A 54,427-nucleotide genomic window follows, 5' to 3' on the forward strand; every position below is an offset into this window, starting at 1 on the left:
TTTCGCCCAGCGGACCGTTCACGCGGTTCTGGAAACCGTAGACATGGCGGCGGCCGGCGAATTCGACCAGGTGCACGGTGCGTGCATCCCCTGGTTCGAAGCGCACCGCGGTGCCCGCGGGGATGTCCAGGCGGAAGCCTCGTGCGGCAACCCGATCCAGGTCCAGCTGCGGGTTGACCTCGGCAAAGTGATAGTGCGATCCAACCTGGATGGGGCGGTCCCCGTGGTTGACCAGGTTCAGGATTCGGGTTTCGAGCTCCGAATTGCAGAGCACGGGCTCGTCACGCAGGATGTATTCTCCCGGCTTCATGATCTTCTCTCCCTTGGCCTAGCGAATCGGATTGTGGACGGTGACCAGCTTGGTTCCGTCGGGGAAGGTCGCTTCGACCTGCACATCGGAAATCATGTCGGCGACCCCCTCCATGACCTGCTCGCGGGTCAAGATGGTGGTTCCGTAGCTCATCAGATCGGCCACCGTGCGCCCGTCCCGGGCACCTTCAATGAGTTCGTAGGTAATGATGGCGACGGACTCCGGATGGTTGAGCAGCAATCCGCGGGCCTGGCGGCGGCGCGCCAGATCGGCGGCAACAACCACCATGAGTTTTTCGTGCTCACGCGGGGTCAAATGCATCTAGGGCTCCAGTTCTCAACAGCGGTAATAATAAACGCCACCCGTTATCTTCAACCGGCGGGTAGATGCGCCGGGAGGTCCGTGGATATCGCAAGAATAGCAGAAGAAAACCGGCAATCAGCCGCCGATTCGGGCGGCGCGCCAGCACCGTGGTCCACCCGTGGTTTCCCGTTCGGGGACGGCAGCCCCGCCAAGCCGTCCAATCCGGTGCCGACCTCGGTATGAAACACGCGTCCCGCGGTTTCCACCCTTGGTGAAACCCGCGGGACGCGTGGCTTTGGCCTGGCGGCCCGGACGGGGTCTAGAGCCCCAGCTCGTCCTTGCCGAAGGCAAAGAGGTACGGCACCCCGGCCTCGGCCTCGATGCGCTCCTTGGAGCCGGTGTCGCGGTCAACGATCACTGCCACGGCAACGACGTTGCCGCCGGCCTTGCGGACCCCCTCGACGGCGGCCAGCGCGGAGCCGCCGGTGGTCGAGGTGTCTTCCAGGACCACGACGTTGCGGCCTTCGACCGAGGGCCCCTCGACCTGGCGGCCCATGCCGTAGGACTTCTGTGCCTTGCGCACCACAAACGCGTCGATCGCACGTCCGTTGTGTCCGGCGGCGTGCATCAGTGCGGTGCCCACCGGGTCGGCGCCCATGGTCAGGCCGCCGGCATTGGTGAAGTCGATGCCTGCCTCGTCGAGCATTTCGAGCATGACCGTGCCGACCAGCGGCGCGGCCTCGTGGTGCAGGGTGATGCGGCGAAGATCGATGTAGTAGTCGGCCTCCTTGCCGGAGGAAAGGATGACCTTGCCGTGGACCACGGCGAGTTCCTTGATGAGTTCGAGCAGGCGTGCGCGGGCAGCAGTGTTGGTCATGGACCCAATTCTAGTTTGGAGTTCGGCCCTCCGGCGTTCGCCATGCCCGCAGGTCCCCTAGGGCCGTGATGACCATGCCGCGGCCCGTCCGGACCGCCGGTGCCGCGAGCGTGCTACAGACAGGCAGGTGGTCCCGGGGTTAGGGTGGGGACATGACCGATTCTCGCCCTTTGGGTTACTGGCTTAAATTGGTTGACTCGCTCATTTCCGAGCAGTTCGCCAACTCCCTCGAAGAGCACGGCGTCACGCGCCGCCAATGGCAATTACTCAATGTCCTCTCACTGGGGCCGGCCACCGGCGGGGAGCTCACCGCGGCGCTCGCCCCGTTCTTCGGCGAGGCCCAGGCCGAGGACGAACCGACCAGCCCGTCCGAGCATCTGGCGGAGCTGGTGGAGTCGGGCTGGATTGCCGAGGAAGGGCACACCTTCACGCTCACCGAGCGCGGAGCGGTGTCGCTGGATCGGCTGACCGAGATCGTCGACGAGATGCGCGAGGAGTCCAGCGCGGGGATCACCTCCGAGGAATACTCCACCACCGTCGACTCCCTGAAGAAGATGGCCGTCAACCTCGGATGGGACCCCGACAAGCCTCCAGCCGACGTCTAGGGCAAGGCTCCCGAGGTCTCGTCCCGGGGACGGGATAGGCTTGGGACATGCGCGAACTACAGGCCGTCATCATCAAGGAAATGGGTGTCAAGCCCCGGATCGATCCCGCCGCGGAGGTCCGTGCCCGCATTGATTTCCTCAAGGAGTACCTCGTTGCCACGCACACCAACGGGTTTGTGCTGGGCATTTCCGGAGGGCTGGACTCCACCCTGGCCGGGCGCCTGGCCCAGCTCGCTGCCGAGGAATTGCGCGCGGCGGGAACCGAGGCCAGGTTCGTGGCCGTCCGTCTTCCCTATGGCACCCAACTCGACGAGGACGATGCCCAGGCCGCCCTGGATTTCGTGGCCGCCGATGTGGAGCGGACCTTCAACGTCAAGGCAGGAGTCGATGGTCTCGAGTCGGCCTTCCACAAGGCCGTGGGCACCCCCACCTCCGATTTCAACAAGGGCAACATCAAGGCGCGCATGCGCATGATCGCCCAGTACACCCTCGCCGGCGAGGACAACCTGCTGGTCATCGGCACCGACCACGGTGCCGAATCGGTCACCGGGTTCTTCACCAAGTTCGGGGATGGCGGAGCGGACCTCCTGCCGCTGTTCGGACTGAACAAGCGCCAGAACCGCGAGCTGCTGCGGCATCTGGGCTCGCCCAGGCAATTGTGGGAGAAGGTCCCCACCGCCGACCTGCTCGACGGGCAGCCGCTGCGCACCGACGAGGACGAGCTGGGCATCACCTACGATCACATCGACGACTACCTTGAGGGTCGCGAGATCCCCCAGGACGCGGCGAAGAACCTCGAGTCCAAGTTCCTGCGCTCGCGCCACAAGCGCACCACCCCTGTCACCATCTTTGACACATGGTGGAAGAGCTAGGCCGTCCCTTGACTTCGCAAAGGATCGAGCCAGTGGAAAACACCGTGAACGACCCGGCATCGAGCCCCGACCCCGGCGCCGGGGAATTTCCGGAGCCGACCGGCGAGCTGGTCCAGCCCATCATCTTGCTGGTGGACCGCGAGGAACCCTGCCCGGAGGACGAGGGCATTGCCGTTGCGGCATTGGCCTCGGTCAACGCGCTGCTGGCCAACCCGAGACACCCGTATTGGCGGCCGTGGGCGCAGGGCGCCTTTGCCAAGAGCGTCCGCCGGGCCGATGCCAAGATGTTTGCCAAGGTTGCCGGGGAGTTCCCGGAGCACGTGCTGGCCGAGGTCGGGTCCGCACGGGCCATGGGATTTGCCCCGATGCAGGCCGACTCGCTGCCCAAGCGCCTGGCCAAGCTGCAGGTCTCCGGAACCACGCTGCCGCCGGGCGAGCCCATGGAATCCACGACGGTGCGCATTGCGCTGAACGATTCGCTGGGGATGAGCACCGGGAAGGCCGCCGCACAGGCAGCCCATGCCCTGTTCGCTTGGGTCCTGGAGGGAAACCCGGCGGAACTTGATGCGTGGCGGGCGTCCGGGTGCCCGCTGTCGATCCAGCGGCTGGATTCCAAGGCCTTCCGGAAGAACGCCCGCGCGGCCAGCGGACCGGTGATCCATGATGCCGGGCGCACCGAGATCACCCCGGGTTCGGCAACCGCCTTCGTCAGTGTGGATTGACGAAGGCCGAGTGCCCGGTGACGGCCCGGCCGACAATCAATGAATTGATCTCGTAGGTTCCTTCATAGGTGTAGAGGATCTCCACGTCCCCGAAGAGCTTGGCCATCTCGTAGTCGCTGGTCACGCCGTTGCCTCCCAAAAGGGCGCGGCCCTTGGCGGCCGATTCGCGGGCCAGGCGGGTGGTGGTCGACTTCGCCATGGCGGCCTGGACCATTTCAAGTTGTCCGGTTTCCTGGATCCTGGCCACGTCCGCCATGAGGGACAGGCTGGCCATGGCGTTGCCCAAGATCTCCGCCAGCGGGAGCTGCACCAGCTGGAACCCGGCAATGGGCGATCCGAATTGGTTGCGCGCCAGCGCATAGTCGCGCGCGATGTCGAAGATCCCCAGTTGCACGCCGGCCGCCTGCCATCCGACCCAGGCGCGCGAATGCTAGAGCAGTTCGTTGGCGGCAGCAAAGTTCCTGGCACCGGGAAGCCGGTTGCTTTCGGGCACCCGCACCGAGTCCAGCTTGATGTCGGCGTTCTGCATGATCCGCAGGCCGATCTTGTTGCTGATCTTGATGGTGCTGAACCCGGGGCGGTCCGATTCGACGATGAAGGCCTTGATCTCGTTGTCGGTGGTGTCGCGGGCCCAGACCAGGGAGAAATCGGCCATGGTGGCCGCACCGATCCAGCGCTTGGCGCCGCTGATGACCCATTCATCGCCCTCGCGGGTGGCGGTGGTGGACAGTCCCCCGGCGATGTCGGAGCCGTGGCCGGGTTCGGTCAGGGCGAAGGCGCCCAGCGCGGTGAAGCGGGCCAGGGCGGGCAACCATCTCGTTTTTTGCTCCACCGAACCCAGTTCCTGGATCATGCCGACGATCAATTCGTTGTGGATGCCGATCAGTGCCGAGAGTGAAACATCCGCGCGGGCGGCCTCGACGTACACGAGTCCCTTGAACAGTTCGCTGCTGTCTTCCAGTTCGATTCCCCCGAGGCCGTGGGCTGCCATTTCACCCAGAAGGTGGTGCGGGAATTCCTCGCGGTTCCAGTAGCCGAGGGATTCGGGGCGGACCCGTTCCTGCAGGAACGTGCGGATGCCCCGCAAGCGGGTTCGTTCGCCAGGTTCCAGCAGCTGCCAAACGTGCATCAGGTCCACGTCGGGAAACGGCAGCTCCTTGGCACATGGCTCGCGGCCGGCTTCGGTGAATGACGCGTGGGTCTCGCTCAGTGGCATGAGAGGGGTGGCTCCTTGTCCGGTGAAATGTTTGGCTCGGTGTTTGCAAGCCCTTCCAAGCCCTTGGATATCAAAGTATATTTGCAAGTGATCCGAATCACTAGGTCTTCCTACTAATTGGGGGCCGACGAAAGGACGGCAATGACCGTAACCGAAGAATTCCGTGCGGCACGCGATCGGCTCCTGGAACTGCGCACCGACTACGCCGGCGCCCTGGCCCGGTTCCGATGGCCGGAATTCACCGAGTTCAACTTCGGTCTCGACTGGTTCGATGCGGTCGCCAAGGATCCCGCCCGCGCCGGGACCAATGCCCTGGTCATTGTCGAGAAGGATGGCTCCTCGACCCGCCGCACCTGGGCCGAGCTGTCGTCTCGCTCCGGCCAGGTCGCCAACTGGATGCGCTCGATCGGGATGAAGCGCGGCGAAAAGATGATCGTCATGCTCGGGAACCGCGTGGAGCTCTGGGAAATCATGCTCGCAGGCATCAAGCTCGGCATGGTCATGATCCCCACCACCACGCAAATGACGCCCGCGGACCTGCAGGACCGGGTCGATCGGGGCGAGGCACGCTGGGCACTGGCCGGAACCGGGGACACCCAAAAATTCGACAAGCTGACCGGAGACTTCACGGTCATCCACGTCGACGGCAACGCACCGACCGGTGCCCTCGACTACACCGAAGGCGCCGGCCACCCGACGGAATTCGTTCCAGAGGTTCCCACCAAGGCCGACGAAACCCTGCTGCTGTATTTCACCTCCGGCACCACCTCCAAGGCCAAGCTGGTCGAGCACACCCACACCTCCTACCCGGTCGGGCACCTGAGCACGATGTTTTGGATCGGGCTGGAGCCAGGGGACGTGCACCTGAATGTCGCATCCCCGGGCTGGGCCAAGCACGCGTGGAGCAACTTCTTCGCCCCCTGGATCGCCGAGGCCACCGTCTTCCTCTACAACTACGACCGCTTCGATGCCAAGGCGCTCATGGCCCAGATGGACGCCGAATCCGTCACGAGCTTCTGCGCGCCGCCCACGGTGTGGCGCCTGCTCATCCAGGCCGACCTCACGGCGCTGAAGGCCCCTCCCGCCAAGCTCGTCTCGGCCGGCGAACCGCTGAACGCCGAGGTCATCGACCAGGTCAACCGCGCCTGGGGGCAAACGATCCGCGACGGTTTCGGGCAAACCGAGACCACCGTGCAGATCGCCAACCCACCGGGGCTTCCCATCAAGATCGGTGCCATGGGCCGCCCCATGCCCGGCTACAACGTGGTTCTTCTCGACCCGGCCACCGGCGCGGCCGGACGCGAGGGGGAAATCTGCCTTCGACTGGATCCGCGCCCGCCGGGGCTGATGAAGTCGTACTACGGGGATGCGGAAAAGACCGTGGACGCCTTCCGGGACGGCGTTTACCACACCGGGGACATGGCCGAGATGGACGAGCAGGGCGTCATCACCTATGTGGGGCGCGGCGATGACGTATTCAAGTCCAGCGACTACAGGCTCAGTCCCTTTGAGCTCGAGTCGGTGCTGATCCAGCACCCCGCGGTGGCCGAGGCAGCGGTGGTCCCGTCCCCCGATGCGCTGCGGCTCTCCGTCCCCAAGGCCTTCATTGTTGCCGCCGAGGGATACGCGCCCTCGGCGGAACTGGCGGAAAGCATCCTGCGCCATTGCCGGGAAAACCTGGCGCCCTACAAGCGGATCCGCCGCCTGGAATTCGCCGATCTTCCCAAGACCATCTCCGGGAAGATCCGCCGGGTGGAGCTGCGGCGCAACGAAGTGGCGCGCCACGAAGGCTCCGTCGGCCTTGAGGCCCAGGGCATCGAGTACCGCGACGACGACTTCCCGTCCCTGAAATCCTGATCCCCACGTGGGCTTGGATATGCTGGGGCACGAGTTCTATCCGGAGGGAAAATTGAGCCAGCCACTATCGCGCGACCCGATCCTGGAAGCGCAACGCAATTGGGAACGCCACGGGTGGCAGGACGTCGCCGAGCCCATGGCGGCGATCACCGCCCTGATGCGGACGCAACAGATCCTTTTGCAGCGCGCCGAAACGGTGCTCAAGCCCTTCGGACTCACCTTCGCCCGCTACGAGATGCTCGCCCTGCTCAGCTTCACCCGCGACGGTGCGCTGGCCATGAACAGGGCCAGCGCACTGCTCCAGGTCCATGCCACCTCCGTGACCAACGCCGTGGACCGCCTGGAACGCGCCGGGCTGGTGGCCCGCACCAAGCACCCCACCGACAAGCGCACCACGCTCGTCGCCCTGTCCCCGCAGGGCCGCCAGCTGGCCGCGGCCGCAACGAAGGAACTGAACGCCAAGGTCTTCGCGGACTCCGGCTTTTCGGACCGGGACATCTCCACCTTGATCAGGATCTTCTCCAAGTTCCGCCGGGATGCCGGGGACTTTGCGCCGGAGGATCCGGCGCAGCCGTAGCGCAACGGCCGCGGAGTGCGGCGCGAACATCCACCGCGTGGGCGGGCGGCCCGGTCCCCTCGGCGGCACGCAGCGACGCACCGGGAAACGTCACATTCACACAAATCGGTGATCGCCATCACATAATTTACGTAGGACATCCTACGTCGTATGTCCTGATCGAATCAGCCCCCATGATTCTGTGTGAAAGGAATCCGCACACCATGACATATTCCCCCCACCGTCCACGCACACGCCGGAAGGCCGCTTGGCTCGGCTCGCTGGCCGCGCTGAGCATGATCCTCCCGACCGCCATGGCAGGTGCCGCGTTCGGCGCCACCGCCATTCCCGGCGCCGACCCCACCGCCGCACCGGGCAGCTTCAGCGAACAGAACCTCGCTGCCGACCGGACCGAAAACAACTGGTTCTACCGCATCCCGGCCCTGGCGCACCTGGGCGACGGCGTCGTGCTGGCTTCTTGGGACGCCCGTCCGGGAAGCTCGGCCGATGCGCCGAACCCCAACACCGTCGTGCAGCGCCGCAGCACCGACAACGGCAAGACCTTCGGTCCGCTGACCACCATCGCCGCGGGCCACCTTGCCGATGCCAGCGGACCCAGGTTCGGCTATTCCGACCCCAGCTATGTGGTCGATGCCGAATCCGGGAAGGTCTTCAATTTCTTCGTCTACTCGAAGGACCAGGGTTTCCACGGCAGCGCCTGGGGCAACGACGACGCCAACCGCCAGGTCATCAGCGCCGCGGTCGTCGAATCAACCGACGGCGGCCTCACCTGGAGCGAACCGCGGTTGATCACCGACGTCGTCAAGCCGGGCTCCGGCTCCACCCCGATCCCCGGAGCCGTGCGCAGCATGTTCGCCACCTCCGGCGAAGGCATCCAGCTCATCCGCGGTGCCCACTCGGGCCGGCTCATCCAGCAATACACGGGCGATGTGCAGCAGGCCAACGGCTCGCGAACCTACCAGTCCTACTCCGTGTACTCGGACGACCACGGCGCCACCTGGCAGCGCGGTCAATTCACCGGCAGCGCCATGGACGAAAACAAGGTCGTGGAACTCTCCGACGGCCGCGTCATGCTCAACTCCCGCGACTCGGCCAACGGAGGCTACCGCAAGGTCGCCATCTCCGAGAACGGCGGCGAAAGCTACTCGGAGGTCAAGCAGGACAGGAACCTGCCCGATCCCACCAACAACGCCCACATCACCCAGTTGGTCCCGGGTGCCGAGGCAGGCAGCACGGACGCCAAGAAGCTGCTTTACACCGGGGCCAACTCGCAGACCGGACGCGAAAACGTCTCGGCCCGCGTCTCCTGCGACGACGGCGCCAGCTGGCCCGGCCTGCGCACCATCCGCCACGGGTTCTCCGCCTACTCCTCGGCCACGGCGCTGGCCGACGGCAGGTTCGGCGTGCTCTACGAGGGCAACTACACCGACTCCATGCCGTTCGCGTCCTTCGACGAGGAATGGCTCAACTACGTCTGCGCACCGCAGGCATCCGAAGACTTCACCGCCGACGCCGATGCCACGCACAGGCTTTCGGTGACCATCACCAACCAGGAAGAAACCGCGCTGAGCGGCTCGCTCCAGTTGGCCGCCAGCAACCGCTTTGCCTCCAACACCGTCGAGGTCGCCGACCTTCCGGCCGGTGAATCGCGCACCGTCGACCTCGAGGTCAAGGTTCCCGCCACGGCCAACGGCAAGTACCTGCTGCAAACCGTCTTCACCGCCGCCGACGGCACCGAGGCCCAGGGCAACGTCCGCGCCACGATCAGTGGCAAGGAAGTCACCGGCCTGGAAATTGAGGGCTTCCGCGCCGACTCCGACCGCGACCTCGCCGCAGACCCGTACGCCACCGGCGACGCGGTGCCATACTCCTTCAAGGTCACCAGCGCCTCGAGCATCGCCCAGTGGGTGGTGCCCACCGAGGGCAACTTCACCCCGTTCGCGGCCAAGCCCGTGGGCGAGGCCAGCCCGGCCGGCAACTGCCGCTACGGCAGTCTGGCCGCCGGAGCCTCCTACACCTGCACCACCCCGCGCCACACGGTGGGTGCCGCGGAGCTCGCCGACGGTTTCTTCACCCCGCTCACCACGTGGACCTCCGGGCGCATCGGCGCCTTCCACGACGTGGTCAACAGCTACGAGATCGTTGGCGACGAGGTCGACCTGCTGGCACGGGCGCCCAAGCTCGAGGCCGCTGCAGGGGCAGCCGAGCTGCAGGACCTCGACGCCGACGGCCACGCCTCGGTGGGCGACACCGTCACCCACGTCGTCACGCTGAAGAACACCGGCAACGTCAGGCTCACCGCCCTGGCGGGCGAGGATTCCGTGGCCGGGGAGCTCGCCGTGGGCGCCGGTGTCCAGGCCGCGACCACGCGCACCGTCACTGCCGAGGACCTGGCCGCCGGCAAGCTGGCCGAACGCACCCTCGCGTTCACTGCGGCCAACGGCGCCACCGCACTGGAGGCCAGCGCCACCTTGGGCGGGATCGAACTGGTCCAGGCACCCAATGAGAGCGCGACCAGCGCGCCGGCCAAGGCCGTCCTCTCCCACGACAACGGCCGGACCGGCGGCCTGGCCGACGGCGACTACCGGGTCACCATGGACCTGCCGTGGGGAACCAACGCCACCAGCTTCACACTGTACGAAAACGACGTGGCGATCTCCACGCAACAACTCGCGGCAAACACCCCGGAGTCCCAGCAGGCCGTCGTCTCGGTGACCGGCAAACCCGACGGCACCTACCGCTACCGCGGGGAGCTGGCCAACGCGGCGGGAACCACCAAGACCGCCACGCTGGTCGTGAAGGTCCGGGACGCCAACCCGGAGACCCCGGCCATCAGCCTCGAAGGGAAGAAGTTCGCCGACTCCTACACCGTCCACACCAACCTATGGCAGGGCACCAACGCCACCGGATACACCCTGCAAGAAAACGGCACCGTGGTCGACACGCAGGAGCTGATGGCCGCCGGCCCGGGAGCCCAGAAGGCCGCAACCTCGTTCACCGGCAAGGCCCCGGGCACCTACAGGTACATCGCGAAGCTGGCCAACGCGGCCGGCTCCACGGAATCCAAGGTCCTCGTGGTCACCGTCAAGTAGCCACCGCGCAGCAACGGTCAACAGCCCGGTGCCCCACCGCCGTTCTTCGGCAAGGGGGCACCGGGCTGTTTGCCTTGGAGGAGGTTTCTAGGCGGGTATGAGCTCGGAGGCACCCAGCACTCCGTCGCGCATGGTGGCCACCGAGTCGGTGAGCGAGATGAATTCCGTGTCGTGCGTGACCATGACCGTCGCAACCGAGAACTCGCGGGTCACCTCGGCCAGCAGCCGCACGATCGATTCGCTGCGTGCATGGTCCAGCGCCGCGGTGGGCTCGTCGACCAGCAGCACCTTCGGGGAGCCCATCAGGGCACGGGCAATGTTCACGCGCTGGCGCTGTCCGCCGGACAGCTGGTGCGGGCGTTTCTTGGCGCTGTCTTCCAGCCCCACGACCTGAAGCAGTTCCAGGGCGCGGGCCTTGGCGGGCTTCAGCGGCTTGCCGCGCAGGTGGTCGGAGATCATCAGCTGCTCGACCGCAGTCAGCGAGGCCAGCAGGTTGGGCTGCTGGAAGATGATGCCCACCTTCTCGCGCCGCAGCGTGGTCATTTCCGTGTCGTTCAGGTCGCTGGCGGTGGTGCCGTCGATGATGACCAGCCCGCTGGTGGGACGGATCAGGGTTGCCGCGACGGCCAGCAGCGAGGACTTGCCGGATCCCGACGGGCCGATCAGCGAGAGCATCTGCCCGGCGCCCACACCCAGGTTCACCGAGTCCAGTGCCTTGATGGTGCCCTGGCCGTCCGGGTATTCCAGGGTCAGGTCGATCAGTTGCAGGGGCATGTTGGTGGTTGTGGCACGCCGGGTTGGTTCTGGGGTGGTCATGGGATTCCTTTGCACGAAAGATTCAGGGGAAACGTTGGTGGGCGGGGGCGGGCCCGCGTGGCGCTAGTTGCCGCCGAGGGCAATGAGCGCGTCGACCTTGGTGACGCGGGAGACGGCGAGCGCCGCCCCGGCCAGGCCGAGCAGCACCACCCCGGCGATGGGCAGCAGCGTGGTCGCGGGGGTCAGCAGGAAGGGTGCGGCCTTGGCGGCGAAGGTGCCGCCGAGGATGCCGATGCCGCCGCCGATCCCGGCTCCGAGCAGCAGCACGATGCTGGCCTGGGTGATTGCGTCCTTCAGCACGTAGCTTCCCGATCCGCCCAGGGCCTTGAGCACCGCGATGTCGCGGGTGCGCTGCACGGTCCAGACCGTGAGGAAGGCCAGGATCACCAGGGCGGAGATGCCGTAGAGGAAGCCCTGCATCATCAACAGCGAGCCGTTCTCGCTCTTGTAGGAGCCCAGCGCCGCGTACGAGCCGGTGCGGGTGGTGCTGGCGGTGGCCGCGGCGGCATTTGCGGCATCCGTGTCCACGGTGGCGCCGTCCTGGTTGGTGACGGCGATGACGGTTCCGACTTGGGTGCCCTGGCCCAGGTGCGCGAGCTTGGCCCATGAATCCAGGTCCGTGTAGAGGACCGAGGTGTGCGAGTACCAGTTGTCGGCGGCGATCCCGCCGACCACCAGGTCCACCCCGGCCATGGAGATGGTGTCGCCGACCTTCAGGGACAGGTCCTTGGCAACCGAGTCGCCAAGGACGACCTTCCCGGCCTCGATGGGCAGCGGCGCCAGTGCGCTGCCGTCCGGGATGCCGAAGACCGCGACGTTGGTGGTGCCGGTGCTGGTCTCGGAACCGGCCGCGGAACCGGTCAGACGGGTCTGGGTGATGCCGAGCGCCTGCGCCGAGGCGACGCCCGGGCGGTTGCCCCAGGCGCGCACCTGGTCGGCAGTGACCTGGCTTTCGGTGAAGGATGCCTTGGGGTCGTTGCCGCTGGCGGCACCGAAGGCGATGGTGTCGACGAGCCGGTTTTCGCTGCCGAGGTTCTTCAGCGCGGAGGTGGATTGGTTGCCCAGACCCGCGGTGAGCCCGGAGAGCATGACCAGCAGCAGCGTGATGAGGGCAACCACCGACCCCATGAGGGCAAAGCGGCCCTTGGCGAAGCGGATGTCGCGGATTGCAAGAAACACGGGTGGGGTTCGCTTTCAGTGGATGGAGCGGGGATCTTGCCGCCGGCAAGCTCCCCCTTCTTATCTCCCATCCTCTGTTTTCCCGTGCCCGTGCACATCGACCATACGGTTGATTGGTGCCGCTTGAGCGGCGCCGTCCTATTCGGGCATTTCCCCGCGCACCCACTCGATGTAGCGATGCAAGGTGCGTTCGACGGTGGCGTGGGCGTTGGACTCCAGCACCCCGAAGGCGCTGTACAGCCGCTCGAATTCCAGCGGCATCACGGTGTCCAGGATCCGCTCGATGGCCCTCGCCGGCAGCGGGATGTTGTTGACATAGCTGCGCATGGCGTTGGCCGATTTCCGGTCCCCGCCCACCGCAATGGTGTCTCCGGTGATCAACACCCCGGCGCCGGACCGGCCGGCCGGCCAGTGGACCACCGAGCTGCCGGCAAAGTGGCCGCCGCATTGGTGCATCATCAGCCCCGGCGACAACTCGATGCTCCCGTCCCACAACCTGATGACCGGATCCGGACGCCTGATCCATTGTTCGTCTGGCTTCGCCACGTAGACCGGGGCATGACCGAAGCGGTGGCTGTACTGGATCGAGGAACCGGTCAGGTGCGGGTGGCTCGAGGCGATGGCCGCGACCCCGCCAAGCTCGTCGATGCGCGTCGCGCCGGACTCGTCGATGAAGCCGGGAGGTTCGAAGAGCAGGTTCCCGCCGGGCGTGTTCACCAACAGCCCGCGTTGCCCGATGCCCAGTCGAGGTGTCGTGGTGACCGCGTGGAGCCCGGGTTCCAGTTCCTTGACCACGAGCCGGTGGCCGGCGGCCTCGAGCTCGTCGCGCGTGGTCCAGGCCTGGCCGGTGGCCGGAACCCATTGGCGTTCGTCCTCGCAGATCGCGCAGCGCTCCGGCGGGAGATCGGTGTCCGGGTGCTCGATGGCGCAGGTCGCACAGGTGAAGATGGTCATCGCGGGTCCCTCCCGTGTCGGTTGCGCTTCGTGGCTGTCCCCGGGCGAACGTGCCCGGCTAGCCTTGCGAGCCGTCCCTGATGTCGGTGATGATGCCGGAGAAGTCGCGCCCCGCCCCGCCCTCGTCGGCGAACTTGCGGTAGATCTGCGCGGCGAGCGGGCCCAGTTGCGCGGCGACCCCCGCGTGCTCCAGCGCGTTCAAGGCCAGGCCCAGGTCCTTGGCCATCAACGCCCCGGCAAACCCGGGAACGTAGTCGCGGTTCGCCGGCGAGGCGGGCACCGGGCCGGGGACCGGGCAGTTGGTGGTCACCGACCAGCATTGGCCCGAGGCCGTGGAAATCACGTCGAAGAGCGCCTGGTGGGTCAGCCCGAGCTTTTCGCCGAGCACGAAGGCCTCCGCCGCGCCGATCATGGAGATGCCCAGCAGCATGTTGTTGCAGATCTTTGCCGCCTGGCCGGCCCCGTGTCCGCCGCAATGCACCAGTTTCCTGCCCATGACCTCCAGCAGCGGGGTGATCTGTTCCAGGTCGGGGGCCTCGGCACCGATCATGAAGGTCAGCGTCCCGGCCTCGGCACCGACCACGCCGCCGGACACCGGGGCGTCGGCGGAGCGGTGCCCGGCGGCCAGCGCGAGCGCCGCGGCCTCGCCCGCCTGGGCCACGTCGATGGTGGAGCAGTCCAGGAACAACGAGTCCGGGCCGGCGACCTCGAGCAACCCGGGTTCCCCGACGCCGCGGTAGGCATCAAGCAGGATGTCGCCGGAGGGGAACATCGTCAGGATGATGGCCGCACCGGTGGCGGCCTCGGCGGCACTGGCGGCGCAGGGCACCCCGGCGGCAACAGCCGCGGCAACGGCCGCGGGGACCACATCGAAGCCCGCGACGTCGAAGCCGGCCTTGATGAGGTTCACCGCCATGGGTTCGCCCATGTGCCCGAGTCCCAGGAATGCAATCTTGCCCGCGGCGGCGGGTGTCTTCTCGCTCATGTTCTTCCTCCGGTCGTTGTCGCCGCGTCGCGAAGGACGCGTGGATTGAGTTTGAGTTCGCGCGTCCCCAGTGAGGCAAAGCTGGCTTCCACCAGCCCCCGGTCCACCTCGGCCAGGGTTGCAGGGTTCCACACCGGGGCGTAGTCCTTGTCGATGACCTGGGCGCGGATGCCCTCGGGGAAATCGCTGGACTCCAGGGCCCGCAGCCCCACCCGGAATTCCTGTTCGAGGGCTTCTTCGAGGGTTGCCAGTGCCCTAGCCCGGCGCAGCGAGGCCAGCGTCAGTTTCAGCGCCGTCGGCGACTTCTTCGCCAGCGTTTGAACCGAAATCCGCGCCTCCTCGTTGCCCTCGCCCGCCAGGACCGCCAATGCGGCGACGATGTCTTCGACCTCGTCGTGCCCGTAGGCTGCATCGAGCCAGGTCCGCCAGGACTCCAGCGCCGAGGCCGGGGCAGGCAGGATGAAGCCGGGCAGCAGGTCATCGACCGGGGTTTCTTCCAGGGCACTGAAGAGTTCCTCCGCACGGTTGAAGTCGATCAGGTTATCGGCCAGCCCCAGGTAGAGCACCTCGGCGGCGCCCAGGTGCTCCCCCGTCAGCGCGGCGTGGGTTCCTGTTTCTCCGGGGGCGCGGGAAAGCAGATAGGTGCCCCCCACGTCGGGGACGAACCCGATGGTGGTTTCCGGCATGCCGCTGCGGGTCCGGCTGGTGACCAGTCGGTGGCTTCCGTGGGCGGAGATTCCCACGCCGCCGCCCAGGACCAGCCCGTCCATGTAGGCGATGTAGGGCTTGGGATAGGAGTTGATGAGGGAGTTGAGCCGGTATTCGGTGGCCCAGAAGCCTTCGGTCCGTGTGCCGCCGGAGGCGATGTCGCGGTGGATCGCCACGATGTCGCCTCCGGCACACAGCCCGCGCTCCCCGGCCCCGCGCACCAGCACCTGGCTCACCGCCGGGTCCTGCGCCCAGGCGGTGAGGGTTTCGAGCATGGCCGTCGCCATGTAAGCGGTCAAGGCGTTCACCGCCCGCGGCCGGTTCAACGTGATCACGCCCAGGGTGCCGCGCACCTCAAAGAGGACTTCGGGGTCGGCCATGGGACTAGCTGCCCTCCGGCATCACGAAGCTGGCACCCTCGCGGATGCCCGAGGGCCAGCGGGTGGTGACGGTCTTGGTCTTGGTGCAGAAGCGGAAGCCGTCGGCCCCGTGCTCGCTCAGGTCCCCGAATCCGGAGGCCTTCCAGCCGCCGAAGGTGTAGTAGGCGATCGGCACCGGGATCGGCACGTTGACACCGACCATGCCGACCTGCACGCGCGAGGAGAAGTTCCGCGCGGTGTCCCCGTCCCGGGTGAAGATGGACACCCCGTTGCCGTACTGGTGCTCCGAGGGCAGCCGCAGCGCCTCCTCGTAGTCCTTGGCGCGCACCACGCAGAGCACCGGCCCGAAGATCTCCTCCCGGTAGATCCGCATGTCCTCGGTGACGTTGTCAAAGAGCGTGGGGCCGACCCAGAAGCCGTCCTCGTGCCCGGCCACGTTCAGCCCGCGGCCGTCGACCAGCAGCGAGGCACCCTCGTCCACGCCGACCTGGATGTAGTTTTCGATGCGTTCCTTGGCGCTTTGGGCCACGACCGGGCCGAAGTCGGAGCCTTCGTCCATGCCGTCGCCGACCTTCAGCTTCCCGATGCGTTCGACCAGCTTGGAGACCAGGGCATCTGCCGTGGCCTCGCCGACCGGAATGGCCACGGAGATGGCCATGCAGCGTTCGCCGGCCGATCCGTAGCCCGCGCCCATGAGGGCATCGGCAACCATTTCCAGGTCCGCATCCGGCATGATCACCAGGTGGTTCTTGGCCCCGCCGAAGCACTGGGCGCGCTTGCCGTGCGCGGCGGCGGAGGCATAGATGCCCTGGGCGATCGGCGTGGATCCGGTGAACCCGATGGCCTTTACGCGCGGATCCTCGAGCAGCGTGTCCACCGCTTCCTTGTCGCCGTTGACGACGTTGAACACCCCGTCGGGCAGGCCGGCCTCGGTGAAGAGCTCGGCCAGGCGCAGCGGCACGGAGGGGTCTCGCTCGGAGGGCTTGAGGATGTAGGAGTTGCCCGAGGCCAGGGCCGGTCCGGCCTTCCACAGCGGGATCATGGCCGGGAAGTTGAACGGGGTGATTCCGGCGATCACGCCCAGGGGCTGGCGCATCGAGTGCACGTCGATGCCGGACCCGGCACTGTCGGAGAATTCGCCCTTGAGCAGGGACGGGGCCGCGGCGCAGAACTCGATGACCTCGAGACCGCGCTGGATGTCACCCTTGGAATCGGGGAAGGTCTTGCCGTGCTCGCTGGTCAGCAGCGCCGCCAGCTCGTCCATGTTCGCGTAGACGAGCTCGACGAACTTGTTCAGGATGCGGGCCCGGCGCTGCGGGTTCATCTGCCCCCATTCGACCTGGGCCGCCTCGGCCACGGCGATCGCGGCGCGGACCTCGTCGGCCGAGGCCAGCGGAAGCTTCGATTGCACGGCCCCGGTGGAGGGGTTGTACACGTCGGAGAAACGCCCGGAGGTTCCGGCGACGCGGGTGCCGCCCACGTAGTGGGTCAGTTCACGAGTCATGTGATTGATGCTCCTTCGGCAAGAATATGCGAAAACGCGGCAGCGGCCTGTGATGCGCACCACGTCCTGTACCCAAAAATATACTCGGACTTCCTACTAAATTGCTAGGGTTGGGGCGCCCCGCCGAATACTGGTTCCCAAACCGGACCGCGTGCACCGAAGTTGATAGGTTGGAAGGGTGAAGATTGCTACTTGGAATGTGAACTCCCTCCGTGCCCGTGCCGACCGCGTCGAGGACTGGCTGCGCCGCTCCGACGTTGATGTCCTGGCCATCCAGGAAACCAAGTGCAAGGACGAGAACTTCCCCTGGGAACTGTTCGAGAACAACGACTACGAGGTGGCCCATTTCGGCTTCAGCCAGTGGAACGGCGTGGCCATCGCCTCCCGCGTGGGCCTGGACGACGTCGAGCGGACCTTCGCGGACCAGCCTGCCTTCGGCAAGAGCGGGGTCGATCCGGTGCAGGAGGCCCGCGCGATCGGCGCGACCTGCGGCGGGGTGCGCGTCTGGAGCCTGTATGTGCCCAACGGCCGCGCGCTGGAAGACGAACACATGCCCTACAAGCTCTCCTGGCTCGACACGCTGAACAAGCAGGCGGCGGGCTGGCTCGAGCAGAACCCCGAGGCACAGGTCGCCTTGATGGGAGATTTCAACATCGCCCCGCGCGACGAGGACGTCTGGGACATCGACTTCTTCCGCGAGAACAACCTCACCCACGTCTCGGCCCCGGAGCGAGCCGCCTTCGAGGCCTTCGAGCAGACCGGATTCATCGACGTGGTCCGCCCGCGCACCGACACCCCCAAGACCTACACCTACTGGGACTACACCCAGCTGCGCTTCCCGAAGAACGAGGGCATGCGCATCGACTTCACCCTGGCCTCCCCCGCACTGGCCGCACGCGTCGTCGGCGCGCAGATCGACCGTGAGGAACGCAAGGGCAAGGGTGCCTCGGACCACGTCCCGGTGATCGTGGAGCTGGACTAGGCCATGGCGCAGGCAAGCGGTGCCAGTCGGCGGGCTCTCCCGCCGACCTCCTACCTGCGCGTCTTCGAGCCCCTGCGCGCCTTTTCGGATGCCGACCAGCGCCTGGCCGTGGCCACCGGTCGGGTGAACCGCGAGGCGCTGGAGGATGACAGCGCGGCCGCGGCGCTGGCGCGGCTGACCCGCCCGGCCTCCGACCCGTTCCCGCACCACCACACCGAGATCTTCCGCAGGCTCGTCACCACCTCCTGGGACGGTGCCGTCAACACCCTGTACTGCCCGGACCAGCTGGCCACGCGCACCATCCTGGCCTCGGAACAGCTCGACGGGTCGATGCGCCCGCAGCTGCTTGAACTGCTGGTTCCCAGCGCCGCACGGGCGGCCAATGCCGCGCGCGTGGACCGGCAGCGCTTCACCGACGACCTGGCCCACCTGCACACCCGCACCGCGACCTGGGGCATCCCCTTTGGCTGGCTGATCCTGGTGCACGAGGACGACGAGGTGGACATCGTCGAGGACGGGGAGGAACTGCTCTCCAGCCGGATCTACACCCCGCTTAACCAGGCCCTGGACCGCGTCCGCTATGCCGCGGCCACGCTGGCCATCCACGCACCGGAGATGGACCTGCTCGACGAGCTCGCGGCCTTGAGCGAATGGCTGCAGCTCTTTGACAAGGAGTCGGTGGTCGAACTCGACTACGGGCGCATCGCCACCCTGGTGTGGCCCGATGATTCCCCGCACGACCTGCGCCTGGGCATCGAGTCGCTGGCCGAATCGGACATGACCGGGGCCGCGGCGTCCTACCGCAGGCTCTCAAACCGCTGGCTGGCGGTCCGCCAGCTTGCCCGGGCCAACTAACCACCCCGGAGACCGCCCGCGCCCGCCACGCTTGGGGCATGCTGGCTGCCGAAGGGCCCTGGGCCACCGCGGAACGTGCCCTGGCGCAGGTGCCGGCGGACGTACCGGCCGCCCTGGCCGGAGGGGACCTGGAGGCGGCACGCAGCATGACGACGCTGCCGCTGGGCGACTACCTCGGCGCCGAGGGGTGCCGCGGCGCGTGGCGCAGATCGCCATGAACCCGGGTGATGCCGCATGGGCGACCCGGCTGGCCACGGTCCTGGGCTCGGGGATCATCGTTGGCCGGGCAGGATCCCACGGCCCCGAACGAAGCTGGAATGGTCGAGGTCGGCTGTGCGATTGATCCGGACCGGCGCCGCCGGGGGCATACCCGCGCCGCCCTGGGATCCTGCTGGAGGTCGCTGCCGGCCCCGGAGCGTGGGGGCCCGGGTGCCCCTTCCCGGTTGATAGTCTCAAGTGGTGACGTTGATCCCGGCCCTGCTGCTCTTTGCCCTGTACCTCTACCTGCGCCGCAAGGACCGCCGGATGCTGCGCAACGGGGTGGTCCTGGTGGCCGCCTGCTATCTGCTGCTGCTCGAGGTGGGAAACCTGGTTTCACGCTGGGTTCCGGGGGCGTCCTACGTCTTCTTGGCCCTGCTGGCCCTGGCCCCGCTGGCAGTGCTGGCGCTGGCCGCCGCGCTGATCCACAACGGCGTGGTGATGAACAGGAACGAGGGCAGGCGCTTGGGCAACATGGTCTCCCTACTGCTGGGCCTGCTGCTGGTTGCCTTGCCGATCATGGCCGTGGCGCTGGTGCTCACGCTCAACACCCTGGCTATCGGGCTGGCGGCGCTGCTCTTTTTCCTGTGCAGCTACTTCGGCGTGGTGTTCGTGGTGTTCCTGGCATACGCCATCGCCTACGGACGTATGCCGTTCGAAGAGTCTCCGCAGGGAATCGTGGTGCTGGGCTCCCGCCTGGTCGACAGCAAGGTTCCCCCGCTGCTGCGCAGCCGCCTGGACAGGGCCCTGCAGATCTACCGCGACACCTCGCCGAGGCCGCTGCTGATTCCATCCGGCGGGCAAGGCCACGATGAGCCGTGGCCCGAGGGCACGGCCATGGGCGAGTACCTGTTGGCCGCCGGCGCGGCCCAGGGGGATGTCCTGGTGGAGGACAAGGCCGTGAACACCGAGGAGAACCTGCTGCTCTCGGCCGGCTTGTTTGCCGAGTCGGGGCGCAGCGGCCCGCTGCTGGTGGTGACCAACAACTACCACGTGCTGCGGGCGGCGCTGCTGGCCCGCAAGCTGCGGATCGATGCCGAGGTGGTGGGCGCCCCCACCGCCAGGTACTACCTGCCCAGTGCCTTCCTGCGCGAATACGTGGCGGTGCTTGTCGAGCACAAATGGCTGCACGTGCTGCTGTGCCTGCCCTTCATGGGATTCACCGCAGTGCTGGTCATGGCGGTCATCGCCAACCAGCGCTGACGCCACCGGTCACAGGACGCGTTCGGTCCTTGCAAAGCGGGAGCGCGTGCCCACCACCAGGTAGATGAGCACGGGTCCTCCAACTCCCAGGGCGTCCTGGGCGAGCCGCGCGGCCCGGGCGACATCCCTGCCCAACGCACCCGGGGCGGTTCCCTTGCGGGGCTGGACCTTGATGCGCAGTCCGGCCTCGGGGGCCAGCTCCCACACGCTGACATTGATCGAGACCATGTCGCTGCGCCGGCCCAGGAAGTGGCGCAGCGCCTGCTCCACGGTACTTTGGGAGATTTCCACCCGGCCGGGCATGGCCCCGTCGGGAATGAAAGTGGAGACGTAGTCGCCACCGCGGCCCTTGCCCTGGACGGTGATCCACCACAGCATCAACAAGATGCCGCAAATCAGCAAGGCGGCCACCGCGATCCACAACCAGGAGTCCTTTTGCCCCGGCAACGTGGTCTCGGCCAGCATCGCGTCGAACCACGCGCCGAGGTCCGAGGCCACGTTCCGCCATCCGCGGGCGTAGCCCTCGGAGCTCGCGACCAGCAGTGCATTCAGGCCACCGGCCAACAACATCAGGCCCAACAGGGAAATGACAATCCGGTTGAGCAGTCTGGGGGTCTGGTTCATTGTCCAACCACCCCGCGCTCGGCGACCCGCAGGTAGACCCGCGGAGCCGGCTCCACCAGGTTCAGCCGCAACTCGTCTTCCAAGCCGGCAACGACCGCGGCCGGGTTGACCGGGGTGCCCGAAGTCGGGCTGAGCTGCACCTCGACGCGTTCGCCGTTCACCGTGACCAGCACCTGTCCCGGTCCGACGCCGGCTTCCGCCCTTGCCCGGCGGGCCAGCGAGGCGGCGAGCACCTGGTCGTCGACGATCAGGATTGCGTCCTCGCAGGCCAGGGAGTGCCGTGCGCGCCTTCCGCGGCGCAGCCCGTGCACCAGGAGCAGCAGGCCGAACAGTGCTGACGCCAGGCCGATGGCCCCCAGCACGGCCGGCTCCAGGTTCCCGGGCAGGGTGGAGGCCCAGAGCCACCAGGTTTCCGGGGTGGCCACCAGGGGTTCCTGGCCAAGGGCCTTGAGCGCGGCTTCGAAGAGGGCATAGAGGCACACCAGGATGACCAGGGCGGCCGCGGTGATTGCGGCCGGGGAGCGGCCGCTGGTCAATTCGCGTTCACGGATTTCCCCGAGCTGTTCCTCTTTCAACGCCTCACCACCGCGGCCGGGTCAATGATTCCGGTGACCCGCACATCCACCCGGCTGACCAGGGAGCCGGTGAGGGCGGTGAACTGTTCGCCAATGCCCGCACGTTTCTCGCACACCCTCTCAAGCACCGTGCCGCGGGCCGTGCCATCGGCATCCGTGAGCGGCACCGGCAGTTGAATGAAAAGGGCCAGGTATCCGGCATCATCGCGCAGGAACGCCCTCACCAGGGAGGGATCGACCCCAAATATCTCAGCCGCCACCGCACGCGCCGTACCGGCCAGGGCCTGGGCGCTGACCCGGGTGTAGCCCGCGCGCGCCGGAACCCCGGGATCGCGCAGCGTGGCAAGGGGTGGCTGGCTCATGACGAGGATCGTCGCCCGGTTAGTGCGTCCCGGATCGCCCGAAGGTCGATCCTTCCGCCTGCGACGCGGGCAACCAAGGCGCCGATCGCCATGAACAGGGCCATGAGCAGGAACCCGCCCAGGCCGTGGGCCAATGCCGCCCAAGCCAGGACGGCTCCCAGGAGCGCACCAGTCAGTGTGGGTTTCACGCTTGTCCCTCCACCGTCGCATCGCGACGTTTCTCGGATCCCGCAACGGAGACGGGAATGTGGACGTCGCCGATTTCGATGTTGACCTCAATGACCTCGAAGTCGGTGAGCTCCTGGACGGCGTTGAATACCGCTTCGCGCACCGCGGCGGCCAGGTCGTGGAGGCGAAAGCCGTAGGTCGCGGTGATCACCAGGTCGATGGCGGCTTGCCGGGTCCCCACTTGGACGCTGACACCGTGGGCCGGCTCCTGGGCTGATCCCACAGCGCCGCGCAGGGCGCCGAGTGCACGCGAGGTGCCCAATCCCATGGAATGCACTCCCGGAATTGCGCGTGCCGCCGCCGCCGCGACCTTTGCGACGGCAAGGTCGGTGATTCTTGTGGTGCCGCTGGCTTCCGTTGCGGGCAGGTTGTGCACCGTCAATTCATGATCCACGGTTCCGGTCCTCTCTACGCTCGCCACACGGTACTCGGCGTACGTCCCCAGCCTACAACTGAATGTGATGCATATCGCAAGGGTTGTCAGGTGGGCGGGGACTTCGCCACCATGGGGGCCCGCCCGGGCCGTCGCGCGGGCCGCGATTTCTTGTTTGTCGCTTAGGCCCTTGTTAAAGCAAAAACCCCCTTGTTTCCAAGAGGGCTTTAGATGGTGGCTCCGACCGGCGTCGATCCGGTGACCTTTCGATTTTCAGTCGAACGCTCTACCAACTGAGCTACAGAGCCTGGCATCATCAGGCAAGATGATCACCGAGATCTTCCAGCGAACCAGAAAACCAAAGCGACCCTGACGGGACTTGAACCCGCGACCTCCGCCGTGACAGGGCGGCGCGCTAACCAACTGCGCTACAGGGCCTTACTCGCGAAGTCTCCCTCGCTCACAAGACAAGAACTCTACCAGAGCTTTTCGCTCGTGCAAAATCCGCATTTCGTGCGTACCCCCAACGGGATTCGAACCCGTGCCGCTGCCGTGAAAGGGCAGTGTCCTAGGCCGCTAGACGATGGGGGCCAGGAACCTCTACCGCGAATTTCTCCGCAGCAGTGGACTCCAACAACTATAGAGGTAAATTTCCCACCACGCAAAACGAGCCGATCAAGACCACAAAATGCGACCCTCGTCACCCTGATTCCCGCACCTCACCTCACCAAACCACGTCCCGCAGCGGGATCTGCGCTCGGTAGAGTGCAACACATGGGGTACGAAATGACCGACGATGAATTTGAGCTAGTGGCCGAGCGCGCCCTGGATGAAATCCCGGAGGCCCTGCTTTCGATGATGGAAAACGTCGCCATCTTCATCGAGGACGCGTACCGGCCGTTGCCGGGCGAGGACCCGGGCGCCAAATTACTTGGCCTCTACGAGGGGACGGCACTGACCGAGCGCGACTCGGGGTGGGGCGCCGGGGCCATGCCCGACCGCATCACGATCTTCAAGGATGCAATCCTTGAAATATGCTCCTCGGAAAAGCAGGTGATCGAAGAGGTTGGCATCACGATCGTTCACGAAATCGCCCACCACTTCGGCATCGACGACGATCGGCTGCACGAGCTCGGGTGGGGCTGACAGGCTGTTTCGCTCGAAAAATTTCCTGTGGCTTTCCCCGGCCGCGGCCCACTGGCGCATCGCCCCCGGCCAGCCCGGCGTTTCGACAATCCAAAATATAACGAAGTGGTCTCGGAAATCGTCCAAAATCACCGTTTTTCGCGAACCCGGGCTCGACAAGCCCCAAAAGCTCCTGCATTATCGTTATGCATTCGTTGCATAAGCCACCCCAGCACACTCCTACCTTCATCTTGGGGATGCAGTACAGCCCGTGACCATTTTCGCTAAATGACCCCGGCAGGCCCATCCTGCCTCGGGTTGCCCGGCCACGAATCAACCACCTGGTTGGACTGCAAGGCAGTTAGGAACCCCCCTCATGTCCATCTTCAAGAGCGTGGTCGTCGTGACCAGCGCAGCACTCATTGCCTCGGGCGCATTGACCGCCAGCAGTGCACCGGCACCCGCTGCCGGCAGCACCACACAGCACCTCCCTGCTGCCTCCGGACAGCTCAATCCGGGCCCGCTGGCCGCCATCACCAGGTCCCTGGCAGCCGCCCAGCTCTCCCCTGCGAAAACCGCAGCGGCCCTTGAGCAGCAGCTGGCCTCCGTCCGCACGGCTCTCCAAGACGCCGAGGCGGCGGCGCTTGAGGCCACGGAGAACGCCGTGGCCGCGGAAGAGGCCGCCACGCAGGACCGGACCACGGCGGCTTCCCTGGCCGGAACCTCCCTGGCGACCCTGGGCCGGAGCCAAGCCCAGGTCCAGCAGCTGGAGTCCGCACGGCTCGCCCGCACAGCCCAGGGGCTCTTCGACCAAGCCGAGCTGAGGCTTAACGCCAAGCAGGAGGAACTTGTCGAGGTGTCCGCGTCGCTGCACAAGACCTCGGTTGCCCGGGAAAATGCACGGCTGGCCAAGCTGTCCGAGTCCCGCGAGGACGCCGAGCTCATGGCCGCACTGGAGGACATCGAATCGAATGTCGCCGATCCCGTGAACGATCCGGCGGTGGATCCCGAGACCCTCGAAAACGCCCAGGCAGCCATCGGCGCGCTTGGCACCGCGTCGGTGGCCACCGCCGCCATCCAGGTTCCCACCAAGAAGCTGACGCGGACGGCCCGGATCAAGAAGTCCATCAAGTGGGCCAAGAAGGTCGCCAAGAACAACAAGTACAAGTACCGGTACGGCGCCACCGGCCCGCGGTACTTCGATTGCTCCGGCTACGTGGGCAAGGCATTCGCCAACGGTGGAAAGAAGCTCAAGCGCACATCCAGCGCCCAATACAAGGCGGCACCCAAGAAGGTGAAGCTCTCGAAGCTGAAGAAGGGTGACCTGGTTTTCTGGTCGTCCAACCGCGGCCGATCTTTCTACCACGTGGCCATGTATGTGGGAAAGGGCAAGATCGCCCATGCCCGAAACCCCAAGGCCGGCATTTCCGTAACCAAGCTGAATTATGCGGGCATGCGCAATATCTACAAGTACGCGGGCCGCTACTGATCGAACCCGCTTGGCGGCGCCCGGCGACACCCCGCACTGACCTTGGACGACACGGCTTCGGTGCGGGGCGTCATTCCGGAATCGCCTGCATATTAAGGACGAATTAAGGAATAATTACACCGTTGTAATTGAAGTTATTGATGTGACTGCTGTTGCCAGTGTGAATAGGTATCCCATAGGGTGCTATAGGAAGCAGCGATCAGGCCGCACCGTCCAGGCCGTATTTCTCGCATTGGTTGCGAGACTTGCAAACCGATCGCCGCGGTAAGGATCAACACGGCATGGCAATCAGGGAAACACTGGGCGTCGCCGCCTGCTCAATTGCATTGGCAGCCACGTGCTTTACGGGCGGACTCCCCGCCGCAGCGGCAACGCTGAACGCACCAAGCACCATCGGCATCGCGGCACAGCCCAACACCTTGGGCACCGCCATGCCCACCCAAACCCAGCTGGAAGCAGCCAAGTCGGATCCCGAGGCGCTCGGCGCCCTGGTCGATCGACTTGAATCCGAAATCGAATCCGGCCGCCAACGCATCATCACCGCCGAGGCAGCCGCATTGGACGCCCAAGACATCTTGTTGGATGCCGACCAGCTCCTTGCCGAACGCACCCAGTCCGCCGAGGAAGCCAAGGCCGAGGCCGAGAAGGCCACCGAGTTCCTGCTTTCGAGCAAGAAAGATGTCGGGGCACTGGCCTCGGACCTGTACCGCAACGGCGGCGTCAACCCCGGCGTGGTGACCCTGTTGGAGGACACCAAGGACAACGACGTCCTGTACAAGGCCTCCACCATGGACGCCCTGAGCGCAAACCGCACCATGACGGTGAACAATGCCGAGGACGCGGCAGCGCTGTGGACGGCGTGGCAGGACTACGCCGCAGCGGCCGCGGAAGCCGCCGACGAGGCCACGGCGGCCCAGCGCACCGCAGCCGCCGAGGCCACGACCACTCTTTCCAGCTACCAGGACTCCGTTGCTCCGCAGGAACAGCTCCGCGAGCAGCTCATTGGGCAGCTGGCCTTCCTGCACGAGGTCGACGCCGCCAAGGAGGCCGAGCGCATTGCCGCCAAGGAAGCGGCAGCCGAAGCCAAGAGGCTCCAGGAACTGATCGACAACGCGCCACAGGCCAAGCCGCTGGAGATCAGGCAAAGCAAGGCTCCGGAGATCAAGCCGCTGGCCGCCCCGCCAAAGGTCCCCACCGAGCGCCCGCACGGCCAAACACTGGTCCCCAAGTCTTCGGCACCCAAGGCGCCCCAGCTGACGGTTGCGGTTCCTCCCAAGGACCCCGAAGCAGCCCCCGCCCCGAAGCCCGAGGTGACGCAGGCGCCAAAGCCGGCTCCCACGCCCGAGGCTCCCAGGGAAACGGCCAAGCCCAAGCCCCAGGCGACGCAGGCCCCGAAGCCGACACCCAGGCCCGAGGCACCCAAGGAGACGGCCAAGCCGAAGCCCAAGCCGAGCGCTACGCCGAAGCCCCCGACAATCGCTCCGCAGGCCCCGAAGGAATCGGTCAAGCCAAAGCCCGAACCCGAACCCGAGACTTCGGCACCGCAATCGTCGCGCAACTACAACGCCGCCTTTGCTTGGGGCCGCATGATCGCCAATGACGAATCCAAGCAGTACAGGTACGGCGCCAACGGCCCGGACTTCTACGACTGCTCGTCATTCACCCAGGCGGCCTATTCCAAGTCGGGCATCAGCCTGCCCCGGAGTTCCTCCCAGCAATACGCCGCGGCCCCGACCAAGGTCCCGCTCAGCCAGCTGCGCCGGGGTGACCTGGTGTTCTCCTCATCCAACGGCGGCAGTTCGTTCTACCACGTAGCCATCTACCTGGGCGGCGGACAGGTCCTACATGCACGCAACCCCAACAGCGGCATCTCCGTGACCCCGCTGAGCTGGGTCAACAACCTGCATCCCTACGCGGGACGCTACTAGGCACGTAGCAAACCAGGCCGCCATGAGTGAGGGCGCTGCAACCATTGGTTGCAGCGCCCTCACTGGTTGGACGGGAAACGGCCTACAGGCCGTTGGCCCTGTCCTCGAACTCCTGGCGGGAGGCCAGACGCGGGTCGTCCCCGTCGGGAACCACCATCACCGGACCCTTGGAGTGGTGCAGCACGCCCTGGCTGGTCGATCCCAGGAGCATCCCCGCAAAGCCGCCGCGGCCGCGGGAGCCGGTCACCAGCAGCCGGGCGGTCTGGGATTCGCGGATCAGTATTTCCACCGGGGCCCCGTCGATCACGTCGGTCTCGATCTCCAGGCCCGGGAACAGGCTCTGCAGCCAGGCCTTGCCGATGCCCATCTGGTGGCGCACGTCGGCGGTGACAGCTTCCTGGTCGACGGTTGCCGGCATCCAGGCCAGCGCACCGCTGATCGGGGGCAGGGCACAGACCACGCGCAGCGTCAGTCCGCGGGTGGCGGCCAATTCGGCGGCCACCAGCACGGCCAGGCGGGCCCGGTCCGATCCGTCCACGCCGACAACGATGCGGTCCTGGACCTGGACGTCGTTCTCATCGCGCTTGGCAACGCACAGCGGCACCACCACGGTCGGGCATTTGGCGTGGGCCGGAAGTGCGCTGGAAACCGATCCGAGCAGCCTTCCGACAAATCCGCCGCGGCCCCGGGTGCCGACGACGATCAGTTCGGCCTGCCGGCTCAAGTCCAACAGCACCCCGGCCGGATCGCCGGACTCGATGTAGGTGCGAACCGTGATGTCGGTATCGGTGATCGTGGCACGCGCCTGGCGCACGACTTCCTCGGCGCCGTTGCGGATCAGCTGGTCGTCCAGCGTGGCATAGCCGGCGTCCATGGAGGAGGCGGCGAAGACCGGGATCGTGTAGGCCGTCACGATGTTCAGTATGCTTCCGCGCCGCTTGGCTTCCTGTTCAGCCCATTTCAGGGCGCAGAGGCCCTGGTCCGAACCGTCGACACCCACAACGATTCCCTCGATGACCTCGGCGTCGCCCTCGGGCCTGTTGTTTTCGCTCATCGCCTTCACTCCTACGCGTCACGGTCTGGGTCCTAGCGGGCTTCCCCCGTACGAGGTCCCGTGCTTCCATTGTTCACCACAGTGTGACGTGGGTCTATCTGTTGCCGAGCGTGGCGCATTTCTCCCTTGTTTTTTCGCCTAGCGGCGTAAAGTCGAACTATAATTCCCCCATGCCCTCACAGGAAAACTCCCTCCTCGAAAAGACGAAAGTTTCGCGTCTGGACCGTTACTTCAAGGTCACCGAACGCGGCTCCAACTACTCCAGAGAAATCCGTGGCGGCTTCGCCACGTTCTTTGCCATGAGCTACATCGTGGTGCTGAACCCGCTGATCCTTGCGGGCGCGGATTCCAACGGCGACTCCCTGGGCTCGGCCCGGGTCGCCGCCGCAACGGCCCTGGTGGCCGGCATCATGACGATCCTGATGGGGGCCTGGGCCAAGCACCCCTTCGCCATGGCCACCGGGTTGGGCGTAAACGCCTTCATCGCCGTGACAGTGGCAACCAACCCCGGACTCACGTGGCCCGACGTCATGGGCCTTGTCATCTTTTCGGGCCTGACCATGCTGGTGCTGGTGCTCACCGGCTTCCGCACCGCGGTGTTCAACGCCGTGCCCTCGAGCCTCAAGTCCGCCATCGTGGTGGGCATCGGCATGTTCATTGCGCTGATCGGCCTGGTCAACGCCGGCTTCGTGCGCCGCATCCCGGATGCCGCCGGAACCACCGTCCCGGTCGGCCTGGGCTTCGAGGGCACGCTGGTCGGTTGGCCCATCCTGGTGTTCATCGTGGGCCTGCTGCTGACCATCGCGCTGGTGGTGCGCAAGGCCAAGGGCGCCATCCTCATCGGCATCATCGTCTCCGCCGTCCTGGCAAACATCCTCGAGGCCGTCTTCAAGATCGGCCCGTCCTTCGACGGCACCACCTCCAACCCGCAGGGCTGGTCGCTGGTGGCCCCCTCGATGCCGAATTGGGCGCTCCCGGATCTGTCGCTGATCGGCCAGGCCAACATCTTCGGCGCCTTCCAGAACCTCGGCGTGACCGCGGCCCTGCTGCTGGCCTTCGTCATCCTGCTCTCGATCTTCTTCGATGCCATGGGCACCATGGTGGGCCTGGCCAACGAGGCCGGCTCCGTCGACAAGGACGGGAACATCCCGGACGTGGACAAGGTGCTGCTGGTCGACGCCATGGGTGCCGTCGTGGGCGGCGGGGCCTCGGCGTCCTCCAGCCAGATCTACGTGGAATCCGGAGCCGGCATCGGCGAGGGCGCCCGCACCGGCCTGGCCTCCATCGTCACCGGTGTGCTGTTCCTGGCCGCGATGTTCCTGACCCCGCTGATCCACCTGGTGCCGTTCGAGGCGGTCGCCCCGGCCCTGGTGGTCGTCGGCTTCATGATGATCTCGCACGTCTCGAAGATCGACTGGAACGACTGGGGCGTGGCCATCCCCGCGTTCCTGACCTTCGTGCTGATGCCGTTCACCTACTCGATCGCCAACGGCATCGGTGCAGGATTTGTCACCTTCGTGTTCATCCGCGCCATCCAGGGCCGCGCCCGCGAGGTGCACCCGCTGATGTGGGCAGTTGCCGGGGCCTTCGTGCTCTTCTTCGGCATCGGCGTCATCGAACAGGCAATGGGCGTCTAGCCCGCGGCATCGAACACCGCACGCACGTGAGCGGGCCGCTTGGAGGGAATCCTCCCCGCGGCCCGCTCCTTTTTGTGTCCCCCGTTGTGTAGGCGCGGCTACCTGGCCTCGAGCTTCCACAGCGAGGTGACCTCGGCCGAGCGTTCGGCGTGGAACGGGTCGGTGGGATCGGCGGCCCGGCCGTGCGACGGGACGGTGTCATCGCGCCCGCACACCACCAGCCCGGCATCCTCGATCCACCCCAGCAGCTGCTCCCGGGTGCGCAACCCCAGGCGCTCGGCCAAGTCGGAAATGACCAGCCAGCCCTGGCCGCCCTCGGAAAGGTGCGCCGGCAGGCCCCTGAGGAACGCGCGCAGCATGGCCGACTTCGGGTCGTAGACCGCGTAGTCCAGCAGCGTCTGCGGGGTCCCGGGCAGCCACGGCGGGTTGCACACCACCACGTCCGCCTTCCCCGGCGGGAACATGTCCTGCACGATGGCCCGCGCGCCGCCGGACAGGCCCAGCTCTTCGAGGGTGGCGTTGGCGCAGTCCACGGCCCGGGCCTGCGAGTCGGTGCCGATTACCTCGACGACGCCGCGTTGGGCCAGGATCGCGGCAAGCACCCCGGTCCCGGTGCCGATGTCGAAGGCCCGCGAGGTGCCCGGAAGCCGGGCGCGCGCCACCAGGTCCAGGTATTCCCCGCGCACCGGGGCGAAGGTGCCGTAGTGCGGGTGGATCTTCGCATCGAGTGCCGGAACGTGCAGCCCGGTGGCCCGCCACTGCTGGGCGCCGATGGCCCCGAGCAGTTCCTGCAGGGGCACCACGGTGGATTCGGCGACCGGGCCGAAGGCGTTGAGCCAGGCCTCGGAGACGTCGGGGGCGCGGCGCAGCGGGACCACTGGTCCCGGCTCCACCGGGACCAGCAGCATCGAGAGCACCCGCGCGCGCTGCGTGCGCGCCTGGCGGTACCTGTAGAAGCGCTCGGCGGTGGTGGGCACCGCGGCGTTGCGCTTGGCCTTGGCCTTCGAACCGTCCGGGATGCGCCGGGCGATCGCCCCGAGCAGTTGGCGGGCGTTGTGGTAGTCGCCGGTGAAGAGCATGCCGGTGCCCGCCGCGGCCAGCCGGTACGCCTCGTCCGCGCCCAGCGCGTCATCGACCGTGACAATGCGCGGGGGCGGGGGCGCGTCGTTGGCCGAGGACCAGCGAGCACTGCGCTCCTGCCCCTGAAGGGTGAAGGAAATCGTTGCCGGGTTATTCATCGCGGTGCGTGGCGCTCCTGCTCAAGTTGGGTGGGTCGTGCGGTGAAACCGGTTCCGCTGCGGTTCTGTCGCGGAACCCAAGCCTATAGCGGCCGGCCGGCGGGCACCGGTTTCCGGGCCGGCGGGCGGTGCCGTCCTAGACCGCGGTGGAGTGGCGCGCGAAGTTGCGCACCGTGGCATCGTCCCAGTGCTGGGCCGGGACTCCGCCGCCGAGCAGTTCGCGGATGAAGCCGGCGCCGGCGGGGATCGGCGCGTTGGAGCCGGCGATGATGACGTTTCCGTGGCGCCTGCCCTTGAGCATGGTCGGGTCCGCGACGATGGCCACGTGCTTGAAGACCGCACCGATCGTGGCCGCCTCCCGCCGGGCGTTTTCCAGTGCCGGGGTGTCCCCGCAATTGACGATGTACAGCCCGTCGGCATCGAGCACGCGGGCAGCGTGCGCGGTGAAGGCCAGGGTGGTCAGGTCCTTCGGCGTCTGGTCCCCGGCAAAGACGTCGCGGATGAGAAGGTCGCGGGTGGCGTCGGTGAGCGTGGCCAGCACTGCCCCGGCCTCCCCCACCCGGATCCGCAGCAACGGTGCGCGCGGAAGATCGAACCAGGCGCGCACCAAGGCGGCAAGCTTGCCGTCCAGTTCAACGACAAGCTGGCGGGCGTTGGGGTAGGTCTCCGAGGCCCAGCGGGCCATCGAGCAGGCGCCGCCACCCAGGTGCAGGACCCTCAGCTTGCGCCCCGCCGATTCGATCTCCGAGGGGACAAAGCGCGAACGGATCAGGGCCGCGATCCAGCGCATGTACTCGAAGTCCAGGTGACCGGGGTCGGCCAGATCCACGTGCGAGGAGGGGACATCGTTGATGCGCAGCAGCCAGCCGGTGGGCGAGTACGGGTCCCGCTCCAGTTCCGCGGTGCCGGTGTCGATGGGGTAGATGCCCTCGAGCGGGCCGTCCTGCGGTGCGGCCAGGGTGGTTGGCGCCATCGGCACGTTGTTCCGCCCGCCCTTGCTCCTGCCCTTAGCCACGGTTGGCACCACGGCGGACCATGCGCACCTCGTTGAGTCCTGCCCAGTCCTCGACCAATGCCTCGACGCGGCCATCGGCGACGAAACCGTGCTTCTCATAGAACCCGCGGGCACGCGGGTTGTGCTCAAGCACCCAGAGCACCGCGTCGCGGTCCCCCAGCACCTGGAACATCAGGCGTTCGCCCAGTCCGGTGCCATGGTGCGACGTCAGGACGTAGTGGACCTGCAGTTCGATGTCGACCTTCGTGTCCGCGTCGTCGTCCGCCGCGGGCCCGCCGCCGGCAACGCCAACGATGTCACCGGATGCGCTGGTGGCGATCCACAGCTCGGCGCCCTGGGCCAGGCCGCGGGTCCACCAGTCGGCCTGCTGTTCCAGGGAGGCGCGGGCGTTGGCGAAGAAGGAGGCGGGCCGTTGGCTGCCATAGGCTTCTTCCCAGGATGCGAGCTTCATTTCGAGGGCTGCGGGAATGTCTTCGGGCACGGCAAGTCGGATGGTGCAGGGATCGGTAGTCACAGGGGCAAGCTTATGCGCTTGGCGGCCCCGGCGGCGAAAGGAGCGGGCACCCCGAAGCAGCCCCTCCCCGCGGCGGTTGTTGGCCGGGCTTCCTAGCGGATGACGGCCAGGGCAAAGCCGTCCCAGCCCTTGGCCCCGACGGTCTGCAGTGCCGTGGCGTCGAGCCGCGGGTTGGAGCCGAGCACGTCGATCCCCTGCCGCACGCCGTTGACCATGCGCCCGGCCTCGGAGAGCGGATCCCCGGGCCGAAGCACCGCGCCCTCGCGCACCACGTTGTCCACCACGATGACACTTCCGCTGCGGCCCAGCGCGATGGCCAGGTCGATGTAGTGGCCGTTGTTTTCCTTGTCAGCGTCGATGAAGATCAGGTCAAAGGGTTCCCCACCCTCGGCCAGCAGGGCGTCGAGGGTGTCCAGGGCCGCGCCGATGCGGATGTCCACCCGCTCTTCGACCCCGCACGCGGCAAGGTTGTCTGCGGCCACCCGGGCGTGCAACGGCTCGTACTCGCAGGTGGTCACGTGCCCGTCGGGGCCGACCCCGCGGGCCAGCCAGGTCGTGGAATACCCGCCCAGGGTGCCGATTTCCAGCACCCGTCTGGCGCCGGCGATCTGGGCCAGCAGCATCAGGAACTTGCCCTGCATCTCACTGACCTCGATGTGCGGCAACCCGGCGGCGTGCGCACGTTCGCGCGCCTTCGCCATTTCCGGTTCCGGGGCGAGAAGTTTTTCCGCCAGGTACTTGTCGACGTCGGCCGGGCCGGGCACGGCAGCTGGGATATCCATGGTTGCTACTCCTGTGAGTTGATGGCCTTTTCCAGTCGCTCGATCTTTCCGGTCAACTCACCGGTGTAGCCGGGGCGGATGTCTGCCTTGAGCACCAGGGATACCCGGGAACCATAGGCGGCAACGGCCTCGGTGGCCCGCTTGACGACGTCCATGACCTCATCCCATTCGCCTTCGAGTTCCGTGAACATCGAGGAGGTGGAGTTGGGCAGGCCGGAGTCACGGACGACCTTGACGGCGGCGGCCACGGCTTCGTGGACCGACCCGTCGGTGTTGTCGGTGCTGGGGGCGACAGAGAAGGCAACAATCATGCTTCCACTGTGCCACCGCGGCACCGACATGTCACTTGCCGGCGCCGGAAACACGACATACAAGGAGATTCGTTGGTGTTTTCCTTGCCAAGTGCCAAGGGCTCTGAAAGGCTCAAGCCAATCCGGCAAATACTTGGGAGACGGTAGACGTGGGGTCATTGGTGCGGATCGGCGCGGCCGCGGTGCTGCTCTGTGCGCTGGGCGGCTGCTCGACCGTGCCCCTTGCCTCGTCGCGGGCGTCCCCGTCCGACACACTGGAGAACCTCATGGAGCTGGTTCCCGGCGAGGCCCAGGTGCTGATGGGCATGGGGTCGGCGGACCGGGCCAAGGTCAAGGCAACTGCAAAGCTGGGGCGCTACGAGGGAACCCGGCTGACGTTGATGGCCGTGTGCGCCGGGTCCGGGACGCTGCATCTGGAACTGGAACACAGCAACGTGTTGGCGGTTCCATGCGACCGGAAGGTTGCCACGGTGGACGTCTTCGTCACCGGCACGGCTCGTCCCGGCTTCGTGTCAATCGCCCTGGAGCCGGGCAACACCTATTCGACACTGGTTTTTGCCAGTGCCCCGGGGCAACGTTTCTAGCCCCAACCCAGGTAACGCGCCAGGGCGGCGGCCCCGGCGCCGACGACGACCACCACGAGGAACGGTGCGCGCAACAGCAGTGCGACGCCGGCGGCAACCAGGGCCGCCAACCGCGCATCGAATGCCACCGCGGTTCCGCTGGCCACAGTGTTGACGATGGTCAGCGACGCCAGCAGGCCAATGGTCAAGGTTCCCGCGGCACGGGTCATCTTCTCGTTTTCAAGGATCTTCTCCGGGACCAGGTAGCCCAGGAGCTTGATGCCGTACGCTGCCGCGCAGCCGGCAAAGATCCACCACCACATTTCGCTCATTCGGAATCCTCCCGTGTTGCGCGCGGCTCGACATCCGGCTCAAGCCCCTCCGTTGCCGGCCCCCGCCCGAAGTAGCCCCAGACGCCCGCGACGAGGGCCGCCACGAGGATCGGGACACCCGGCGGGACCAGCGGGATCGCCAGGACCGTGGCCAACGCACACACCGTGGCGATGGCAATCGGTTCGGCCGATTTCAGGCGGGGCCACAGCAGCCCCAGGAACGCCGCCACCGCGGCGCCGTCAAGGCCCCAGGCCTTGGGGTCGCCCAGTGCGTCGCCAAGCAGGGCCCCGGCGACGGTGAAGATATTCCACAAGACGTAAACGCCGATCCCCGCGACCCAGAAACCGCGTTTCTGTTCGGCGGGGTCGCTCTGTCCGGCGGCGGTGGCCGTGGATTCGTCGATGGTCACCTGCGCGGCCAGCAGTTTTTTCAGTCCGCGCGGCCTGAGCATGGCCTTGATCTGCATGCCGTAGACGGCATTCCTTACGCCAAGGAGCGTGGCCGCGCCAAAGGCCGCCCCCGGGGAACCGCCGCCGGCGATCACGCCGATGAAGGCGAATTGCGAGCCCCCGGTGAACATCAACAGGCTCAGCGCCATGACCTGCCACAGGTTCAACCCGGCGGCAACGCCCAGCGCGCCGTAGGAAATCGCATAGAGGCCCGTGGCAACCGCAATGGATGCACCGATCTTGGTTGCTGGAGTCATGAGGGGTGGCACGGCATCAAGCTTAGCCATCGCCGATGCCGCTGTGTGCATCGTGGCCTGCGGTTGTCTCGGGCCCGGGCTTAGGCGTGTGTTGCCTCGTGGCGAACCTTCAGTGCCCGCGCTTGCAGTGCCCGCGCTTGATCTTGGCATCCAGCATCCGGGCATCCCTTCAAGGCGCCCAGGTCGCTGGCATGGGTTCCGCCGCACGGCTCCGCGTTGACTCCGGCGATCGCCACGGTGCGGATCCCGTGTGTGTCGATGTTGCTGGTGACCGGCGCCTTGGTGTCGGCCAGGTCCTGCATCCGGGCCTTGATCTCGTCGATGACCGCGGCACGGGTGTCCGGGTCGCCGAGGTCTTCGGTGACCGGTTCGGGGTGGAAGTCCAGGCGGGCCTGGCCGGGGAAATGGCTGTGCCCGCTTTACCGCCGGCCCCGCTCGTCGCCCAGGAACCCGACCAGGTGGCCGGCGGTGTGGAGTGCCGCATGCAGCAGGCGTGTTTGCGGATCCACGGCGGCGTGCACCGTGGTCCCGAGCCCGGGCAGTCCCGCGCCGGTCAGGACCACCAGGCCGTTCTCGTGGCGGGCAACCGTGACTTCACGGCCACCGGCGGTGGCGTCGGTCTCGAAGAGGTGGGCGTCCGAAAAATATGCGTTTGCCTGTGCCTCCACGATTGCGGGTCTACGCCTCGGTTCCCGGGCGCTCGCCCAGTCCGAGATGTTCCTTGATGGCCGCGGGAACGTTGCTGGTGAGTTGGGCGACCCCGCGGCCCACGAGGTAGCTGGCGTCCCGCGGGTCATCGACCGTCCACACCCGGAATACCGCTCCGCGGGCCAGCCACGCATCGGTCAGCTGCGGGTGTTTGCGCATGTAGGCCACGCCCGGGCCGGCCAGCTGCGGCACCCCGGAACTGAGCAGGTCGGCCCCCGCGGTCATGGCCTGGGCCAGCACTGCCGCGACGCCTGCCCTGTCGGTTTCCCCGGCCTTGACCAGTTCATCGATCCATTCCTCGTCAACCTCGGTGACCAGTTGGCAGACGTGTTCCGGGGACACCCGTTCCATCAGGTAGCGCACCGAGTTCGGGTCGAAGCTCATGAATGAGACATGGATGTCGCCCAGCATCGAGGTCCCCGCGTCCCAGCCCAGGGCCGACAGCTCCTCGAACATCGCCTCCTCCAGCCGCCTGCCGAAGGGGCTTGGATGCTTGATCTCCACGGCCAGTCCGATGGGACGGCCGGCGTCCCGCAGGAGCCCGACGAGTTCGCCCAGTGTCACCAATTGTTCGTGCAGGCCCCCGTAGGCCGCCGGGATCGCCGGGTTCTTCCAGGATGAGAAATCCAGGGCCTTCAGTTCGGCCAGGGTCTTCTCGCCGACCCGCCCGCTGGAGTCCGAGGTCCTATCGACGGTCGGGTCGTGGTGGCACACCACAAAGCCGTCCGAGCTCAGGTGGATGTCGCATTCGATGCCGTCGGCCCCGTCGACCAGGGCCTGCATGTAGGCGGCACGCGTATTTTCCGCATAGGCCTTTGACGAACCGCGGTGGGCGAAGACAAGGGTTCTCATGCCTTTCACGCTACCGCCGGGCACGGCATACGTGCCGCTTCCCGCGCCTGTGGCTTCGTGAACTATCGTTGGAACCCTGTCCCACCCGCACGCCCAGGCCAAGGGAGCCGCCCCATGACATCGACCGGATTCGGCCTTGCCGCAGCAAGCGATGCCGCCAAGGCGGTCGCGCTGCGCAAGATGAAACGCTTGGCCACGTCCCTGCTGGTGGTCTTTGCCGTGGTCTTTGCCGTGGCCTTCGCGCTGCAGCACAGCTACCCGTGGCTGGAGTATGTGCGGGCGGCGGCCGAGGGCGGGATGGTTGGCGCATTGGCCGACTGGTTCGCTGTCACCGCCCTGTTCAAGCACCCCATGGGGCTCAAGATCCCGCACACCGCGATCATCCCGCGCAAGAAGGACCAGATCGGCGAGAGCCTGGGCCGGTTCGTGCAGGAAAACTTCCTCTCCAGGGAGGTCGTGGACGCCAAGCTGCAGCAATTCGATGTCTCGCACAGCGTCGGGACGTGGCTGGCCAAGGACGAAGCGGCCACCCGGGTGGCCCAGGAGGTTTCCACGGTGGCCCGGGCGGTGCTGGAGGTCCTGGACGACCGCGACATCCTGGCCCTGCTGGAATCCCTGGCCAAGAAACACATGCTCGCACCCGAATGGTCCTCGACCCTGGGGCGGATCATGGCGCGCGTGGTTGCCGACGGGCACCACAAGCCCGCGGTGGACCTGCTGGCCGAACGCGCCGAGCAGTGGGTGACAGGCAACCGGGTCATGATCGTGTCCCTGGTCGCCGAGCGTTCCCCCTCCTGGGTCCCGGCGGTGGTCGACACCTTGCTGGGCGAGAAGCTCCACCGCGAACTGCACAAGTTCGTCCGTGCCGTGCGCGAGGACCCGCACCACCCGATGCGGCTGAGCATCGATGCGTGGCTGGAAAAGTTCGCCACCGACATGCAGGACGACGACGAAATGATCGCCAAGGTCGAGGCCCTGAAGCATTCGGTGCTGGGGGATGCGCAATTGCGTGATCTGGCGGCCACCAGCTGGTCCTCGATCAAGGCCGGCCTGATCGACGCGATGGAAAACCCGGAATCGGAGTTGCGCCGGTCAATGATCGCGGCGATCCGCGACCTCGGCGCCCGGCTGCGCGACGACACGCAGCTCGCGGCGAAGGTCAACGGGTGGGTGGGCAACGCCGTGGGCTACGTCGTTGAAAACTACCGCGGGCAAATCACGTCGCTGATCACCGAGACCGTGGCCCGCTGGGACGGGCGGGAAACCAGCGAAAAGATCGAGTTGCAGGTGGGCAGGGACCTCCAGTTCATCCGCATCAACGGCACGGTCGTGGGCTCCCTGGCGGGCCTGGCCATCTTCACGGTGGCCAACGCGCTGTTGCGCTAGGGCGTCCCGCCGGGCTCCAGGCTTGTTCCGCGCCGCAGGCGTTCGGCCTCGATGCCCGCCTCGACCTCGGCCATGGCTTCGCGCCGTTCGCCCTCGCTGACCAGTTGCCCGGGAATGGTGGTCGGCAGGGTGCCGAAGGCCAGGCCTGCCGCCTCGATGACCTTCTTGCCCAGGAATCGGTTGCCGAATCCGCCGACCGCCGCCCCGATGCCGAAGGGAACCATCCGCCCGAGCATCGAAGCACCCTGGGTGGCGAACATCTTCTTCAGGAAGGTCCGCTGCATGGTTCCCTGCAGCGTCGAAACCAGGCTGGAGGGTTTGTTGCTCCCGAACATTGCAGCCCAGCCCTTGACGGGTCCCGCGCCGTGTCCGGCGGCCTGGTGGGTCAGTGCCGAAATCATCGAGCTGCCCTCGTCGCCCAGCAGGATCGCCATGACCAGGAGCCGGGCCTTGTCCGGATCCTCGGTGGTGATGCCGTGAAGTTCTGCCAATGACTGGGCATAGAGGGCGCTGGCCTCGAGAAAAGCCACGGTCGCGGCGGCCGAGAACCCCAGGGCCGCGACGGTCCCCACGCCGGGGATCGCCGCGGTGGCACCCACCGCGGCACCGGAGCCGGTGATGGTGAGCAGGTAGTCGCGCTCGACCAGCTTGGCCAGTTCCGCCGCGCTGCGGCCCGGATTCTTGCGTCGCATCCGCCGCAGGTAGGCCAGGACCAGCGGGCGCTGCACGCCAACGGCCTTCATGATGGCGCCCTGCACCCCGGGTTTGGGCTTGCCGTCCGGGCCGATGACAGTGGAGGTAATGGGGTTCTTTTTCATCCTGCCTCCCACTCTATGGGCACCGGACCGGTCGCTGCACACATGTTTTTCGCTGGGCATAAGCACAAGAGGCCGAAACGGGCGCTTCCCGGCCCGAATCGTGCGTGCTTGGCGAAGCCATGGAACATTTCAAAGTCTTGTTTTAGGTTATGCCTGGTCCACTCGACGCGTCACCCTGGATTCACCATTCCCGAGAGAGGGAATCACCATGAATTTTGCAGAAACGCTTTGGTCGCTAATCGTAGTTTTCCTGTATTTGTCATACCTGGTCGTGATGTTCCAAATTGTCTCCGACCTCTTCCGCGACGCCGCACTCAGCGGCCGGCTGAAGGCCCCTGTGGATCGTGCTTCTCATTGCCCTGCCGGTGTTGACCGCGCGGGTCTACCTGGTGGTGCGGGGTCGCGGCATGGCATTGCGCCAGCAAACTCGCGTCCAGAAGGCGGTGGCAAGCACCGAGGACTACCTCCGGTCGTTGGCCGGTACGCCGGAACCCGTACGGCAGATTCCCGGGGCCAAGGCGTTGTTGGACTCCGGAACTTTTTCGGAAGCCGAATTCGCCGAGCTCAAAGCCAAGGTACTGGCCTAACGGCATTCCCGCATTAGGCCGTTCAACACGGTTCACCACGAACCAGTCGTGGCGCGGCGCCTTCCCGGGGAGGAAGGTGCCGCGCCACGGGCGCAACTGCCGGGTATCCCCTCAGCGACCGGCGGGCGCCGGCGCAACCGGAGCCACGGTCTCGGCCGTCTTCAGCACCGCCCGCAGGGAAACAAACAGCACGACCACGGCAACGGCCAGGGAAATGTGGCCCAGGCCGGCGATCCCGGAGAAGGCCGCGGAGCTTGCATCGGTCCCCAGCACCACCAGGGTGCCCTTGACGAGCATCATGCCTCCGGTCACCGCGACGCCAACGGTCCAGAGCCAGTAGAACCAGGTGAAGGCGCGCGGGGCGGCGGCGGAGATTCCAAAGAGCTTCTCCAACGCCAGCACGATGAGCAGGAACACGAAGCCGAGCACCAGGAGGTGGGTGTGGACCAGCGGCAGCTGGGAGGCCGAGCGGTCCATGAAGTCATTGGCCTTGGTCAGCTCCCGGTAGTACAGGCCCGAGAGGACCCCGGTGATTCCAAAGGCAAAGGCGGTGTACAGCAGGCGCATCATGAGCGTGTTTTTCCTTTCGGCGGTGCCCGGGCAGGCGATGGTTGTACCGGCAGGGCTCGAAGGGCCGGGGCCTTGCCGCATCCCACCACCAACTCTGCCCGGAAACGTTCCCGCCCGGATCAACCATCTGGTTGATCGTGGTCGGCACCCGCGGGAACCACAAGCCTGTTCAGGGCGCCAGGTAGTGCTTGAGGAAGTTGCGCACGTCGCGGCGTTCGTCCGTCCCGAACCCGTGTCCCATCTCCGGGTAGGTGCGAGCGGTCAGCGCCGTGTTTTGGGCCAGCCACCGGTCAGTGTGGTCGATGGCATCCGGGTTGATCACCACGTCGCGCGGGTCCCGACCCCAGAAGCACGGGACCGCCTTCCCGGGTTCGGGGACCGCGTCGGTGAGGTTCAGCAGCTCGTTGGAAAGCACGAAGCCGCTCAGGCCCACGAGGGCCCTGTAGGATCCGGGCCGCAACCGGTGCAGCGTGGTGGCCATGGCCATGCCCTGGGAATGCCCGAGCAGGCTGATCGAGCGGTAGCCACGGGCATGGCGGTCCTGCCAGTCGAAGACCCGCTGCGCGGCGGCTACGACCTGGGCAAAGTCGTTGGCCAGGAAGTAGTCCAACAGGAACCAGCTGCGGTCCCCGCCCACATCCATGGGGCCGCGCAGTGCCACCCCGGTGGCGTGCGGCGGTAGTTCGTCGAACCAGCCCTTCATCCGCTCGGGGTTCGAACCGTACCCGTGCAGCACCACAACCAGGTCGGTGCCTTCACGCTGCGGTGCCGGGCGCGAATAGATTCCCTCATCCATTCCTCCACCGTAACCGGCGCCGGTCCCCGGCCGATTCGCTTCGATGGCGAGCCGCGTCGCATACTGGGGCGCATGAGAATCGATTCCTTGGACGTGTCGCTGATCGAGCTGTTCACCGACATCCCCGGCATCGGGGTCATGGAGTGCTCCAAGCGCCTGGGCGTTGCCCGCGGCACGGTGCAGAACAGGCTGAACCGGCTGCACGAATCCGGGGTCATTACCCGCATAGCCCCGCACATCGATGCCGCAGCCATGGGATACCCGGTCGCCGCGTTCTGCTCGCTGCAGATCCAGCAGAACCTGGGCCAGGACGGCATGGCCGAGAAGCTCGCCCAAATCCCCGAGATCCTTGAGCTGCACACCGTCTCGGGCTCCAGCGACTTCCTGGTGAAGATCGTCGCCCGCTCCACCGCGGACCTGCAGCGGGTGCTCGATGCGATTTCCTCCACCGAGGGCATGGGCCGCTCCTCCTCGTCCATCGTGCTGGAAACGCACTTCGAGAACCGGGCCATCCCGTTGGCCCGGGATGCCGCCGCGCAGAATCCCGAGGTTCCGCCCGAGCCCGGCCGGCGCTCGCGAAACGGCGTACAGCGCAATGGCGGTACGCTGAATGCGGCTAGAAAAAACATTGGACACAATGTCCAGTGATTCACGACACGCAGTGACCCTTGTGTACATGTTGTGCGGTGTTTTGCCGGTCGGTTGACCCGCCGGAGCTTATTTTCGTAGCTTTTGTGAGTCACGTCACCGGCGACGTGCGAACGGCTTGTTTTTCGAAAGGCACCCCTCCATGAGCATTGTCCAGCGCACTTCCCTGCACGCGATCCCCGCCTACAAGCAGGGCGCCACCCCGGGTGCCGGGGAGCGGGCCTTCAAGCTGTCCTCGAACGAGAATCCCTATCCTCCGCTGGGCTCGGTCATCGCCGGCCTTTCATCCGAGCTGGGCGCCATCAACCAGTACCCCAACGCCGCGGCCCCCGAACTGGTCGGCGCCCTGGCCGCACGCCTCGGCGTGGGGCCGGAGACCATCGCCCTGGGCGCCGGGTCCGTGGAGGTTGCCGGGCAGCTGATCCATGCGACCACCAACCCGGGCGACGAGGTCCTCTTCGCTTGGCGTTCCTTCGAGGCCTACCCGATCCTCGCCCACGTGGCCGGGGCGACCCCGGTGATGGTGCCGCTGGACGGGCACGGGGCCCACGACCTGGCCGCCATGGCCGAGGCCATCACCGAGCGGACCGCGCTGGTGTTCATCTGCAACCCCAACAACCCGACCGGCACCGTGGTTGACACCGCCGCGGTGGATGCCTTCATGGCCAAGGTCCCGGCCCGCGTGCTGGTGGTCATCGACGAGGCCTACGTCCACTTCAACACCGCCGGGGATTCGGCCATCGGTCTGGACTTCTTCCGCCGCTATCCCAACGTCGCGGTGCTTCACACCTTCTCCAAGGCCTACGGGCTGGCCGGGCTGCGCATCGGCTACGCCGTGGCGCCACCGGAGGTCGCCGCGAACCTGCGCAAGACCGCGGTCCCGTTCGGTGTCACCGCGCTGGCCCAGCGCGCCGCGGTGCTTTCCCTGGAGCACGAGGACGAGCTGCAGGTGCGCATCGACGAGTTGGTCGCCGCGCGCGAGTCCCTGCTCGCCGTGCTGCGCTCCGCCGGAATCAATGCCACCGATTCCCAGGCCAACTTCATCTGGCTTTCCACCGGGGACGCCACCGAGGCCGTGGATGCGTTGCTGCGCGAGGCAGGCATCTGGGCACGAGCCTTCCCCGGGGACGGGATCCGGATCTCGATCGGCTCGCCCGAGGCCAACGAGGCCATTGCCAAGACCGTCATCTCGGCGCTGGCCGAGGCTCCCGCGAATGCCTAGGACCACCATGACCCCCAAGACAGCGAGCCTGAACACCCGCCAGATCACCATGATGGGCCTTGGCGGCGCCATCGGCGCCGGCCTGTTCATCGGTTCCGGGCAGGCGGTTGCAGTCGCCGGCCCGGGCATCATCCTGGCCTTTGCCCTGGCCGGGTTCCTGGTCATCCTGATCATGAACATGCTCGGAGAAATGGCCGCGGCAAACCCCTCCTCCGGCTCCTTCTCCGTATATGCCACCAAGGCCATGGGCCCGAATGCCGGCGCCATCATCGGATGGCTCTACTGGATCCAGGGCGTCATCGTGATTGCCGCGGAGGCCACGGGCGCCGCGGCCATCATCGGAGGCTGGTTCCCCGGGGTTTCCCAGGGCACCTGGTCTCTGGTCTTCGTTGCGCTGTTGACCACGGTCAACCTGGCCAACGTCGCGCGCTTCGGCCAGTTCGAGTACTGGTTCTCCTTCCTGAAGGTCGCCGCAATAGTGGCGTTCCTGGCCGTCGGCGTCGCCATCATCCTCGGGCTGGTGCCCGGGGTCGCGGCCACCGGCCTGTCCAACCTGGTGGCGCACGACGGCTTCCTGCCCAATGGCGTGGTCGGCCTGTGCGCCGGCTTGCTGATGGTCATCTTCGCCTTCGGCGGCATCGAGATCGTGGCCATTGCCGCGGCCGAAAGCGATGACCCGCGCACCTCCATCCGCAAGGCGGTGCGCGGGGTGCTGTTCCGCGTGCTGGTCTTCTATGTGGGCTCGGCCCTGGTGATGGTCTCGGTGCTGCCCTGGTATTCGCCGGAGCTGGCCGCTTCGCCTTTCGTCGCGGTCCTCACCTTCGCGCACATCCCGTGGATCGACTCGATCATGGCCCTGGTGGTGGTCATTGCCCTGCTCTCGGCCATGAACGCGAACATCTATGCCGCCTCGCGCATGTTGCTTTCGCTCTCCGAGCGCAAGCTCGCCCCTCGGGTCATCCAGGTGCGCAACCGCAGCAACACCCCGTACGTCGCGGTGACCGCCTCGGTGATCCTGTGCACCGTCGCGGTGGCCATGAACTACCTGGCCCCGGACTTGGTCATGCCGATGCTGCTCAACGCCGTGGGTTCCACGCTGCTGGTCACCTGGGGATTCATTGCGCTCTCGCAGGTCATCCTGCGCGTGCGCGCGGACCGGGACCCGGCCATCCACCTGCCGGTGCGGATGCCGCTCTTCCCGTACCTGTCGATCCTGGCGCTGGTGATGCTCGCGGGCATCGTGGTGCTGGCGCTCTTCGACCCCGCCAGCCGCACCCAGCTGCTTGCCACCCTGGGGCTCACGGTGGCGATCGGGGTGCTCAACGCCCTGGCCCAGCGCCGCGCCCGGCGCCTGGCGGCCCCCGGAGCCGAGGTCCAGCCAGTGGAAGCGGCGGATGCGGGGCGTGGCGACCACCGGGTTTCCTGACCCGCAAGGGCCCCGGATGCCGGATGGCCGCCACCTCCCCGCGGGGAAGTGGCGGCCGTCCGTCGCGGCCCGGGATTCCGCGCCTAGTTCCCGAGTGAGACCTCGACCCAGACCAGCCGGTGGTCGCTGCTGGGCGGCGGCCATCCGGATACCAGGTCGGCACCGTCCTGCCCGGCCGCGGGCCAATAGACCCCCGAGCCGCGCACCGGCAGCGTCGCCGAGGGCAGCACGTAGTCCACGCGCAGCACCCCGGCGCTTCCCTGCCCGAAGTCTGCGGTGCCCAGGACGTTGCGCGTGATCCCGGCAAGCCCCCGCACCGGGTCGCCCGCGGCCCGGGGCACGGCGGGCAGCGGATCAACCAGCAGCGGGTTTTCCAGCAGCGCGCGGATGGCTTCCGGGCTGGAATCCCCGGAGCGGGGATCGGCGTTCAGGTCCCCGAGCACCACGAAGTTGCTGCCCGGGGCCAGCGGGCCGCGCTTGCCCGCATCGTCGTAGATGTAGTCCCCGGCACCGCCGAGGTAGTCGTTGATCATCCGGATCTCGTCGTGGTTGCGCGCCTGGTTGCGTTTTTCGGGGCCGTCGAAGACCGGCGGGGTGGGGTGGGCGGCAATCACGTGGACCGTTTGCCCGCCAACCCGAACCGGCACATCCCACATGGACTTGCTGGGCAGGCGCAGCACGCCGCGGACCAATTCGTCGTAGTGCCGGGTCGGCAGCCGGGAAGCGGGCATGTCCTTCCATAGGAACTTCTGGAAGGTGCGCACGTTGGCGGTGTCGATGGGGTACTTCGAATACAGCACCATGCCGTACTGCCCCTCGAAGTCGCCGTAGCCCAGCGCGTCGGCCGGGCCGCCGACGACGCCGTCCCGGTCGAGGTCGGCGCCGCTGGGTATGCCCGTGTTGGATGGAGCAAGGTACATGTACGGGTAGTCGATGGGTGCCTGTCCGCGCTGGGAGCGAGCCAGGTAGTTGTCCCTGAAGCCTTCCTCGGCGGTGCCCTCGGCGTCGTGGTCGAACTCGTTGAGCAGCAACACGTCCGGGGCGTTGCGCTGCACGATCTCGGCGACGGCCTGCGCCTGGGGGTCAACCAACGAATCGAGGTCCAGGGCCAACTGCCCGGGTGCCGGCCGGTTGAGCGAGGCGTTGAAGGTTGCCACCCGCAGCCTTGGACCCACGGTGTCGAAACCTTCGGGGTAGGGCACGGTGGCCGCACTGTCTGGGTGCACGATGCTCGACCTCACTTCGGTCACGGGCCGGGCCTGCGCCGGGACGGCTCCCCCGAGGGCCAACGCGGCCACTGCTGCTGCGGCCATGGCCGTACGGATCAGGTAATGCACCCTCCCACCCTAGGGGCGGAACCTACTTCACGGTAGGTCAATAATTTATCCACTCAACGGTTTTTCTTCCGGCGAAACCCGGCGGTCCCGCCGGGAGCCGCCGGCAACGGGCTCAGCGGCGCACGGCCGCGGACCGGCGGTTGGCCTCGAGGACCTCTTCCATGTAGGGGGCGCGCACCGCCGGGGAGATGCGGCAGTCCACCACAAAGACCCCGCTTGCGCCGGCGGCAACCCAGTCCCGCAGGCCCGAAAGGTCTTCGAGGGTGCGGACCTTGGTGGCCTTGGCACCGAACCCCCGGGCCACTGCTGCGAAGTCGACCTCTGGTATCAGCATGGGCCCCTCGTGCAGCCCGATCGAGCCGTACTGGTGGATCTCGGCCCCGTAGCCGGCATCGTTGTAGATGACGATGATGCCGCTGCGCACCGAGCGGACGACCGATTCCAGATCCGCCAGGCCCATCAGGAAGCCGCCGTCCCCGCTGGCCAGCACGATCGTGGAGTCCGGGGTGGCGGCCCCGGCACCCACTGCGGAGGCCAGGCCGAGGCCGATGCTCTGGTAGGCGGTGCCCACCAGGTGAAGCGCGTGCGGGCCCGGCACCTTCCAGTACATCGGGCCCCAGCCGATGAAGTGCCCGCCGTCCTGCACCACCACGCGGTCCGCCGGCATGATCGAATCCAGTGCCTGGGCAACGGCGCGGGGGTCGAGCAGCCCGTCCGGCGCCGTTGCGTCCCCCCGGGCGTGCTCCCCGGTCCCGGCCAGGCGGTCCCCCGCCAGATCCACCCAGCGCGCACCTGCATCGCGCCGGGCCGCCATCGGCAGCAAGGCGGTCGCAACCGCGGCGGCGTCTGCCCGGATGAATGCATCCACCCGCGGGCTGGTCGCTGCCTCGGCGACATCGACCTGTATCACCTGGGCGCCGTCGTTGAACAGCTCCCCGAAGCGGGTGGTGAACTGGTTCAGGCCAGCCCCGAGCACCAGCACCACGTCGGACTCGTGGATCAGCGCCGCGGTCTCCCGGGAGGAGAAACCGCCGGTGATCCCCAGGTCTCCGTGGCGCCCGGCCAGCAGGTTCGGCGCCAGGACGGTGCTGGAACTCAGCGCTCCCAGGGAATCGGCGAGCGCGGTGATGGCGTCCGCGGCGTTCGCCAGGCGCGCCCCGCGCCCGTAGAGCACCAGCGGGCGCTTGGCGTCGTTCAGGGCGGAGGCGGCCTGGGCGAGCAGCTGCGGTGCGGCCGACGGGTAGCCGGGATCAAGGTTGAAGTCCGCCAGGGTCGGGGCCTGCTCCCCGGCCGCCTCGTCGGAGACGATGTCGTAGGGAATCGAGATGACCACGGCGGTGCGCTCGCGCAGGGCGTGGGCCACTGCCTCGAAGGCAATGGCCATGGGGCGCCGGGCATCGACCACGAAGGTCTTGGCCCCCACGGCGTCGCTGACGGACCCCTGGTCGATGTCCCACGGACGGGCGCCGGTGGTTGGCTGGTCACCGGTGAGAAGCACCATCGGGATCCTGGCCTTGGCGGCCTCGGCCAGCGGGGTGATCGCGTTGCTGAAGCCCGCGCCGTAGGTGGTCGTGGCAACGGCGGGCTTCCCGGTGACACGGAAGTAGGCGTCGGCGGCGGTGACCGCGGCGGATTCGTGGCGCACGGCAGTGAAGCGGAACCCGGTGCGCAATGCGGCGTCAAGGAAATGGGCATTGCCGTTGCCCATGACCCCGAAGATCTCGGAGGTGCAGGTTAAAAGGGCGCGGGAAACGGCAGCAGAAACTGTAGACATTTTTTGTGACTTTCGAATGCAGCAAAAAGAACAACGGCCATATTCGTCTTCGGGCATCGAGCCCGGATTTCGCCCATTTTTAGAGCGACGGCCAGAACTGCAGAATCGTTCCGCCTGACGATGCCACGATATCCGGGCCACTGTGTCCTACGCAACATTGCGACCCCGCAGGACGGGGACAACGGGATCCCCGCCTGGCCGACCCCGGCAGGGCGCGCATCCAACGCACCGTCTCCGGGAGTCTTGGTGTCGCGGATCTTCCCGATCTCCGCCCTGCCCTGCCGGGCCGGCCAGGCAGCCGCGCCGGGCCCTCCACGACCCACGCTTCGCAGGGAACGACGAAGACGGCGTTGGCTTGGGTTTTCACAAGCCAACCCCGCCTTGTCGCGTGGCGTTCACGGTAGCGGCGGAGCGGCGGGCCCCGCCGCCTCAGCGGATCTTGCGGCGGTATCTGGCGATCGCGAATCCGTAGGAAACGACAAGGATGCCGAGCAGCCAGGCCAGGGCGATCCAGATGTCGTTGCCGACCGGCTCCTGGGCGAACAGGGCCCGGATGGTGTTCACGATGGATGTCACCGGCTGGTTCTCGGCGAACCACGCGACGGGGCCGGGCATCGAACCGGTGGGCACGAAGGCCGAGGAAATGAATGGCAGGAAGATCAACGGGTAGCTGAATGCGCTCGCCCCGTCGACCGTCTTTGCCGAGAGTCCGGCGATCACTGCGATCCAGGTCAGCGCGAGGGTGAACAGGACCAGGATTCCGGCGACCGCGAGCCAAGCGCCCACCGAAGCCCCGGTGCGGAACCCCATGAGCAGCGCGACGCCGACGACCGCCGCAACGGAGACCAGGTTCGCGGCCAGGGATGTGAACACGTGGGCCCAGAGCACGGACGATCGGGTGATCGGCATGGAGGCGAGGCGTTCGAAGATGCCGCCCTGCATGTCCAGGAACAGCCGGTAGGCGGTGTACGCGACTCCGGAGGCGATCGTGATCAGCAGGATGCCCGGGAGCATGTAGTTGACGTATGACTGCCCGGAGCCGGTGTTGATCGCGCCGCCGAGCACGTACACGAACAGCAGCATCAGGGCGATCGGGGTGATCACGGTGGTGATGATGGTGTCGGGGCTGCGCAGGATGTGGCGCAGCGAGCGGCCCGTCAGGACGCCGGTGTCGGCCAGGACGTGGGCGGTCATTGGATTTCCTTTCCCGTCTGGACCGTGCCGGCGGCGCGGCCGCCCGTGGCGGTGTCGATCCCGCCGTTCTCATCCACGAGGGCCAGGAAGACCTCTTCGAGGGAAGGCTGCTTCTCGACGTATTCGAGCTTGGCGGGCGGGAGCAGTGCCTTGAGTTCGGCAAGGGTGCCGTTTTGGATGATGGTGCCCTTGTGCAGGATCGCGATGCGGTCCGCAAGGGTCTCTGCTTCGTCGAGGTATTGCGTCGTGAGCAGCACGGTAGTGCCGCCGACGGCAAGGCCCCTGATGGTCTGCCACACCTCGAGTCGGGCCTGTGGATCCAGTCCGGTGGTGGGCTCGTCGAGGAAGATGACCGGCGGGTTGCCGATCAGGCTCATCGCAATGTCGAGCCGGCGGCGCATGCCGCCGGAGTACGTCGAGGCCTTGCGGTTTCCCGCCTCGGTAAGCGTGAAGCGGGCCAGCAGGTCATCGGCGATTGCGCCGGGGTCCTGCAGGTGGCGGAGCCTGGCGATCAGTACCAGGTTCTCCCGGCCGGTGAGCACCTCGTCGACCGCGGCAAACTGGCCGGTAAGGCTGATCGACTCGCGTACTTCCCCCGGCTGGGTGGCGACGTCGAAGCCGTTGACCGCCGCGGTGCCCGCGTCGGCCTTCAGCAGCGTCGAGAGGATCCGCACCAGGGTGGTCTTGCCGGCGCCGTTGGAGCCGAGCAGCGCGAAGACGCTGCCCGCACGCACGTCGAAGTCGACGCCCCGCAGCACCTGCAGGTCCTTGAAGGATTTCTCGATGCCCCGCACCCGGATCGCGGGCACTGGGGCTAAATTCGTTTCCATGGGGGTTTCTCCGTTTCCGGTGGGTCAGGCTTCGTCAACGGACTGGTCGATGGCTTCGTTCAGGCGTTTGCGCTCCTTGTTGATCCATTGGCCATCCGCGTAGTTTGCGATGAAGGCATCTGCGAACTCGACCGGGTCTTCCCCGACGACGTCCCGGATCGGGGTGCCGTCCGCGGCGGCTCGCTCGATCAGGTCGGCGAGGTCCTCGAACATCTGCATGAAGATATCGCCCTTGACGATCGACCCGGCATACATGAAGTAGCGTTCGATCCCTTCGATTGCCGTTCGGTAGCTCGCGGGGAGTTGTTCCTTGCGGGCCTTGTACTGGCGCCAGCGTTTCTTGTCTTCGAACGATCCGGTGACCAGTTCGATCCATTTTGCTGCCATGTCTACTCTCCTGTTTCCTGCGTGTTTTCAATGTGCTGCCTCAGCTGCGCGATCCGTTCCGCAAGGAAGCTCCAGGTCCCCCAGAACTCCTCGAGGTACTCGCCGCCCTGCGCGTTCAGCGAGTAGACCTTGCGCGGCGGCCCCTTTTCGGACGGGACCTTTTCGACGTCCACGAGGTCGCGCTTCTCGATCCTGATCAACACGGCGTAAACCGTGCCCTCGACGATGTCGGAGAAGCCCTCGTCGCGCAACCGGGCAGTGATCTCGTAGCCGTACGCCGGCCGCACGGCCAGGATCGCGAGGATCATGCCCTCGAGCGTGCCCTTGAGCATCTCGGTCATCTGCTTGCCCATCGAACCCCTCCCCCTGACTACTCTGTACTACTATCTACCACTAAATAGTAACACTGAATAGCGGCCGCGCAAGAGGGAAAGTTCACGAATTTTGGTCGTTCGATTTCGGCAGTGGGGCACCGTCCTTCACGTGCCCAGGGCGCCCCGGGCAGCCCGGGCCGGTCGCCATCGCCGGCCGATTGACGCCGGCGGCTGGGTAGCTCGCGGGGCCGCCGGCGAGCGCAAGCAACAGGTCGACGACCGAATGGAACAAGGGGCTTGGAGCCAAGTCGATACAGGCCGGGGCAAGGCAGTCCATCGACCGACTCGGGCCGGAAACACGCACCGGCACCTTGGCGTGACGCGGGTCGACTACGGGACCGGGCTGCCGCTTGCCAAACCATCCGGGAAACAAAAGGGCCCCGCTCTCCCAAGGAGAACGGGGACCGATCTGTGCGCCCTGCGGGGCTCGAACCCGCGACCAATGGATTAAAAGTCCAGTGCTCTACCAACTGAGCTAAAGGCGCATTGGCACTTAGCCATCACCCATATTAGCGGATAACCCGGCATCTTCTGGACATCCTTGCCAGATTCAACCGGCACTTGGAACCCGGGGGTTTGCGATGGTCACCCTCGTCATGGCCACGCTGGCCACCGACTTCCTGGCTCGGGCAGGAAGCGGCCCAATTCCAACTGGTGGTCCTCGCCGGCCTGGCCCGGGCGGGGCAGCGGCCGCACCGGTCTCCACGCCTGTTGCCTCCGGTTCGGCCCGCCTGCCCGCCGATGGGTAACTATCCAGCAGGGCAGAGTATCCTCTAGCCCATGAAGGGCCACCCAGCATTGACTCCACCGGCAACCACGTTCCGCCACCACAAACCCAAACCGTTCGCACCCATGGACTTCGATCCCTTCGAGGGCGGCGCCGATCCGGCACGCATATCGGAGGCCGCACACCTCTCCGCCCAGGCCCTGGTGCAGGCCGGAAAACTCAACAACGACCCCGAGGTCCGCGAACGCCTGGTGCGGCTCGCCGAGGACGAGGGCCTGGAAGTCATTGCCGAGCTCTGGTCAAAGGCACCGGCACGGTCGCTTCCCGGCTCCCTGTGGCGCTTGTATGCGATCCGTGCCGCGACGGTCGGCAACCCCGAGGCCATGGCGTCCTTCTTTGCCGCCGGAGCCCATCTGGCCCAGGTCGAGCGCGTCGTGGCCGGCGCCGCGGAGCCCCCCGGCGCCGAGGAACTGTGCGCCATGACCAGCTCGATCCTCAGCGGCGCCTTTGACGGCGAGTTCGACGTGGCGCTCGAGCGCACCGCCGCATACTGCCGGGTCATCGCGCTGGGCCAGGCCGAACAGGCCGACGCGGCCGAGCTTTCACACCCGGCGCGTGCCACGCTGATGACCAGCCGGGCCCATGCCCTGGTGAAGACCGCCGAGGACCTGGAATCCGCCGCGGCGTCATGGCGGCGCGGGGAACTGGACTGAAGGGTTCCTTCACGCTGCGCGCGAATATCGGGCCCCCCGTGTTGACAGAAAGGCCTGTTTCCTAGAAAACTGGACTCACGGTGCCGGACCGCGGCAGCCCCGGGCTCCAACTTTCAGCCGCCACGAGCGGCCTTCCGCCGAGAGGCGCTCCCGGTTCGGCACCGCCAACTTCTTCCCCGCATTCGCAGGGGACGCGCTTCACGCCGCCCGGCACGGGCTTGTTAACCTTGGGTGAGTAAACTGGGCTTCGACCCGCACTTTCCTTTCCATCCGGTGGTATCTTCGTGAAGTTTAGATTGTTCCCTTCGGACACGCGTGGCCTTGAGCTCCTGCGTGACCTGTCCACCGAGGTCCACCTATGCGTCGGCGTGCTCTCCGAAATGCTTGGATCCGACGAGGACCGCGAACTGCACCTCGAGGCGCTCAACGCCTCCGAGGTCAAGACCACCGACCTGCACTACGCGGTGCTCACCCACCTGCGCACCAGCTACGTCAACCCATTGCCGCGCGAGGATGTGTACACCTTTTCCCGGCTGCTGCACGAAGCGGTGGAGCAGCTCAGCGGCGCCGGGGAGCTCATCTCCCACCTGGGCAAGCGCCAGCTTTCGCACCGGGCGGCCGAACAGCTTGAACTCATCGGGCGGCAGGCCGAGCTCACCACCCTGGCCCTGGGCCAGCTGACCCGCCTGGACGACCTCGAGGACCTGTGGCTGGAACTGGTGCGAATCTCCAAGCGGGCGCACCGGACCCACCGGACCTGGGTTGGGGAGATCGGGGAACTGAGCAAGGCCGGAACCATTATCCGCCACCGCTCGGTCGCCGAGCAGTTCCTGGCCTCCGCGCAATCGCTGCGCGCCGTGGCCGACCACCTTGGCCGTGTCCTGGTCAAGGAATCCTGAGCCGGGCGTGATTACCGGACAATCCTTCATGATGGTCGTGGTGCTGTTGTGCACCTGCGCCTTCGCGTTCCTCAACGGCTTCCGCGACGCCTCGAACTCCGTCGCCGTCGCGGTGCGCAACCGCGCGCTGACCCCCACCTATGCGGTCCTGGTGGCGGCGTTCTTCACCTTCGCGGGCACCATGCTTTCGACCAGTTTCGGGGTCTACCTGATCTCGGCGGTGGAGCTGAACGTCCCGACCGGGACCCCGGGCCTGGCCCTGCTGCTTTCCGCGTTGCTGGCGGGCGGCGCCTGGGCGCTGCTGTGCTGGTGGCGCGGGTTGCCGGTGTCCTCCACGCATTCGCTGATCGCGGCGCTTGCCGGGGCCTCGGGTGCCTCCGCGTTGCTGGGCAACGACGGCGTGCATGACGCCTGGCGGATGCTCGCCGGGGGGGTGCTTCTGCCGCTGGTCTTCACCCCGGTCTTCGCCTTCGCCGTCTCCTACACCCTGGTCATCCCCGTCACCTGGCTGGTGCGCCATTCCACGGCCTCAGACGTCAACGGCGTGTCCCGTGCCGGCCAGGCCATCGCGGCGTGCGCGGTGGCCCTGGGCAACGGGCTGCAGGATGGCCAGCGCACCGGAGCCTTCCTGACCCTGGCCCTGGTGACCGCCGGCGCCGCCGAACCCGGGTCCATCATGCTCGGCCCGCAGCTGCTCGGCGCTGGCTGCCTGGCCGCGGGCGTTCTCTTTGGCGGCTGGCGCATCGCCCACACCCTTGCCTACAGGCTGGTCAACATGGACCCGTTGCGCGGCATGGTCGCCCAGTCGGTCTCCGCGGCCATGCTCTTCCTCGGCGCCATGCTGATCCACCTGCCGATCTCCACCACCCAGGCGGTCACCAGCTCGATCGTCGGGGCCGGTGCAAACCAGCGCTTCGAGTCTGTGGCCTGGCGGCACGTGAACCTCATCCTGCGGCACTGGGTCGCCACCCCACTGGTGTGCGCCGTCGTGGGCGGGATCCTGTACCTGGCCATGCACCCGCTGGTGAGCTGACCGGCGAGCGCGCGGCGCACGGTGGGCAACAGCCCTTGGCCCGTTGCACTTGGTTGTTGACGTTGGGTGTCAGTGCCCCTGGATGGCCCCGGGCATCGCCAGCTTCAGTTCCCGGGCGATCCGCCCGAGTTCCGACCAGGTCTTGGCGTTGAGAGCCACCGGGTGTCCGGCGGGGTAGCTGTCCCCCACCGACGGGCCTTCGCCGGGTACCCGGACGGGTCCGCTGCCGGCTTCCGTCTCGCTGGATTTCACGTGGCCAATGAACTCCTCGACCTGCGCGGTGAATTCGTGCAGCTCGCGCAATTGCGCCACGTCGATCGCGATGACCAGGGTGCCCTGGTGGTCGGCCGTCTTACGCTCCGAGACGGTCTCGGAACCCGTCAGCGCGCCACCCAGGGCCTCGACCAGCAGCGCCAGCCCGAAGCCCTTGAACCCGCCAAAGGGCTTGAGCAGCCCGTCGGGGGTCACCCACTGCTCGGACAGCGCCGTGCCGCGGTCGCGTTCCTCGGCCAGCCTGCCGCCGGCCACCGTGCTGGTGGCAAAGTCGATGACCAGGTGCGGTGCGCTGGCGCGCGGGACCCCGGCGGCAATCGGGTTGGTCGACAGCCGGGCCTGGGTGCCGCCCGGCGGCACCACGACCTGTCCGGCACCGTTGTTGTTCCCGAACAGCAGGGTCGCCACCCCGGCATTGGCCGCTTCCTCGCAGAAGGGGGCAAACCGCCCCGCATACTCGCTGTTGCGCACCGCGACGGCGGCGATCCCGTTGGCCTTGGCACGGGCCACGGCCAGCGCCGTGGCATCGCGCAGCGCAAAGTGCCCGTAGGTGCCGTTGCCGTTCATGCGCACCAGGGAGCCGGTGTCCAGCTCGATCGAGGCCCGGGCCCCGGGCTGCGCGAATCCCTTCAGCGCCCGGTCCACGTACTCGGGAAGCCTGCGCATGCCGTGCGAGGGGTGGTTGGCCAGCTCCGAGGCGATCAGCTGGTCCGCCATGTAGGCGGCGTCGGTCCCGGATGACCCGACCGCGGCCATGGCCT

General features: G+C 67.0%; 57 protein-coding genes, 4 tRNA genes and 2 pseudogenes (1 of these 63 running past the window's edge). 23 read left to right on the top strand and 40 right to left on the bottom strand.

Features of this window, described 5'->3' with window-relative positions:
* Positions 1–7: 7 nt before the first annotated feature.
* The 3 genes and pseudogenes from DQ353_RS22285 to pyrE all read right to left on the bottom strand — a co-directional run.
* Positions 8–310 (bottom strand): annotated as a pseudogene (locus DQ353_RS22285) (urease subunit beta); the annotation flags it as partial.
* Between the two features lie 18 nt (positions 311–328).
* On the bottom strand, positions 329–631 hold the full coding sequence (locus DQ353_RS11250; RefSeq protein ID WP_113762848.1) for an urease subunit gamma: 303 nt from the start codon (positions 629–631) through the stop codon (positions 329–331).
* Between the two features lie 301 nt (positions 632–932).
* Positions 933–1,490, bottom strand: a complete 558-nt coding sequence (gene pyrE / locus DQ353_RS11255; RefSeq protein WP_113762849.1) for an orotate phosphoribosyltransferase — start codon at positions 1,488–1,490, stop codon at positions 933–935.
* A gap of 152 nt (positions 1,491–1,642) precedes the next feature.
* On the opposite strand from pyrE, the gene DQ353_RS11260 reads away from it, so the two are divergent.
* Genes DQ353_RS11260 through DQ353_RS11270 form a run of 3 tightly spaced genes read left to right on the top strand, consistent with a single transcriptional unit; the run spans position 1,643 to position 3,689 of the window.
* Entirely contained in the window at positions 1,643–2,095 is a 453-nt protein-coding gene (locus DQ353_RS11260; protein ID WP_113762850.1) for a MarR family winged helix-turn-helix transcriptional regulator, read from the top strand.
* Positions 2,096–2,142: 47 nt separating this feature from the next.
* On the top strand, positions 2,143–2,967 hold the full coding sequence (gene nadE, locus DQ353_RS11265) for an NAD(+) synthase (RefSeq protein ID WP_113762851.1): 825 nt from the start codon (positions 2,143–2,145) through the stop codon (positions 2,965–2,967).
* A gap of 32 nt (positions 2,968–2,999) precedes the next feature.
* Positions 3,000–3,689, top strand: a complete 690-nt coding sequence (locus DQ353_RS11270; RefSeq protein WP_286166770.1) for a peptidyl-tRNA hydrolase — start codon at positions 3,000–3,002, stop codon at positions 3,687–3,689.
* On the opposite strand, the pseudogene DQ353_RS11275 reads toward DQ353_RS11270, so the two are convergent.
* Positions 3,676–4,818: pseudogene (locus DQ353_RS11275) on the bottom strand (acyl-CoA dehydrogenase family protein). The gene DQ353_RS11270 and the pseudogene DQ353_RS11275 overlap by 14 nt on opposite strands.
* 228 nt (positions 4,819–5,046) lie before the next feature.
* On the opposite strand from DQ353_RS11275, the gene DQ353_RS11280 reads away from it, so the two are divergent.
* The 3 genes from DQ353_RS11280 (at position 5,047) to DQ353_RS11290 (ending at position 10,431) form a co-directional block, all read left to right on the top strand.
* The gene (locus tag DQ353_RS11280; RefSeq protein WP_113762853.1) at positions 5,047–6,762 is read left to right on the top strand and encodes an AMP-binding protein; all 1,716 of its coding nucleotides are present in this window, start codon (positions 5,047–5,049) and stop codon (positions 6,760–6,762) included.
* Positions 6,763–6,814: 52 nt separating this feature from the next.
* Complete coding sequence (locus tag DQ353_RS11285; RefSeq protein WP_113762916.1) at positions 6,815–7,339, top strand: MarR family winged helix-turn-helix transcriptional regulator; 525 nt, start codon at positions 6,815–6,817, stop codon at positions 7,337–7,339.
* 203 nt (positions 7,340–7,542) lie between these two features.
* A complete protein-coding gene (locus tag DQ353_RS11290; RefSeq protein WP_286166771.1) occupies positions 7,543–10,431 on the top strand; it encodes an exo-alpha-sialidase in 2,889 nt (962 codons plus the stop codon).
* Positions 10,432–10,518: 87 nt separating this feature from the next.
* On the opposite strand, the gene DQ353_RS11295 is transcribed toward DQ353_RS11290, so the two are convergent.
* The 6 genes from DQ353_RS11295 to DQ353_RS11320 form a co-directional block, all read right to left on the bottom strand.
* Complete coding sequence (locus DQ353_RS11295; protein ID WP_113762854.1) at positions 10,519–11,247, bottom strand: ABC transporter ATP-binding protein; 729 nt, start codon at positions 11,245–11,247, stop codon at positions 10,519–10,521.
* A gap of 63 nt (positions 11,248–11,310) precedes the next feature.
* Positions 11,311–12,426 (bottom strand): ABC transporter permease, encoded by a 1,116-nt coding sequence (locus tag DQ353_RS11300; RefSeq protein ID WP_113762855.1) that lies wholly within the window; start codon positions 12,424–12,426, stop codon positions 11,311–11,313.
* Positions 12,427–12,564: 138 nt separating this feature from the next.
* Positions 12,565–13,380 (bottom strand): MBL fold metallo-hydrolase, encoded by an 816-nt coding sequence (locus DQ353_RS11305; RefSeq protein WP_113762856.1) that lies wholly within the window; start codon positions 13,378–13,380, stop codon positions 12,565–12,567.
* Between the two features lie 58 nt (positions 13,381–13,438).
* On the bottom strand, positions 13,439–14,365 hold the full coding sequence (gene mmsB, locus DQ353_RS11310) for a 3-hydroxyisobutyrate dehydrogenase (protein WP_113762857.1): 927 nt from the start codon (positions 14,363–14,365) through the stop codon (positions 13,439–13,441).
* Positions 14,362–15,453: an enoyl-CoA hydratase/isomerase family protein gene (locus DQ353_RS11315; protein WP_113762858.1), complete on the bottom strand. Its 1,092-nt coding sequence runs from the start codon at positions 15,451–15,453 to the stop codon at positions 14,362–14,364. The genes mmsB and DQ353_RS11315 overlap by 4 nt, the downstream gene beginning before the upstream one ends.
* A 4-nt stretch (positions 15,454–15,457) precedes the next feature.
* Positions 15,458–16,957 (bottom strand): CoA-acylating methylmalonate-semialdehyde dehydrogenase, encoded by a 1,500-nt coding sequence (locus DQ353_RS11320; protein ID WP_113762859.1) that lies wholly within the window; start codon positions 16,955–16,957, stop codon positions 15,458–15,460.
* Positions 16,958–17,135: 178 nt separating this feature from the next.
* Between DQ353_RS11320 and DQ353_RS11325 the strand changes: the two genes are divergently transcribed.
* The 4 genes from DQ353_RS11325 to DQ353_RS11340 all read left to right on the top strand — a co-directional run bounded on the left by DQ353_RS11325 (position 17,136) and on the right by DQ353_RS11340 (position 20,255).
* Positions 17,136–17,939: an exodeoxyribonuclease III gene (locus DQ353_RS11325; RefSeq protein WP_113762860.1), complete on the top strand. Its 804-nt coding sequence runs from the start codon at positions 17,136–17,138 to the stop codon at positions 17,937–17,939.
* A gap of 3 nt (positions 17,940–17,942) precedes the next feature.
* Entirely contained in the window at positions 17,943–18,794 is an 852-nt protein-coding gene (locus tag DQ353_RS11330) for a DUF8083 family protein (protein WP_113762861.1), read from the top strand.
* 38 nt (positions 18,795–18,832) lie between these two features.
* Positions 18,833–19,012: a hypothetical protein gene (locus DQ353_RS11335; protein ID WP_113762862.1), complete on the top strand. Its 180-nt coding sequence runs from the start codon at positions 18,833–18,835 to the stop codon at positions 19,010–19,012.
* 241 nt (positions 19,013–19,253) lie between these two features.
* Positions 19,254–20,255, top strand: coding sequence for a YdcF family protein (locus DQ353_RS11340; protein WP_113762918.1), 1,002 nt, complete (start codon positions 19,254–19,256; stop codon positions 20,253–20,255).
* 9 nt (positions 20,256–20,264) lie between these two features.
* On the opposite strand, the gene DQ353_RS11345 is transcribed toward DQ353_RS11340, so the two are convergent.
* From DQ353_RS11345 to DQ353_RS11380, 8 genes are all read right to left on the bottom strand, one after another.
* The gene (locus DQ353_RS11345) at positions 20,265–20,879 is read right to left on the bottom strand and encodes a hypothetical protein (protein ID WP_113762863.1); all 615 of its coding nucleotides are present in this window, start codon (positions 20,877–20,879) and stop codon (positions 20,265–20,267) included.
* Entirely contained in the window at positions 20,876–21,454 is a 579-nt protein-coding gene (locus tag DQ353_RS11350; protein WP_113762864.1) for a hypothetical protein, read from the bottom strand. The genes DQ353_RS11345 and DQ353_RS11350 overlap by 4 nt, the downstream gene beginning before the upstream one ends.
* Entirely contained in the window at positions 21,451–21,816 is a 366-nt protein-coding gene (locus DQ353_RS11355) for a hypothetical protein (RefSeq protein WP_113762865.1), read from the bottom strand. The genes DQ353_RS11350 and DQ353_RS11355 overlap by 4 nt, the downstream gene beginning before the upstream one ends.
* Entirely contained in the window at positions 21,813–22,004 is a 192-nt protein-coding gene (locus tag DQ353_RS11360; protein ID WP_113762866.1) for a hypothetical protein, read from the bottom strand. The genes DQ353_RS11355 and DQ353_RS11360 overlap by 4 nt, the downstream gene beginning before the upstream one ends.
* Complete coding sequence (locus tag DQ353_RS11365) at positions 22,001–22,438, bottom strand: Asp23/Gls24 family envelope stress response protein (RefSeq protein ID WP_113762867.1); 438 nt, start codon at positions 22,436–22,438, stop codon at positions 22,001–22,003. Before DQ353_RS11365 ends, DQ353_RS11360 begins: the two co-directional genes overlap by 4 nt.
* Positions 22,439–22,649: 211 nt before the next feature.
* Positions 22,650–22,725, bottom strand: a tRNA-Phe gene (locus DQ353_RS11370).
* Positions 22,726–22,781: 56 nt separating this feature from the next.
* Positions 22,782–22,855 (bottom strand) — tRNA-Asp (locus tag DQ353_RS11375).
* Positions 22,856–22,935: 80 nt separating this feature from the next.
* A tRNA-Glu gene (locus DQ353_RS11380) sits at positions 22,936–23,008 on the bottom strand.
* Between the two features lie 183 nt (positions 23,009–23,191).
* Here DQ353_RS11380 and DQ353_RS11385 point away from each other — a divergent pair.
* The 3 genes from DQ353_RS11385 (at position 23,192) to DQ353_RS11395 (ending at position 26,959) form a co-directional block, all read left to right on the top strand.
* On the top strand, positions 23,192–23,563 hold the full coding sequence (locus DQ353_RS11385; RefSeq protein ID WP_113762868.1) for a metallopeptidase family protein: 372 nt from the start codon (positions 23,192–23,194) through the stop codon (positions 23,561–23,563).
* A 355-nt stretch (positions 23,564–23,918) separates the two neighbouring features.
* Positions 23,919–25,031, top strand: a complete 1,113-nt coding sequence (locus DQ353_RS11390; RefSeq protein WP_113762869.1) for a C40 family peptidase — start codon at positions 23,919–23,921, stop codon at positions 25,029–25,031.
* 281 nt (positions 25,032–25,312) lie between these two features.
* The gene (locus DQ353_RS11395) at positions 25,313–26,959 is read left to right on the top strand and encodes a C40 family peptidase (protein ID WP_113762870.1); all 1,647 of its coding nucleotides are present in this window, start codon (positions 25,313–25,315) and stop codon (positions 26,957–26,959) included.
* Between the two features lie 82 nt (positions 26,960–27,041).
* On the opposite strand, the gene DQ353_RS11400 is transcribed toward DQ353_RS11395, so the two are convergent.
* Positions 27,042–28,013: a universal stress protein gene (locus DQ353_RS11400; protein ID WP_113762871.1), complete on the bottom strand. Its 972-nt coding sequence runs from the start codon at positions 28,011–28,013 to the stop codon at positions 27,042–27,044.
* Between the two features lie 170 nt (positions 28,014–28,183).
* Between DQ353_RS11400 and DQ353_RS11405 the strand changes: the two genes are divergently transcribed.
* The gene (locus DQ353_RS11405) at positions 28,184–29,650 is read left to right on the top strand and encodes an NCS2 family permease (protein WP_113762872.1); all 1,467 of its coding nucleotides are present in this window, start codon (positions 28,184–28,186) and stop codon (positions 29,648–29,650) included.
* A gap of 98 nt (positions 29,651–29,748) precedes the next feature.
* On the opposite strand, the gene DQ353_RS11410 is transcribed toward DQ353_RS11405, so the two are convergent.
* The 5 genes from DQ353_RS11410 to DQ353_RS11430 form a co-directional block, all read right to left on the bottom strand.
* A complete protein-coding gene (locus DQ353_RS11410) occupies positions 29,749–30,888 on the bottom strand; it encodes a methyltransferase (protein ID WP_113762873.1) in 1,140 nt (379 codons plus the stop codon).
* 136 nt (positions 30,889–31,024) lie between these two features.
* On the bottom strand, positions 31,025–31,861 hold the full coding sequence (locus tag DQ353_RS11415) for a spermidine synthase (RefSeq protein WP_113762874.1): 837 nt from the start codon (positions 31,859–31,861) through the stop codon (positions 31,025–31,027).
* A 34-nt stretch (positions 31,862–31,895) separates the two neighbouring features.
* Positions 31,896–32,417: a GNAT family N-acetyltransferase gene (locus DQ353_RS11420; protein ID WP_113762875.1), complete on the bottom strand. Its 522-nt coding sequence runs from the start codon at positions 32,415–32,417 to the stop codon at positions 31,896–31,898.
* A gap of 92 nt (positions 32,418–32,509) precedes the next feature.
* Complete coding sequence (locus tag DQ353_RS11425; protein ID WP_113762876.1) at positions 32,510–33,199, bottom strand: O-methyltransferase; 690 nt, start codon at positions 33,197–33,199, stop codon at positions 32,510–32,512.
* A gap of 5 nt (positions 33,200–33,204) precedes the next feature.
* A complete protein-coding gene (locus tag DQ353_RS11430) occupies positions 33,205–33,510 on the bottom strand; it encodes a thiamine-binding protein (protein WP_071214581.1) in 306 nt (101 codons plus the stop codon).
* 149 nt (positions 33,511–33,659) lie between these two features.
* Between DQ353_RS11430 and DQ353_RS11435 the strand changes: the two genes are divergently transcribed.
* Positions 33,660–34,094, top strand: coding sequence for a hypothetical protein (locus DQ353_RS11435; RefSeq protein ID WP_146755238.1), 435 nt, complete (start codon positions 33,660–33,662; stop codon positions 34,092–34,094).
* On the opposite strand, the gene DQ353_RS11440 is transcribed toward DQ353_RS11435, so the two are convergent.
* The 5 genes from DQ353_RS11440 to DQ353_RS11460 form a co-directional block, all read right to left on the bottom strand.
* Positions 34,091–34,405, bottom strand: a complete 315-nt coding sequence (locus DQ353_RS11440) for an AzlD domain-containing protein (protein ID WP_113762878.1) — start codon at positions 34,403–34,405, stop codon at positions 34,091–34,093. The two genes, DQ353_RS11435 and DQ353_RS11440, sit on opposite strands and share 4 nt — an antisense overlap.
* Positions 34,402–35,112 (bottom strand): AzlC family ABC transporter permease, encoded by a 711-nt coding sequence (locus tag DQ353_RS11445; protein WP_113762879.1) that lies wholly within the window; start codon positions 35,110–35,112, stop codon positions 34,402–34,404. Before DQ353_RS11445 ends, DQ353_RS11440 begins: the two co-directional genes overlap by 4 nt.
* Before the next feature lie 80 nt (positions 35,113–35,192).
* On the bottom strand, positions 35,193–35,414 hold the full coding sequence (locus tag DQ353_RS11450; protein ID WP_113762880.1) for an alanine-tRNA synthetase second additional domain-containing protein: 222 nt from the start codon (positions 35,412–35,414) through the stop codon (positions 35,193–35,195).
* 117 nt (positions 35,415–35,531) lie between these two features.
* A complete protein-coding gene (locus DQ353_RS11455) occupies positions 35,532–35,780 on the bottom strand; it encodes an alanyl-tRNA editing protein (RefSeq protein ID WP_113762881.1) in 249 nt (82 codons plus the stop codon).
* Between the two features lie 10 nt (positions 35,781–35,790).
* Positions 35,791–36,672 carry a glycerophosphodiester phosphodiesterase gene (locus DQ353_RS11460; protein WP_113762882.1) on the bottom strand — a complete coding sequence of 294 codons (882 nt, stop codon included), beginning with the start codon at positions 36,670–36,672 and terminating at the stop codon, positions 35,791–35,793.
* 114 nt (positions 36,673–36,786) lie between these two features.
* Here DQ353_RS11460 and DQ353_RS11465 point away from each other — a divergent pair, with 114 nt between their 5' ends.
* Entirely contained in the window at positions 36,787–38,058 is a 1,272-nt protein-coding gene (locus DQ353_RS11465; protein WP_113762883.1) for a DUF445 domain-containing protein, read from the top strand.
* On the opposite strand, the gene DQ353_RS11470 is transcribed toward DQ353_RS11465, so the two are convergent.
* Positions 38,055–38,876: a hypothetical protein gene (locus tag DQ353_RS11470; RefSeq protein WP_113762884.1), complete on the bottom strand. Its 822-nt coding sequence runs from the start codon at positions 38,874–38,876 to the stop codon at positions 38,055–38,057. The genes DQ353_RS11465 and DQ353_RS11470 overlap by 4 nt on opposite strands.
* A gap of 344 nt (positions 38,877–39,220) precedes the next feature.
* Between DQ353_RS11470 and DQ353_RS22585 the strand changes: the two genes are divergently transcribed.
* Positions 39,221–39,463 carry a hypothetical protein gene (locus DQ353_RS22585; protein WP_353616691.1) on the top strand — a complete coding sequence of 81 codons (243 nt, stop codon included), beginning with the start codon at positions 39,221–39,223 and terminating at the stop codon, positions 39,461–39,463.
* Between the two features lie 111 nt (positions 39,464–39,574).
* Here the strand turns inward: DQ353_RS22585 and DQ353_RS11480 are convergent, their stop codons facing one another.
* Both DQ353_RS11480 and DQ353_RS11485 read right to left on the bottom strand, forming a co-directional pair.
* Positions 39,575–40,033 carry a DUF2871 family protein gene (locus tag DQ353_RS11480; RefSeq protein ID WP_113762885.1) on the bottom strand — a complete coding sequence of 153 codons (459 nt, stop codon included), beginning with the start codon at positions 40,031–40,033 and terminating at the stop codon, positions 39,575–39,577.
* A gap of 169 nt (positions 40,034–40,202) precedes the next feature.
* Complete coding sequence (locus DQ353_RS11485; protein WP_113762886.1) at positions 40,203–40,829, bottom strand: alpha/beta hydrolase; 627 nt, start codon at positions 40,827–40,829, stop codon at positions 40,203–40,205.
* A gap of 72 nt (positions 40,830–40,901) precedes the next feature.
* On the opposite strand from DQ353_RS11485, the gene DQ353_RS11490 reads away from it, so the two are divergent.
* From DQ353_RS11490 to DQ353_RS11500, 3 genes are all read left to right on the top strand, one after another.
* Positions 40,902–41,477, top strand: coding sequence for an Lrp/AsnC family transcriptional regulator (locus DQ353_RS11490; RefSeq protein ID WP_113762887.1), 576 nt, complete (start codon positions 40,902–40,904; stop codon positions 41,475–41,477).
* Positions 41,478–41,619: 142 nt separating this feature from the next.
* Positions 41,620–42,699: a histidinol-phosphate transaminase gene (hisC, locus tag DQ353_RS11495; RefSeq protein ID WP_113762888.1), complete on the top strand. Its 1,080-nt coding sequence runs from the start codon at positions 41,620–41,622 to the stop codon at positions 42,697–42,699.
* Positions 42,692–44,125, top strand: coding sequence for an amino acid permease (locus tag DQ353_RS11500; protein WP_286166775.1), 1,434 nt, complete (start codon positions 42,692–42,694; stop codon positions 44,123–44,125). Before hisC ends, DQ353_RS11500 begins: the two co-directional genes overlap by 8 nt.
* Before the next feature lie 83 nt (positions 44,126–44,208).
* On the opposite strand, the gene DQ353_RS11505 is transcribed toward DQ353_RS11500, so the two are convergent.
* The 7 genes from DQ353_RS11505 to DQ353_RS11535 form a co-directional block, all read right to left on the bottom strand.
* Entirely contained in the window at positions 44,209–45,438 is a 1,230-nt protein-coding gene (locus DQ353_RS11505) for an endonuclease/exonuclease/phosphatase family protein (RefSeq protein ID WP_113762919.1), read from the bottom strand.
* A 136-nt stretch (positions 45,439–45,574) separates the two neighbouring features.
* On the bottom strand, positions 45,575–47,236 hold the full coding sequence (locus tag DQ353_RS11510; protein ID WP_113762889.1) for a thiamine pyrophosphate-binding protein: 1,662 nt from the start codon (positions 47,234–47,236) through the stop codon (positions 45,575–45,577).
* 429 nt (positions 47,237–47,665) lie between these two features.
* Positions 47,666–48,430 (bottom strand): ABC transporter permease, encoded by a 765-nt coding sequence (locus tag DQ353_RS11515; protein WP_113762890.1) that lies wholly within the window; start codon positions 48,428–48,430, stop codon positions 47,666–47,668.
* The gene (locus DQ353_RS11520; RefSeq protein WP_113762891.1) at positions 48,427–49,260 is read right to left on the bottom strand and encodes an ABC transporter ATP-binding protein; all 834 of its coding nucleotides are present in this window, start codon (positions 49,258–49,260) and stop codon (positions 48,427–48,429) included. Before DQ353_RS11520 ends, DQ353_RS11515 begins: the two co-directional genes overlap by 4 nt.
* Positions 49,261–49,284: 24 nt before the next feature.
* A complete protein-coding gene (locus DQ353_RS11525) occupies positions 49,285–49,647 on the bottom strand; it encodes a DUF1048 domain-containing protein (RefSeq protein ID WP_113762892.1) in 363 nt (120 codons plus the stop codon).
* A gap of 2 nt (positions 49,648–49,649) precedes the next feature.
* A complete protein-coding gene (locus DQ353_RS11530) occupies positions 49,650–50,000 on the bottom strand; it encodes a PadR family transcriptional regulator (protein WP_113762893.1) in 351 nt (116 codons plus the stop codon).
* Between the two features lie 433 nt (positions 50,001–50,433).
* A tRNA-Lys gene (locus DQ353_RS11535) sits at positions 50,434–50,506 on the bottom strand.
* Between the two features lie 295 nt (positions 50,507–50,801).
* On the opposite strand from DQ353_RS11535, the gene DQ353_RS11540 reads away from it, so the two are divergent.
* From DQ353_RS11540 to DQ353_RS11550, 3 genes are all read left to right on the top strand, one after another.
* Positions 50,802–51,461 carry a hypothetical protein gene (locus DQ353_RS11540; RefSeq protein ID WP_113762894.1) on the top strand — a complete coding sequence of 220 codons (660 nt, stop codon included), beginning with the start codon at positions 50,802–50,804 and terminating at the stop codon, positions 51,459–51,461.
* A 284-nt stretch (positions 51,462–51,745) separates the two neighbouring features.
* Entirely contained in the window at positions 51,746–52,360 is a 615-nt protein-coding gene (locus tag DQ353_RS11545) for a hypothetical protein (protein ID WP_113762895.1), read from the top strand.
* A gap of 7 nt (positions 52,361–52,367) precedes the next feature.
* Entirely contained in the window at positions 52,368–53,393 is a 1,026-nt protein-coding gene (locus DQ353_RS11550; protein ID WP_113762896.1) for an inorganic phosphate transporter, read from the top strand.
* 69 nt (positions 53,394–53,462) lie between these two features.
* On the opposite strand, the gene DQ353_RS11555 is transcribed toward DQ353_RS11550, so the two are convergent.
* Positions 53,463–54,427 carry the 3' portion of an Ldh family oxidoreductase gene (locus DQ353_RS11555; RefSeq protein ID WP_113762897.1) on the bottom strand. Its footprint extends 67 nt past the window's final position, so the window shows 965 of its 1,032 coding nt (coding positions 68–1,032); its start codon lies off the right edge, out of view; its stop codon occupies positions 53,463–53,465.

It is taken from the genome of Arthrobacter sp. AQ5-05 (genome assembly GCF_003287975.1).
In the GTDB taxonomy this organism is placed as follows: domain Bacteria; phylum Actinomycetota; class Actinomycetes; order Actinomycetales; family Micrococcaceae; genus Paeniglutamicibacter.

Excerpts from the sequence above, each read along its gene's own strand:
- DQ353_RS11250 (WP_113762848.1), bottom strand. The coding sequence starts at position 631 with ATGCATTTGACCCCGCGTGAGCACGAAAAACTCATGGTGGTTGTTGCC.
- pyrE (WP_113762849.1), bottom strand. The coding sequence starts at position 1,490 with ATGACCAACACTGCTGCCCGCGCACGCCTGCTCGAACTCATCAAGGAA.
- DQ353_RS11260 (WP_113762850.1), top strand. The coding sequence starts at position 1,643 with ATGACCGATTCTCGCCCTTTGGGTTACTGGCTTAAATTGGTTGACTCG.
- nadE (WP_113762851.1), top strand. The coding sequence starts at position 2,143 with ATGCGCGAACTACAGGCCGTCATCATCAAGGAAATGGGTGTCAAGCCC.
- DQ353_RS11280 (WP_113762853.1), top strand. The coding sequence starts at position 5,047 with ATGACCGTAACCGAAGAATTCCGTGCGGCACGCGATCGGCTCCTGGAA.
- DQ353_RS11290 (WP_286166771.1), top strand. The coding sequence starts at position 7,543 with ATGACATATTCCCCCCACCGTCCACGCACACGCCGGAAGGCCGCTTGG.
- DQ353_RS11295 (WP_113762854.1), bottom strand. The coding sequence starts at position 11,247 with ATGACCACCCCAGAACCAACCCGGCGTGCCACAACCACCAACATGCCC.
- DQ353_RS11305 (WP_113762856.1), bottom strand. The coding sequence starts at position 13,380 with ATGACCATCTTCACCTGTGCGACCTGCGCCATCGAGCACCCGGACACC.
- mmsB (WP_113762857.1), bottom strand. The coding sequence starts at position 14,365 with ATGAGCGAGAAGACACCCGCCGCCGCGGGCAAGATTGCATTCCTGGGA.
- DQ353_RS11315 (WP_113762858.1), bottom strand. The coding sequence starts at position 15,453 with ATGGCCGACCCCGAAGTCCTCTTTGAGGTGCGCGGCACCCTGGGCGTG.
- DQ353_RS11320 (WP_113762859.1), bottom strand. The coding sequence starts at position 16,957 with ATGACTCGTGAACTGACCCACTACGTGGGCGGCACCCGCGTCGCCGGA.
- DQ353_RS11330 (WP_113762861.1), top strand. The coding sequence starts at position 17,943 with ATGGCGCAGGCAAGCGGTGCCAGTCGGCGGGCTCTCCCGCCGACCTCC.
- DQ353_RS11335 (WP_113762862.1), top strand. The coding sequence starts at position 18,833 with ATGCTGGCTGCCGAAGGGCCCTGGGCCACCGCGGAACGTGCCCTGGCG.
- DQ353_RS11345 (WP_113762863.1), bottom strand. The coding sequence starts at position 20,879 with ATGAACCAGACCCCCAGACTGCTCAACCGGATTGTCATTTCCCTGTTG.
- DQ353_RS11355 (WP_113762865.1), bottom strand. The coding sequence starts at position 21,816 with ATGAGCCAGCCACCCCTTGCCACGCTGCGCGATCCCGGGGTTCCGGCG.
- DQ353_RS11385 (WP_113762868.1), top strand. The coding sequence starts at position 23,192 with ATGGGGTACGAAATGACCGACGATGAATTTGAGCTAGTGGCCGAGCGC.
- DQ353_RS11390 (WP_113762869.1), top strand. The coding sequence starts at position 23,919 with ATGTCCATCTTCAAGAGCGTGGTCGTCGTGACCAGCGCAGCACTCATT.
- DQ353_RS11395 (WP_113762870.1), top strand. The coding sequence starts at position 25,313 with ATGGCAATCAGGGAAACACTGGGCGTCGCCGCCTGCTCAATTGCATTG.
- DQ353_RS11400 (WP_113762871.1), bottom strand. The coding sequence starts at position 28,013 with ATGAGCGAAAACAACAGGCCCGAGGGCGACGCCGAGGTCATCGAGGGA.
- DQ353_RS11405 (WP_113762872.1), top strand. The coding sequence starts at position 28,184 with ATGCCCTCACAGGAAAACTCCCTCCTCGAAAAGACGAAAGTTTCGCGT.
- DQ353_RS11410 (WP_113762873.1), bottom strand. The coding sequence starts at position 30,888 with ATGAATAACCCGGCAACGATTTCCTTCACCCTTCAGGGGCAGGAGCGC.
- DQ353_RS11415 (WP_113762874.1), bottom strand. The coding sequence starts at position 31,861 with ATGGCGCCAACCACCCTGGCCGCACCGCAGGACGGCCCGCTCGAGGGC.
- DQ353_RS11425 (WP_113762876.1), bottom strand. The coding sequence starts at position 33,199 with ATGGATATCCCAGCTGCCGTGCCCGGCCCGGCCGACGTCGACAAGTAC.
- DQ353_RS11430 (WP_071214581.1), bottom strand. The coding sequence starts at position 33,510 with ATGATTGTTGCCTTCTCTGTCGCCCCCAGCACCGACAACACCGACGGG.
- DQ353_RS11440 (WP_113762878.1), bottom strand. The coding sequence starts at position 34,405 with ATGAGCGAAATGTGGTGGTGGATCTTTGCCGGCTGCGCGGCAGCGTAC.
- DQ353_RS11445 (WP_113762879.1), bottom strand. The coding sequence starts at position 35,112 with ATGACTCCAGCAACCAAGATCGGTGCATCCATTGCGGTTGCCACGGGC.
- DQ353_RS11450 (WP_113762880.1), bottom strand. The coding sequence starts at position 35,414 with ATGCAGGACCTGGCCGACACCAAGGCGCCGGTCACCAGCAACATCGAC.
- DQ353_RS11460 (WP_113762882.1), bottom strand. The coding sequence starts at position 36,672 with ATGAGAACCCTTGTCTTCGCCCACCGCGGTTCGTCAAAGGCCTATGCG.
- DQ353_RS11465 (WP_113762883.1), top strand. The coding sequence starts at position 36,787 with ATGACATCGACCGGATTCGGCCTTGCCGCAGCAAGCGATGCCGCCAAG.
- DQ353_RS11470 (WP_113762884.1), bottom strand. The coding sequence starts at position 38,876 with ATGAAAAAGAACCCCATTACCTCCACTGTCATCGGCCCGGACGGCAAG.
- DQ353_RS11480 (WP_113762885.1), bottom strand. The coding sequence starts at position 40,033 with ATGATGCGCCTGCTGTACACCGCCTTTGCCTTTGGAATCACCGGGGTC.
- DQ353_RS11485 (WP_113762886.1), bottom strand. The coding sequence starts at position 40,829 with ATGGATGAGGGAATCTATTCGCGCCCGGCACCGCAGCGTGAAGGCACC.
- DQ353_RS11490 (WP_113762887.1), top strand. The coding sequence starts at position 40,902 with ATGAGAATCGATTCCTTGGACGTGTCGCTGATCGAGCTGTTCACCGAC.
- hisC (WP_113762888.1), top strand. The coding sequence starts at position 41,620 with ATGAGCATTGTCCAGCGCACTTCCCTGCACGCGATCCCCGCCTACAAG.
- DQ353_RS11500 (WP_286166775.1), top strand. The coding sequence starts at position 42,692 with ATGCCTAGGACCACCATGACCCCCAAGACAGCGAGCCTGAACACCCGC.
- DQ353_RS11505 (WP_113762919.1), bottom strand. The coding sequence starts at position 45,438 with ATGGCCGCAGCAGCAGTGGCCGCGTTGGCCCTCGGGGGAGCCGTCCCG.
- DQ353_RS11510 (WP_113762889.1), bottom strand. The coding sequence starts at position 47,236 with ATGTCTACAGTTTCTGCTGCCGTTTCCCGCGCCCTTTTAACCTGCACC.
- DQ353_RS11515 (WP_113762890.1), bottom strand. The coding sequence starts at position 48,430 with ATGACCGCCCACGTCCTGGCCGACACCGGCGTCCTGACGGGCCGCTCG.
- DQ353_RS11520 (WP_113762891.1), bottom strand. The coding sequence starts at position 49,260 with ATGGAAACGAATTTAGCCCCAGTGCCCGCGATCCGGGTGCGGGGCATC.
- DQ353_RS11525 (WP_113762892.1), bottom strand. The coding sequence starts at position 49,647 with ATGGCAGCAAAATGGATCGAACTGGTCACCGGATCGTTCGAAGACAAG.
- DQ353_RS11530 (WP_113762893.1), bottom strand. The coding sequence starts at position 50,000 with ATGGGCAAGCAGATGACCGAGATGCTCAAGGGCACGCTCGAGGGCATG.
- DQ353_RS11540 (WP_113762894.1), top strand. The coding sequence starts at position 50,802 with ATGAAGGGCCACCCAGCATTGACTCCACCGGCAACCACGTTCCGCCAC.